We start from the raw sequence: 57265 nt of genomic DNA on the forward strand, positions 1-57265 counted from the left end.
TGCTCAGGAGTAATAATGGTTAAGGACATACTGGCGCCAGGGCTACGGGTGGTTTTTTGCGGCATCAATCCGGGACTCTCCTCGGCGAATACCGGCTTTCCGTTTGCGCATCCCGCGAATCGTTTTTGGAAAGTTATTCATTTGGCCGGTTTCACCGATCGACAGTTGAAACCGGAAGAGGCGGAAAAATTACTGGATTTTCGCTGCGGGGTAACGAAACTCGTCGATCGACCGACGGTACAAGCGACTGAGGTGAAGTTGCATGAATTACGTAGCGGCGGACGAAACCTGATTGAAAAGATAGAGGACTACCAGCCCGCGGCGCTGGCGGTGCTTGGTAAACAGGCTTTTGAACAGGGATTCAGCCAGCGCGGTATCGCCTGGGGTAAACAAAAGATCGCCATTGGCGCGACGATGGTGTGGGTGTTGCCGAATCCCAGCGGCTTAAACCGAATTAAAACGGAAAAACTGGTCGAGGCCTATCGCGAACTGGATCAAGCGCTCATTATGCGTGGGCTATAGCAATGGGGAATGAGGGCGCGAATACTCGCGCTGTGTAGAAATTCTGTAGGCCAAATAGGGTGCTTGCGCATGTCCTGATAAAAAACGCCGCCTTGCGGCGGCGTTTATACGTGTGCGGCGAATTAATCGTCGAGGAAGCTGCGCAGCACTTCAGAACGGCTCGGGTGGCGCAGTTTACGCAGCGCCTTCGCTTCGATCTGACGGATACGTTCGCGGGTAACGTCGAACTGTTTACCCACTTCTTCCAGCGTGTGGTCGGTGTTCATATCGATACCGAAACGCATACGCAGCACTTTCGCTTCACGAGCGGTCAGGCCAGCCAAAACGTCGTGAGTGGCGGCGCGCAGGCTCTCGGTAGTGGCAGAGTCCAGCGGCAGCTCGAGGGTGGTATCCTCGATGAAATCACCCAGATGCGAATCTTCATCGTCGCCGATCGGCGTTTCCATGGAGATTGGCTCTTTGGCAATCTTCAGCACCTTACGAATTTTATCTTCCGGCATCAGCATCCGTTCAGCCAGCTCTTCCGGCGTTGGCTCGCGGCCCATCTCTTGCAGCATCTGGCGAGAAATACGGTTGAGCTTGTTGATGGTCTCAATCATATGCACCGGAATACGGATGGTGCGCGCCTGATCGGCGATAGAACGGGTGATCGCCTGACGAATCCACCAGGTAGCGTAGGTGGAGAACTTGTAGCCGCGACGGTATTCGAACTTATCTACCGCTTTCATCAGGCCGATGTTGCCTTCCTGAATCAGGTCAAGGAACTGCAAGCCACGGTTGGTGTATTTCTTGGCGATAGAAATAACCAGACGCAAGTTCGCTTCAACCATCTCTTTCTTCGCACGGCGGGCTTTCGCTTCCCCGATGGACATGCGACGGTTGATGTCTTTCACCTGTTCGATGGTCAGACCGGTCTCTTCTTCAATCTGCCGCAGTTTTTGCAGGCAGCGTTGCACTTCTTCCGCGACATCGTGCAGTTTTTCCGACCACGGTTTGTTCATCGCGATAGCGGCATTGAACCAGGTTTCGCTGGTTTCGTTACCGGTAAACAGCGTGATAAAGTTCTTCTTCGGCATTTTGCACTGCTCGACGCAGAGCTTCATGATCAGACGTTCCTGGGTACGCACGCGATCCATCATCACGCGCATACTGTTGACCAGATAGTCGAATTGCTTCGGTACCAGACGGAACTGTTTGAACACTTCAGACAGCTTCAGAATCTCTTCCTGCGCGGCAGCATGGCTGCGGCCTTTCGCTTTGATGGTGTCGCGCGTAACGACGTATTGCGCGCGCAGCTCAGCGAATTTTTCGCGTGCCAGTTCAGGATCAATGCTGTTGTCGTCATCGGCGGCGTCATCGTCGCCGTCTTCTTCATCTTCGTCTTCGTCATCATCCAGGTCTTCCTGGGAGAGCTCAGAACCGACGTGAGTTGCGGTCGGCGCCATCTCTTCTTCCGCGTTCGGATCGACAAAGCCGGTGATAAGATCGGACAAACGAGCCTCTTCAGCCTCAACGCGATCGTACTGTTCCAGCAGATAGGTAATGGCTTCCGGGTATTCGGCAACGGAGCATTGAACCTGGTTGATCCCGTCTTCGATACGTTTAGCGATGTCGATTTCGCCTTCCCGGGTCAACAGTTCAACAGTGCCCATTTCACGCATATACATGCGTACCGGGTCAGTCGTACGACCGATTTCAGACTCAACACTGGACAGAACTTGTGCAGCAGCTTCTTCCGCATCTTCATCGGTGCTGGTGGTATTTTCAGCCAGCAGCAGATCATCGGCATCAGGCGCTTCTTCCATTACCTGAATACCCATGTCGTTGATCATTTGGATGATATCTTCAATTTGATCTGAATCGACGATATCTTCCGGCAGATGGTCATTGACCTCAGCATAGGTCAGATAGCCTTGCTCCTTACCACGGGTGACAAGAAGTTTCAGCTGTGACTGCGGGTTTTGCTCCATAAGACGGTATCCACACTTATTCGTTTGATTGGTGTCGACGGTATAGCTGTCGACATTTAAAGCGAGGGCATACTTATATTTTGGCCGCTGCCTCTCACTGCGGCTGTCGGGGGCTTCCCGATCGATATGCGGCATTTAAGCCGTTAAATTCATTTTCTGGCCAGCTCCTGGTTTAACGTCCAGAGCTCTCGGCGTTCTTCGCTGCTTAAACCATGAGTGCGATCGCGAGCGATCAGCTCTTCTTGTCGCAGTTGCAGCAGCGAATCAAACATATGGTTGAGTGAGTCGGTAAAGGTTTTTTCGGCAATCGCCTTATCTGCTATATCGTCCCACATCGATAATTTTTCAAGGGTCGCAGCATCATTTGTGCCACGGTAGAGTTCCAGAAGTTGTCCGGTAGTAAGACCTGGCTGAGCCAAACAAGTTTTGACCAATTCTTTAAATAAGCCAAGTCCAGGCAGCTTATTCTGATCCAGCGCGTCTAATGGCGGCACTAACGGCGCGAGATCCGGGTTTTGCACCAGTAATCCTATCAGTATACGCATGGTCGTGCGTTTTAGCTGCGGAGCCGGGCGGGAAACGCCGCTTTCCGCCTGTTTTGGCACTAAACGATCAAGCTGACTATCATCGAAAATGCCTAACTTCAGCCCCAACGTCTGGCGCAACTGAATACGGTGTGCGTCGCCAGGCACCTGATTAATGAGCGGCAGGGCCAGCGCGGCTAACTGCGTGCTGCCATCCGGCGAGCTTAAATCCACCTGCGGCAGGAGGCTATTAAACAGAAACGTAGAGAGCGGCTGCGCCTGCTCCATCCGCGCTTCAAAAGCCGCCTTGCCTTCTTTACGCACCAGCGTATCCGGGTCTTCGCCGTCAGGTAAAAACATAAAGCGTACCTGCCGACCGTCGGTCATATAAGGCATTGCTGTTTCCAGCGCTCTCCAGGCGGCATCACGGCCAGCCCGGTCGCCGTCGTAACAGCAAATCACGTTGTTTGTCGCCCGGAATAACATATGCATATGGTCTGCCGTGGTTGAGGTACCCAGCGAGGCGACCGCATAGTTAATGTCGTATTGCGCTAGTGCGACGACATCCATATAACCTTCGACCACAAGCAAGCGTTGCGGTTCAGCACTATATTGCTGAGCCTCATAAAGACCATATAGCTGGCGGCCTTTATGGAAAATGTCCGTTTCCGGAGAGTTAAGGTATTTCGGCGTGTCGTTCCCCAGAACTCGACCGCCAAAACCAATCACCCTGCCGCGTTTGTCCCGAATAGGGAACATGACCCGATTACGGAAACGATCGTAAGTGCTGCCCTGCTCGTTATTGACCAGCATCCCGGCATCCAGCAACAATGCCTTGTTATCGCTGTTATTACCGAAGCGCTTTAACGCGTTATCCCAACCTGGCGGCGCGAAGCCAATGGCGAAACGCTGAATAATTTCAGCGCTCAGACCGCGCTTTTGCAGATAGTCACGCGCAGGTTTTGCCGCAGGATGGGTAAGCGACTGCTGATAAAAGTCATTCAGACCATTCATCAACTGATAGAGGTTTTGCCGTTGATGGCGCTCTATCTGGCTAAGCCCGGTGCCTGCTTCATAGGGAATTTCCAGGTTATGCATGGCCGCTAATTCTTCGACGGTTTCGACAAATTCGAGCTTGTCGTAATTCATCAAAAAGTCGATCGCATTGCCATGCGCGCCGCATCCAAAGCAGTGATAAAACTGTTTTTCACCGTTTACGGTGAAAGAAGGGGTTTTCTCATTATGGAATGGACAACACGCGTGATAGTTCTTGCCCTGTTTCTTGAGTTTTACGCGCACGTCGATCAGATCGACGATATCGGTTCTCGCCAGCAGGTCATTAATGAATACGCGTGGGATTCGTCCAGCCATATGCCCCTTTTATACACGTCATTCTTCAGGCTGCCGTAGTGTTGGCTACGTTTGCTCACCCCTGTCGCTGACTTGCGTAAGCGCCGGGGACTTGCTCTCTTGCCGCCTGGACGCAGCATGAATGATTTTGTGTATATGCTAATGCATAAACGAAAACAAGCCGCGCATTCCTTTCGGAAGCACGGCCTTACAACTACAACTCGATCTGAATTGAGAGCAGCCCGCTCTCAAAAGATTAGTACAGACGAGTACGGCGTGCGTTTTCGCGAGCCAGTTTCTTCGCGTGACGTTTCACTGCAGAAGCTTTAGCGCGCTTACGTTCGGTCGTCGGTTTTTCATAGAACTCACGACGACGAACTTCCGCCAGAACACCTGCTTTTTCGCAGGAACGCTTGAAGCGACGCAGAGCTACGTCGAACGGCTCGTTTTCACGTACTTTAATTACCGGCATGTGCCTCTCACCTTTGATTAATTCGGTTTGCCGCTGGCATCAACGCCAGCTTATTTCAAAATGGTGCGGAATTTTACTGCAATTGCTGCTGCTTTGTAAAGCACCGCGGCCTTTTTTGAAAGGGACTTTTATAAGGTGAGGGAGTATACACGAAGTCGGGACTGAGGGTATACATCCACCCGCATTCGACCTACACTGCGCGGTATTAGAGCGAGGTAAAACAAGTCATGCGTGTACTGGGTATTGAAACATCCTGCGATGAAACCGGCATCGCTATTTACGACGACAAAAAAGGTCTGTTAGCCAACCAATTGTATAGTCAGGTGAAATTACATGCTGACTACGGCGGCGTAGTGCCTGAACTGGCTTCCCGCGATCATGTGCGTAAAACCGTGCCGCTGATTCAGGCGGCATTAAAAGAAGCCGGTCTGACGGCGAGCGATATCGACGCGGTGGCCTATACCGCAGGCCCGGGCCTGGTCGGCGCGCTGCTGGTCGGCGCAACCGTCGGGCGTTCGCTGGCATTTGCCTGGAATGTGCCGGCCATTCCTGTACACCATATGGAAGGTCATCTGCTGGCGCCGATGCTGGAAGATAACCCTCCGGAGTTCCCGTTTGTGGCGCTACTGGTCTCCGGCGGACATACGCAGCTCATTAGCGTGACCGGAATCGGTCAGTACGAACTGCTGGGAGAGTCGATTGACGATGCCGCCGGTGAAGCGTTTGATAAAACCGCCAAATTGTTGGGGCTGGATTATCCTGGCGGCCCGATGCTGTCGAAAATGGCGTCGCAGGGGACGGCGGGACGTTTTGTCTTTCCGCGCCCGATGACCGATCGCCCGGGGCTGGATTTTAGTTTTTCCGGTCTGAAAACCTTTGCCGCTAACACCATTCGTAGTAATGGCGGCGACGAACAAACTCGCGCTGATATCGCGCGCGCTTTTGAAGATGCGGTCGTGGATACGCTGATGATCAAGTGCAAGCGCGCGCTGGAAAGCACCGGTTTTAAGCGTCTGGTCATGGCGGGCGGCGTCAGCGCTAACCGCACGCTGCGCGCGAAGCTTGCCGAAATGATGCAAAAACGCCGCGGCGAAGTGTTCTATGCGCGCCCGGAGTTTTGTACTGACAACGGGGCGATGATCGCCTATGCCGGAATGGTGCGGTTTAAGGCGGGCGTTACGGCGGATCTTGGCGTAACGGTACGTCCGCGCTGGCCGCTGGCCGAGCTGCCAGCGGCGTAAAAGCGGAAAAAGGGGGCGACATCATGCCGCCCCAACGGATTTACAGCAAAACGATGGGCATCCACAACAGCCCGGTGACGATCAGCAGCACCAGGAAGATCAGGCCGAAAATCGCGCCTAACCACGCCAATGGTGGAAGGGTGACGCGCGGCGGATTCGATATGTACGCCTATCACCGAGCTATTGCCGGTCAATCCTTGTGGGCCGAGCCCCAGACGGTTGAGGCCCTCTTCCAGACGCAGCTCCAGCTCAATCTTTCTGGCGTTTCTTTTTTAGCTTCGTCCAGATTTTCGTCTCCTGGCGACGCCACAGACGCTGGATGTTGTCATGATGGCGCAGCAAAATGAGACATGACAGCATCGACACCGGGAAGGTGAACTGCGGTTTAAACCACCAGACGTAAAACGGCGCAATCAAGGCGCTGACAATCGCCCCTAACGATGAATAACCGCTTAACAGGACCGTCAGCAGCCAGGTGCCAGCCATGACGCCGGTTAAATCCCAGCCGATGGGCGCAATGGCGCCAAACGCGGTTGCTACGCCTTTCCCGCCTTTAAAGCCAAAAAAGACCGGCCAGATATGCCCCAGACAGGCGGCGATAGCGATAAGCCCAAGCCAGAAAGGGGTAACGCCTAACGCATACGCGCCCCAGACGGGCAACATGCCTTTAAGGATGTCAAAAATAAGTACCGCGACAGCCGCTCCCTTGCCACCGATTCGTAATACGTTCGTCGCGCCCGGGTTGCCGGAGCCGCTTTCTCGCGGATCGGGCAGCCCGGCGATGCGGCAAACCAGAATGGCACTGGAAATTGAGCCGCAGAGGTACGCGAAGAGGATCATTCCAGGCGCGATTGCACTCATAAGCTGTTCCGTATTGAAAGTGTCGTTTTATTTACTATTTCTGTGGATAATACGCACATTTCGCCGGAAGTGGTATCCGGGTTAGCCAAAAAGCAGGCAGGTCGTGATGGATATTGTATTTATAGAGCAACTTTCGGTAATCACCACTATCGGTGTTTACGACTGGGAACAGACTATCGAGCAAAAACTGGTGTTCGATATCGAAATGGCATGGGATAACCGCAAGTCGGCGAAAAGCGATGATGTCGCAGATTGTCTAAGTTACGCGGATATCGCCGACACGGTGATAAATCATGTTGAAGGCGGGCGTTTTGCTCTGGTCGAGCGTGTGGCGGAAGAGGTGGCGGATCTACTGCTTAGCCGATTCAATTCTCCGTGGGTTCGCATCAAACTGAGCAAGCCTGGCGCCGTCGCGCGCGCGGCGAACGTAGGGGTAATTATTGAGCGTGGCAATAATCTGAAATAAAAATAAATAATTTTATATTTTTTAAACCAAACGGTTATATATGGGGTCTTAACGCGAGATCCATTTTTGCAGTGTTTTTCATTTTAGGGGTTTATTGATGAGCGATATGCACTCGCTGCTGATAGCGGCAATTTTGGGTGTGGTCGAAGGATTGACGGAGTTTTTGCCGGTATCCAGCACGGGCCATATGATTATTGTGGGTCATCTGCTGGGGTTTGAAGGCGATACGGCCAAGACATTCGAAGTGGTGATTCAACTTGGATCTATTCTGGCGGTCGTGGTGATGTTCTGGCGGCGGTTGTTTGGCCTCATCGGTATTCACTTTGGCCGCCCGCTACAGCGTGAAGGTGAAAGTAAAGGTCGATTAACGTTGATTCACATCCTGCTGGGCATGATTCCGGCGGTGGTGCTGGGGTTAGTCTTTCATGACACGATCAAGTCGCTATTTAACCCAATTAACGTGATGTACGCGCTGGTGGTAGGCGGTCTGTTGCTGATTGCCGCCGAGTGCCTGAAGCCGAAAGAACCGCGCGCGCCGGGGCTGGATGATATGACGTATCGTCAGGCGTTTATGATTGGCTGTTTCCAGTGTCTGGCGCTGTGGCCGGGCTTCTCGCGTTCCGGAGCGACCATTTCCGGTGGGATGCTGATGGGCGTCAGCCGTTACGCCGCCTCTGAGTTCTCGTTCTTACTGGCTGTGCCGATGATGATGGGCGCAACGGTTCTGGATCTCTACAAAAGTTGGTCATTCCTGACCGCAGCGGATATTCCGATGTTCGCGGTGGGCTTTGTGACGGCGTTTGTGGTGGCGCTGATCGCCATCAAGACTTTCCTGCAACTGATTAAGCGTATCTCGTTTATTCCGTTTGCGATTTACCGCTTTGTGGTGGCGGCTGCCGTTTACGTCGTCTTCTTCTGATGATTGACCGTGCCGGATGGCGGCGTACCGCCTTGTCCGGCCTAACTGTTTTGTCGGTCTGATAAGCGCAGCGCCATCAGGCAATTTATCGTGCCGGATGGCGTTTAGCTGGCGGGGTTCGGGCAGCGCTTCTCTTTCCAGTTGGCGACCGCTGCAATTCGTCGCTTCGTCAGTTCCTCGCGAATCTCAATGCCCTTAAATCCGGCCTCCACCACCTCTTTCGTCGGTACCGCTTGGGCCACCTGCCAGGCTTCGCGCAGCCAGCGCCCCTGCGGGTAATCCGATGCTTCAAAGCCGGTACGTCCACGGACATCGGCTTCGCTGGTCAGCGCAATCTGCTCGACGCGCTGCGGTTTACGCCATGCATCAATGGCGTCAAACAGCTTAACGATCGTTTTCGGCTGGAGTATCGGAAAGGTGTGGATCAGATCGTGGTATTCGGCGACCAGTTTAGCTAAATCACGCAGGTCATTGGGGACGCGCAAACGCTGGCATAACTGTTCGACCAGTTTCACGCCCGCCGGGCCGTGACCATGATGGCGCGGCCAGAGGTTTTTCGGCGTTAAGCCTTTGCCCAGATCATGACAAAGCGTGGCGAAACGGACATCAAGCTGCGGACTGAGCATGGCGGCCATCGACAGCGTCATCAGCGTATGAACTCCGGTATCAATTTCCGGATGCCACTTTGCCGGCGCGGGTACGCCAAACAGCGCGTCGATTTCCGGAAACAGGACGCGCAGGGCGCCGCAGTCGCGCAATACCTGGAAGTAAACCTGCGGATTGCGGGTGGTAAGCGCATTTTCCGTCTCTTTCCATACCCGTTCCGGCGTCAGATGTTCCAGCTCGCCTGCCGCGGTCATTTCGCGCATTAGCGCCAGTGTTTCATCGGCGATACGGAAACTAAGATGAGCGTAACGGGCGGCAAAACGCGCCACGCGCAATACGCGCAAGGGATCTTCGCCAAACGCGGGAGAGACATGTCGCAGTAGACGCGCCTCCAGATCCCGGCGCCCGTGGTAAGGGTCGATAATCTGGCCGTCATCGTCGCGCGCCAGAGCATTAATGGTCAGATCGCGACGCTGGAGGTCGGCTTCCAGGGTAACGTCCGGCGCGGCATAACAGGTGAAGCCCGTGTAGCCGGAACCGGATTTACGCTCGGTACGCGCCAGCGCATATTCTTCGTGAGTTTGCGGGTGGAGAAACACAGGAAAATCACGGCCTACCTGCTGGTAGCCCGCATCAAGCATCTCCTGCGGCGTGGCGCCGACAACGACCCAATCTTTATCTTTAACCGGTAGCCCTAACAACGCATCCCGAACCGCACCACCGACCAGATAAATCTTCACGCCACTTTCCTTTTAAAAACGATCATCCTCTAATGATAAGACAGTGCCGCAGAGAAGGCGATTTAGTTCATCCAGCGGTCTTTGCGTTTACGGCTTGGGATCATATGCGGCAGCACCAGCCCTAACAGCAAGCCAATACCCAATACGCCGCCGCCATACATAAACCACTGCATAATAATGGTGCGCTGTTTGTCATCCAGTTGCAGATTCGCGGCGCTAACTTTTTTCTGCGCGACAATCAGCTCGTTTTTCAGCTTCTGGTTCTCTTCTTTTAGCCCGTTGATGATGCTGTCGCTTTGCGCCACTTTCTGCTGCATATCGGCGGTGCGCTGATTCCACGTGGTATCAATATTGTTGAGTTTATCGGTTAACGTTTTGACCTGATTTTCCAGATCCGGCACGCGGGTACGCAGGCTTGGCGTGGTATTCAGTTCTTTTAACGGTATCCAGGCAGTACGACCAGAACTGTCTTTAATTTGACCATAGTTGGCATCGCTCTGTAAGAGCGTGACTTCCTCGCCGGCGTTGACGGTACCCACAAGGCGATAATTATCTCCCGGACCGCTGCGGACCCAGGTATTCAGTTCATCAGAAACGTAACGCGTCTCTTCAGCATGAGAGACGGCGGTGGCGCTAAGCGCAAGTAAAGTTAGTCCAATCAGGCGTAATTTTGGCATCAGGCTGTCGTTATTGTCAGAGAAAGTGGAACGATAGTAACGGCATCAGTGTCGCTACGCAAAGTAGTCGACATCAATCGGAATCATCTGTGTCGCCTTTGCCGCTACGTCAAACTTTTACGCCCGTCAAATTGCTCGTTGCATGGCAATTTGGCGCAAAATACTATCTACTGACAAAAATAATGCGGGTAAGTTCGCCAAGAATCTTCCCAGATGTGACATAACCCATAAGTACAAGGCCATGGCTCAGGAAATCGAATTAAAGTTTATCGTCAATCACGACGCCGTAGATGCGCTGCGAAATCATCTTCATACGCTCGGCGGCGAGCATCATGCGCCCAGCCAGTTGCTGAATATCTACTTCGAAACGCCTGATAACTGGCTACGCCGCCATGATATGGGGCTGCGTATTCGTGGTGAAAATGGGCGCTATGAAATGACCATGAAAATTGCCGGCCGGGTAACGGGGGGGCTGCACCAGCGACCCGAATACAATGTCGCGCTAAGCGAACCCGTGCTGGATCTGATGCAACTTCCGGCGGAGGTCTGGCCGGATGGCAACCTGCCCGCCGGCCTGGCATCAAGCGTACAGCCGCTGTTCAGTACCGATTTTTACCGGGAAAAATGGTGTCTGGACGTTGACGGCAGCAGGATTGAAATTGCGCTCGATCTCGGCGACGTAAAAGCGGGCGAGTTTGCCGAACCGATTTGTGAGCTGGAGCTTGAGTTGCTTCGCGGCGATACGCGCGCCGTGTTAAAACTGGCGAAGCAACTGCTGTCGCAAACCGGTTTGCGTCAGGGCAGTCTGAGTAAGGCGGCGCGAGGTTATCACCTGGCGCAGGGGAATGCGCCGCGAGAGAATACACCAACGGCAATTCTGCGGACTGCCGCGAAAGCCACGGTAGAGCAAGGGCTGGAGGTCTCGCTGGATCTGGCGTTGTCACAGTGGCAGTACCATGAAGAGCTCTGGCTGCGCGGCGACGAGTCGGCGAAAGAACATGTGCTGGATGCTATGGGATTAGTGCGCCATGCCTTAATGCTTTTTGGTGGCATTGTTCCACGTAAAGCGAGCGCTCACTTACGTGATCTACTTACCCAGGCGGAAGCGACGATGACATCCGCGGTGTCCGCCGTCACAGCCGTTTATAGTACGCAAACGGCGATGGCGAAACTGGCATTGACGGAATGGCTGGTGACGAAAGCCTGGCAGCCATTTCTGGACGCGAAGGCGCAGGCCAAAATGGCCGATTCTTTTAAGCGTTTCGCCGACATTCATCTTTCTCGTCATGCTGCTGAATTAAAAAAAGTTTTTGGACAACCGCTGGGTGATAAGTATCGCGACCAGTTGCCGCGTTTGACTCGCGATATCGACAGCGTTTTACTGCTGGCCGGGTATTATGATGCGATGGTCGCGCAGGCATGGCTGGAAAACTGGCAGGGATTGCGTCACGCCATTCTTACCGGACAACGTATTGAAATTGAACATTTCCGTAATGAGGCCATTAACCAGCAGCCGTTCTGGTTGCACAGCGGAAAACGATAATCAGAACCGTAGAAAGCGCCTGATGACGCTGCGCTTATCAGGCTTACGGTATGCGGACTTGTAGGCCGGATCAGGCGAAACGCCGCCATCTGGCATTATTTAAAGGATATCCCCTAAATGACGCCGCTCTCTTCACCCTTATCGCAGTACTGGCAGACCGTTGTTGAGCGCCTACCAGAAGGATTTACTGAGACATCGCTTAGCGTGCAGGCGAAGTCAGTACTTACATTTAGCGATTTTGCGCTGGATAGCGTGATAGCGCATCCGGAGTGGCTTGCCGAACTGGAATCCGCATCGCCGCAGGCTGATGAATGGCGACATTATGCTGGCTGGTTACAGGAGGCGTTGGCAGGTGTCTGTGACGACGCCTCGCTGATGCGTGAACTGAGGTTTTTTCGTCGTCGCATCATGGTACGCATCGCCTGGGCGCAGACGCTGTCGCTGGTGGACGATGAGACTATTTTACAACAGTTGAGCCATCTGGCGGAGACGCTCATTGTGGGGGCCCGCGACTGGCTGTATGCCGCCTGTTGCCGCGAATGGGGAACCCCCTGTAACCCGCAGGGCGTTCCGCAGCCGCTGTTGATTTTAGGCATGGGCAAGCTGGGCGGCGGCGAACTGAATTTTTCGTCTGATATCGATCTGATTTTCGCCTGGCCGGAACATGGCGAGACCCGGGGCGGGCGTCGTGAACTCGATAACGCCCAGTTTTTTACGCGTCTCGGGCAGCGGCTGATCAAAGCGCTGGATCAGCCCACAATGGATGGTTTTGTCTATCGGGTGGACATGCGCCTGCGACCGTTTGGCGACAGCGGCCCGCTGGTACTGAGTTTTGCCGCGCTGGAGGATTACTATCAGGAGCAAGGACGCGACTGGGAACGCTACGCCATGGTGAAAGCGCGGCTAATGGGCGATAACGACGACGCCTGGTCTCGTGAATTACGCGCCATGCTGCGGCCTTTCGTTTTCCGCCGCTATATCGATTTCAGCGTCATCCAGTCGCTACGCAATATGAAAGGGATGATCGCCCGCGAAGTGCGACGCCGCGGTTTGAAAGACAACATTAAACTTGGCGCGGGCGGTATTCGTGAAATTGAGTTTATCGTGCAGGTATTCCAGCTCATCCGCGGCGGGCGCGAGCCGTCGCTACAGTCGCGTTCGTTACTGCCGACGTTGGATGCTATCGCTGCGCTGCATTTGCTGCCTGAGAATGACGTGGCGCAACTGCGCGTGGCCTATCTTTTTCTACGTCGTCTGGAGAATCTGCTGCAAAGCATCAATGACGAACAGACGCAAACGTTGCCTGCCGACGATCTGAATCGGGCGCGGCTGGCCTGGGGAATGAAGGCGGAGAACTGGCCGCAGCTTGTTGGCGAACTGACGGATCATATGGCTAATGTACGCCGCGTATTCAACGAATTAATTGGCGATGATGAAGCCGATACCCCGCAGGAAGAAGAGCGTTCAGAGCCGTGGCGTGAAGTATGGCAGGATGCGCTACAGGAGGATGATTCGACGCCAGTGCTGGCGCATTTAGCCGATGAGGATCGGCGACAAGTTCTGACCCTCATCGCTGACTTCCGTAAGGAACTGGATAAACGCCCTATCGGCCCGCGCGGGCGGCAAGTGCTGGACCAACTGATGCCGCACCTGCTTGCTGATGTCTGTTCTCGCGAAGACGCCGCTGTTACGCTATCGCGGATAACGCCGTTGCTGGCGGGGATTGTCACTCGCACCACCTATCTGGAGCTGCTGAGCGAATTTCCCGGCGCGCTGAAACACCTGATTATGCTCTGCGCCGCTTCGCCAATGATAGCGAGCCAACTGGCGCGTTATCCGTTGTTGCTTGATGAACTGCTCGACCCCGGCACGCTTTATCAGCCGACGGCTACCGACGCTTACCGCGACGAATTACGTCAATATTTACTGCGCGTGCCGGAAGAGGACGAAGAGCAACAACTGGAGGCATTACGCCAGTTTAAACAGGCACAGCTTTTGCGGATTGCGGCGGCGGATATTGCCGGTACGCTGCCGGTGATGAAAGTGAGCGATCACCTCACATGGCTGGCGGAGGCGATGATTGATGCTGTGGTGCAGCAGGCGTGGACGCAAATGGTTGCGCGTTATGGTCAGCCAGCGCATCTGGACGAACGCCAGGGGCGGGGGTTTGCGGTTGTCGGTTATGGCAAATTGGGCGGATGGGAGCTGGGCTACAGTTCCGATCTGGATCTCATCTTCCTGCATGACTGTCCGATGGACGTCATGACCAACGGCGAACGCGAAATCGACGGGCGGCAGTTTTATCTGCGCCTGGCGCAGCGCATTATGCATCTGTTCAGTACGCGCACCTCCTCCGGCATTTTGTATGAGGTGGATGCGCGTCTACGCCCCTCTGGCGCGGCGGGAATGCTGGTGACTTCAGCGGACGCGTTTGCCGATTATCAGCAGCATGAAGCCTGGACCTGGGAACATCAGGCGTTGGTACGCGCTCGCGTGGTATATGGCGACCCGCAGCTTACCTCACAGTTTGATGCGGTACGCCGCACTATCATGACGACGGCGCGCGACGGCAAGACATTGCAGACTGAAGTGCGTGAAATGCGCGAGAAAATGCGGGCGCATCTCGGCAATAAGCATCGTGATCGTTTTGATATTAAAGCTGATGAAGGCGGTATTACGGATATTGAGTTTATCGCGCAATATCTGGTACTGCGCTACGCTCATGAAAAACCTAAATTAACGCGCTGGTCTGATAACGTGCGCATCCTGGAGCTTCTGGCGCAAAACGGCATTATGGATGAACACGAAGCGCAGGCGCTGACGGTAGCCTACACCACACTGCGTGATGAACTGCACCACCTGGCGTTGCAGGAGCTTCCCGGTCATGTGGCGCAGACGTGTTTTAGCAAAGAGCGCGCGCTGGTGCAGGCAAGCTGGCGGAAGTGGCTGGTAGCCGTTTGAATTATGCTATTATCGCGCGCAAATTTTGAATCTCTCAGGAGACAGGAATGAAAGTAAATCTGCCAGCGTTTGAACGTGCAGGCGTCATGGTTGTGGGTGATGTAATGCTGGATCGCTATTGGTATGGCCCCACTTGCCGTATTTCACCGGAAGCGCCGGTGCCCGTGGTTAAGGTAAATACCGTTGAGGAACGCCCGGGCGGCGCGGCGAACGTGGCGATGAACATTGCGTCTCTGGGAGCGAACGCCCGTCTGGTCGGCCTGACGGGTATTGATGACGCCGCGCGCGCGCTGAGCAAAACGTTGGCAGAGGTCAATGTGAAGTGCGACTTCGTTTCTGTGCCGACGCATCCGACGATTACCAAACTGCGCGTGCTATCACGTAATCAGCAGCTCATTCGTCTTGATTTTGAAGAAGGCTTTGAGGGCGTGGACCCGCAGCCGTTGCATGAGCGTATCAACCAGGCGCTGGGATCGATCGGCGCGCTGGTATTGTCCGATTATGCCAAAGGCGCTCTGACCAGCGTGCAGACTATGATTTCCCTGGCGCGCCAGGCGGGCGTGCCGGTGCTCATCGATCCGAAAGGAACGGATTTTGAACGTTACCGCGGCGCCACGCTGCTGACGCCAAACCTTTCTGAATTCGAGGCGGTTGCGGGGAAATGTAAAAGCGAAGACGAACTGGTTGAACGCGGCATGAAGCTCATTGCCGATTACGACCTTTCCGCGCTGTTGGTCACGCGTTCCGAACAGGGAATGACGCTGCTGCAACCGAATAAAGCGCCGCTACATATGCCGACGCAGGCGCAGGAAGTTTATGATGTTACCGGTGCGGGCGATACGGTGATCGGCGTGCTGGCGGCGACGCTGGCGGCGGGAAATACCCTGGAGGAGGCGTGTTATTTCGCCAATGCGGCGGCGGGCGTAGTGGTAGGTAAACTCGGGACGTCAACGGTTTCCCCTATTGAGCTGGAAAACGCAGTGCGCGGACGCGCGGATACCGGCTTCGGCGTCATGACCGAAGAGGAGTTGAGACAGGCCGTCGCCAGCGCGCGTAAGCGTGGCGAGAAAGTGGTTATGACCAACGGCGTTTTCGATATTCTGCACGCGGGCCACGTCTCTTATCTGGCGAACGCGCGCAAACTGGGCGACCGCCTGATTGTTGCGGTCAATAGTGACGCCTCGACTAAACGTCTGAAAGGCGAAAGCCGTCCGGTTAATCCGCTCGAACAGCGTATGATCGTGCTGGGCGCGCTGGAGTCAGTCGACTGGGTTGTCTCTTTTGAAGAGGATACGCCGCAACGACTGATTGCCGGTATTCTGCCGGATCTGCTGGTAAAAGGCGGCGACTATAAGCCGGAAGAGATTGCGGGCAGCGAAGAGGTCTGGGCCAACGGCGGCGAAGTCATGGTGCTGAACTTCGAAGATGGTTGTTCCACGACCAATATCATCAAAAAGATCCAGACCGAGAGCGAGAAGTAAAACCGCGTCATCAGGCGTTACAGACGCTGCGGGCGCTGATTTTGAAGGCGCGTCGGACATTTTGTTTCGACGCGTATCTCGCGGTTGACGCTGCTTTTTTTTCGACCTAAAGTAAAGGAATAAGGGTGAGAGGGGATCTCTCCCCCCTCTGATTGTCTGTTAGTAAGCTGCGAAACTTATCAGTAACAGAACAATCAGTATGATGACCTGGTGCATCATAACCCTTTCCTTATTAAAGCCCCTTCCTCGGGAGGGGCTTTCCCGTTTCAGCCCCTTGCTGACATCGCGATTGTTGGTGAGTGGCCTGTCTGGCGCAAGGGCTTTCTCCCGCCGATTTTGCGTTACTGGATCGCACAAGCAAAACGGCCTGCTGGTCATAACGCTTTGTACAGACAAGGTGGAAAAAAGATAAAAAAATCCCCGGTCTTATGACCAGGGACAGGAGATATGGCGGGGGGTTATTGCTCTTTTACCGTTGTTTCGCGATTAATCTCATCCGTTGCCGATGAAACCAACGGCGTGGTCAGCGCCTTTAGCGAGCCGCCAGCGATGCCAATCTCGTTTAACAGCGAATCGATCAGCGGTGCCTGGGTACGATAGGTGAGCGCGGCAGATAAGGCTTGTTCCGCCAGGTTTCCCCCGTTAGCGCCGCCAGCGGCGACGTCGCCCGCCGTCGCGCTGCGATTGAGGCCATCGACCTGAATAATCTTAATGCCGTCGATGGATTTCATCGGTTCAACAGACTTCTCAATAACAGCAGGCAACGATTGTAAGAGCGCTAGTTTAAATTTGAGGCTGGTTTGTTCGTCAGAAAGCACGTTGATAGCGTCATTCAGCGCCCGTTGCGCTTCGGCTTCCGCCAGACCTTTTTTACGCGTTGCTTCCGCCAGTTCGATGATGGCGGCGGCTTGCAATTCTGCCGCTTCTTTCTCTGCTTTTGCCCGAACGGTCAGTTCGACCGCTTTGGTTTCCGCATCCTGCGCCGCGGCGATCAGAGCGACCTGCTTGGCGCGATCCGCTTCGGCGGTCTGGCGGGTGGTTTCTACGTTTTGCTGGGCGCGAACCGCATCGGCCAGCGCGTCGTTGGCGCGCGCTTCCGCTTGCGATTGCTGCTCGGATTTGGCGGCAATGGCGATAGATTTCGTCTGGTTGGCGATTTCTGTCACCTGTTGCTGTTCGATCTCTTTAATACGTACTTCACGCTCGGCCTCAACTTTCCTGGACCGTACTGCTTGCTCACGTTCGATCTCCGTCTCCTGGATCTGCCGCTCAGCAAGAATACGCGTCTGTTCTGCTTCACGATGGCGCTCGGCCTCAAAAGCGGCAATTTTGGCGTTTTGTTCGGCGGTGCGGGTTTTAACCTGTTGCTCCTGCTCCAGAGTCATAAAGGCTTCTTGCTGCTCGATTTCCAGCTTGCGTTCAAGCGCGTCGCGGTTCTTTTCGCGCACCGCCACTTCCACATCCTGTTCCACTTCATTACGTTCACGACGGCGGCGTTCGGTTTCCTGCGTCAGTTTCGTCAGACCTTCGGCATCAAAGGCGTTGTTTGGGTTGAAATGTTCTTTGGACGTTTGGTTAAAGTTGGTTAAGGAGACGCTTTCCAGCTCCAGACCGTTTTTCGACAAATCTTCCGCAACGGTGTTTTGTACGCCCTGAACGAAGTTTTCACGCGTATCCTGTAGCTCATGCATCGTCATCTGGGCCGCGGTAGCGCGTAAGGCGTCAACGAATTTATCCTCAACCAGCATACGAAGATCTTCCGGCGACAGCGTTCGCTGGCCAAGCGTTTGTGCGGCGGTGGCAATACCTTCAACAGAGGGTTTTACACGCACGAAGAAAGCAACGACCACGTCAACGCGCATACGATCTTTGGTGATCAGGCTGTCGACGGTAGCACGGCTGACTTCAAGTTTTAGGGTATTCATATTGATCGGAATAATTTCGTGAAAGATTGGCATCACAATAGCGCCGCCGCTCATCACCACTTTTTGCCCGCCAAGCCCGGTACGGACAAATGCCTGTTCCGCAGATGCGCGGCGATAGAGGCGAGCAAAAATGATCCCGATAATTAGTAAGACGATAACCGCAACGATGGCGGTAAACATCCATGATGGCAATATGCCAAAAACATCATCCATTATGTAAGTTCCTCTCAATTAAACATAGAAGGTACGCTCAGCCAAATAACGCGTTGCGGAAAGTCGGCAGACAATCAGCACCTTGTCTCCTTTTTTAAATTCTTTTCCCTTTTCGGGTTCCAGCAGTAAATAGTGAATCTGGCCGAACTTATCGGTAAATTTTCCTTCGCAAGGTGTACCGGCGACGGCGGCGTGGCCGGTAATAATCGCCATGCCGCCGATAAATTCCTCTTCCCGGAGGGCGGAGCTTTCATCTCTGGGTAGCCAGGGCGCGAGGATTTTTCCGCTGTAATGCACGGCAAAGACCGACAGGACAATGCTCAACGGGACCAGCAGCAGATTGCTGAGCGGCGCTTGCCAGAGCATGATCCCGCCATGCTGGATGAGGATACCGAAGAGGCCGAAATAACCGGCCAATAGACAGAGGACGACCAGGGCGGGAACGCGTCCAATATTCAGATAATGAAGCGCCTGGCCCGCAGGGCCGGATGACAGGGCGTCATAATGATCGAGATGGGCGTCGAGCGCGCCTGAAAGAAAGTGGCCAAAAATCAGCGAAATCATCTCCAGCACGCCGATAAAGAAAACGAACGCGATGGCAAACAGATAGGGGCTGTTATACTCCGCAAATAAGGTCATATTTTCTATCCTTGTCGCCGCCTTCAGAAGGGTGTTCGCGTGATAATTTTCATGCTTGTTATTTCATTGCGTTACAATATCATGTGACCCATATCTCCTTAAGTCCGAAAAGCGATTTATCCGTCGTTATCTTTGGTGAATATTGTGATTTTGCGCATTAAATTTGCGCACGTTATGTATAAAACCGCCGTACATATAGGGAAATACTGAAATTAGAAAAAGCATATAGCCTTAACAGAATTCAATAACTGGAGGGTATGCTGATGAACAACAATAACGTCTATTCACTAAATAATTTTGATTTTCTGGCGCGCAGTTTTGCCAGAATGCAGGCGGAGGGGCGTCCTGTTGATATCCAGGCGGTAACCGGCAATATGGACGAGGAGCACCGCGACTGGTTTTGCAAGCGTTACGCGCTTTACTGCCAGCAGGCGACTCAGGCGAAAAGGTTAGAATTAGAACACTAATGCAGGCTCCCTTATACAGGCGCAGGGCATTATTCAGATCTTATATGAGCGGGCCGTCAGGCCCGTTCACGTTTTTACTCTTGTGGATCGACTGGCGGAATGGCGGGCGCAGGTTTTACTTCTTCAGGCTTGTCGCGAGCTTCCAGTTCGCTGAGGCGTTGCTCCAGCAGCGCCAGTTTTTCCCGGGTGCGCAGCAAGACCTGAGTCTGGACATCAAACTCTTCGCGGCTCACCAGATCGAGACGCGTCAGCTGAGATTGCAGCGTTTGACGGATTTTTTTCTCGATATCTTCCCCGAACTCGCGAATACCTTTCGGCATTGACTCATGAACCTGGCGTGCGATTTGCTCAATTTTTTTCGGGTCAATCATTGTGGTTTCCCTGAACTGGTAAGTGTTAACTCTTATTGTAGTGCGATATGTGGACGCCATAAACCAGAATTGTGTGACGTCATACGGAGTAAAGGCGTTGATGAAGGTAATCAATAGCGTTATAGTTAACCCGCTTATTCTCAGGGCGGGGCGAAATTCCCCACCGGCGGTAAATCAGCGATGTTTAACGCATTTCTCATCACGGCGCGCCGTGACGGAATGCGGAGAGCAGGTTGAAAGCCCGCGAGCGCTTTTTGCCATAGCGAAAAGGTCAGCAGATCCGGTGTAATTCCGGGGCCGACGGTTAAAGTCCGGATGGGAGAGGGTAACGATCCAGTCGGGCATGGACCCGCTCACGTTATTTTTTTGCCGCTTGTCGGCACTCCTAAGACTGCCCTGATTCTGGTAACCATAATGTTAATGAGGTTTTTTTACCATGAATCAGACGCTACTTTCCTCTTTTGGTACGCCTTTTGAACGTGTTGAACTTGCACTGGATGCGCTGCGTGAAGGACGCGGTGTGATGGTGCTTGATGATGAAGATCGTGAAAACGAAGGCGATATGATTTTCCCCGCAGAGACGATGACCGTAGAACAGATGGCGTTAACCATTCGTCACGGTAGCGGTATTGTTTGCCTGTGTATTACTGAAGATCGTCGTAAGCAGCTCGACTTGCCAATGATGGTGGAAAACAACACCAGCGCCTACGGTACCGGTTTTACCGTGACCATTGAAGCCGCAGAAGGCGTGACCACCGGCGTTTCCGCCGCTGACCGTGTCACTACGGTGCGCGCGGCAATTAAGGATGGCGCAAAACCGTCCGATCTTAACCGTCCGGGGCACGTTTTCCCACTGCGCGCTCAGGCGGGCGGCGTGCTGACGCGCGGCGGTCATACGGAGGCGACCATCGATCTGATGACGCTGGCCGGTTTTAAACCTGCAGGTGTACTGTGCGAGTTGACTAACGACGATGGGACGATGGCGCGCGCGCCGGAGTGTATCGCGTTTGCAGGCCAGCATAATATGGCGGTGGTCACGATTGAAGATCTGGTGGCTTACCGCCAGGCGCATGAGCGCAAAGCCAGCTGATCGAACGGATCATGGTTGAAAAAAGCCGATGAGATGTCATCGGCTTTTTTGTATTCCTTCGGTGCCATATCGTTCAGTTTCAAAGAACGACGAATAAGCTGAATGGTAAAATTATTGTGAGAAAAGCAGAGGCCTGAATGCAGACCTCTGCTTTGGTTTATCTATTCAGGTTATTTTCCTCTGGCCAGTTTCAATGCCCAGGCGCCGCTCATCACCAGCAGCAGAATCAGGCACAACCCAAAGGCCAACATACATGCCTGCGCCATGTTCATAAAGTGCCAGGGCGGAAGCAGATACCAGCCTTCGGACTGCTGGTAGAGATCGACAAACCACTGCTGTACGCTACTGAGCGTTACGCCATCAGGGACGATAGGCGCGTCATAACCGCAGTCTCCGGTAGGTTTAAACCACTCCGGTGCCCATTCCGCCAACGGTAAGTTGAAAGGAAAGGTAGGGTCAGTCGAACATCCTTGCACGCCAAAAAGTGAATCGGGGTCCGCATTATGTACCGCATGATGGATACCATTAAGCTTAATAGAAAACTTAATGCCCATAATGCTGCCATAAAACGCCGCGATACAGCCAATCAGCTTCAGCACGATATTTTTGGGATTTATCGCCGCAATCACCCCGCCAATTACCATCACAAACATCGCGTAACGAATGTAAACACACTGTTCGCACGGCGCCATGTAGAGATAGATTTGGAAGAACGAGTGCGCCAGGATAATTAACCCTCCCATCGCGATGGCCATTAACAGCCACAGAAAGCGCTGTTCCTGCCATCTCACCAGCGTATCTACTGGTCTTGCGCGTAGGTCTCGCCATAATCCCTTAATAAAATCCATAATCGTTTCCCTGCTTATTTTTTAGTGGCCAGTTCCCGAACGAGTTCAGCCATAGAATCGATGGATTTGATGTTTTTGGTATAGATAAGGTACTTGCCGTTGACGACGTAAGCCGGAACACCCTGAATTTTGGCAACGTCATAGGCGGCTTTCCATTTTTCCAGAGTCTCCTGAACGGCAGGATCTTTCAGCGCCGCTTCAAAATCAGCCTGGCTCATGCCTGCGGCGTCCAGCCCGGTTTTAATAAATGCCGCCGGATCTTTCCCATCTGACCAGCGCTCTTTCTTATCATGGTAAGCCGTATACCAGGCAAACTTCGCTTTTTTGAATTGTGATTTAGCATCAAATAACGAAATCCCGGCAGCTTTATCTTTGGCGATCAGGACTGCAAATACTTCGCTGGCCTGTTTGCCATATTCGCCTTTTGTTTCCAGGTGGAACGGGGTGAACGTAACGAGATCGGCGACTTTATCAGAAACCGGACCTGTTACGGCTTTGTCATATTTGTAGCAGAAAGGGCAGGCATAGCTAAATACCTTAATCAGCGTTTTATCCGCATTAGGAATCGGTTTCTCCAGAACCATATAATCTGTGCCCTCGGTAAAAGCCGATGCCGCAAAAGGAGTGACCAATGCCGCGGTTAATACTACGCTTTTAAATAAAGAGGTAATCCATTTAGATGACATATTAATTCCTTCCCGTTATTTATTTAAACATTTGCGTTGGATGAACCAGTAATGCACGATAGTGAGTCTGGTTGGGTTTATCCGACAGCACATCAATTTCAACTTTCACTTCTTTCGTTTTATAGTCAATCTCATTCAGTTTGCCGACTGTGGGTTTACCAACGTCGAACAGGTTAATAGAACCGCCAAAGCCGAACATGGTGTCGCGGTCTTTTTGATATTCAACAACCGAGGTAATAGGACTATAGAAATCATATCCACGTTCTTTACCGTATTCCCAAACTTGTTGTACGGTGCCTTTCTTCTCATCGATCTTATATTCGACAAAACGGGAATATTTCATGGTCGGTAGAGCCGGTTGCTCCAGGCCGCGACCATCGCCGTTATCAAAGACCGTTAACGTGCCTTTGCTGGAAAGCCATGCCGTATGTTGGGTATAGGTGAAATCGAAATCGGTGTCCTTACACTTGCCGTTTTCGTCACAGGTCAACGGCTTACCATGATCGTCTACCGGTTTCAGCAATTTACTGGCTAGCTGCTTATTCCAGCCTTTAGACGGTGCCAGTATCCATTTCACCTGCTTATCGCGACCAATTTTTACAATACCCTGATGGCGGGAAGAAAGGATGATGGAGTCGTCTTTCGCGTCATAAGCGATAGAGTTGACGTGCGCCCAGTTACGACCGGCACCAACGCCAAGCGCATCGCCATACGGCGTATCCGGTTCGAGTTTCGCCTGCTGTCCGGCATGGGCCAGATCGACGTTCACGCATACTGCGCCCGCATCCAGCGCGCCGAGCAGCGCATCACGCATAGGGTCGAGGATTTTGGTTAAATCCCAAACGTCTACTACGCGGCCAGACTTATCAACCTCAATGATTTGGTCACGAATCGTATGAACATGTATGCCGTCTTCTTTGCGGTAATCGCGTTTGCCGACGCGCAGCAGTACGGTGCCGTTCACGGTTTCGATGGATTCATGAGACGCATCCAGGAACCCGCGCGGCAGTTTGTGATCGGCAAGAATTTGCCCCATCATGTCAAACTCGTACCAGTGTTGGCCCTGCACCGCGGTAAAGGTGCCGCGAGGCGTTTCACGAATACCCATCAGGTAGCCGCGTTTGTTGATATTCATATCGTGGCCGTCGTAGAAGGTATCTTGATCCAGCCACCAGCGGTATTCACCCTGGGTGTCGACCACAAACGTATAAGGGGCGATATCGAAAGGCAAAGCACCGCCCGCCGGACCGGCATCAAGAATGCCCGCATTTTTATCTTTTTCGCCGTGCCAGTGAAATTCAGCGCCCTGCGGCGTAAAGGTATGGGTATTTACCAGATAAAGGCGATCTTCAAATCCTGGCGCGACTTTAATAACTTTCGTTTGCTGGAGATCTGAAATAGAACGGTTATCCATATAATGGTTGACGATGGCGGACGTCTGCACCACATAGTCATCCTTCATGGCTTTGCCGTTTTCTTTATATTCTACCGTGACGTTGTTGGCAAATTTCTGATAAAGGCCAAAAATAGGAATACCGTCATAGGTTTCTAAAGACTCTTTCCCAACGGTATAAGTAACAGGAACGCCTTTTTCCCCTTTGCCATGTACAGTAACTTTAACGTCTGAAATAATATGGCTATCTAATTCCACCAGCGCGGTGAGAGGGGCATTTCCGTAAGGATCGACAACGACTGCGCCTAATTTTCCCGCGGGCTGTGCCGGTTGAAAACCTGCGGCAAACGTACTGGCTGCGGTGAGTCCGCATGTCAGTGCGACGGCACCGGCAAGTATTGTTTTCCGGTATTGGTCAAACATGGATATATCTCCTTATATACAACTTCTAAATATAATACTTCTGAATATACTATGTTTTTATGAATAATAAATGAGGTAAATGATTGGTCTTTAAATATAAGTCATGATGCTGTTACTTATTTTAAAGTATATTCTGTATCAATATTTTTTAATTGCCTGAGTGAGTCGATAGTAGGAGTGTGATATTTTAAGAACAATATAAATTAGTACGAAGTGTGATCTTATCGACATTGTTTTCTGCTTAATACCTCTTTCATTATTGTGTTTCACCACTGATTTATATGATCAAAATCATTTATTTGTTCCACAAATATGCCAGTATATGAATACGTCAAAATAAGGGTATGTAAAATTTTAACGTTAAATGTTTAGTGATGTTAAATTTTAAGGGTAAAAAGGATGTTTATTGCCTGGTATTGGATAATATTAATCGTTCTGGTGGTAGTAGGGTATATTTGCCATATGAAGCGTTATTGCAGAGCGTTTCGGCAGGACAGAGATGCATTACTTGAAGCGCGAACGAAACGTTTTCGCCAGACGAGCGAAGGCGACAGCGTGATGAATGAGCAGAAATAGCGCATATCCTTGACGGGCAGCCGGATGTTGCCTGGCTAAAGGCCTGCATCCGGCGCGACGTTTCTCTTAACCGATACCTATCGTCTGCAAAATGACGAGACTGAGCCCCATGATGGACATACCGCAAAGCACGCCATAGCTGGGGTTATTGTTAGGATCGATCTCTTTTGCCAGCGGCATCAGTTCATCGACGGAGAGCGCTACCATAATGCCGGCGACTGCCGCCATGATAGCCGCCATAACGATCGGTGAAACCAGGCTGCCCAAAATCAGCCACGCCAGCACGCCGCCAAGAATTTCCGCCATGCCGGAGATACCGGCCCAAAAAATCGCGGTACGTTTTGAGCCCGTCGCGGCATAAACCGGGCCGGCAACCGCCAGACCTTCAGGAATATTGTGCAACGCCACCGCCAGTGCGATGCCGAAACCCAGTTCAAGATTGCTGCTGGCAGTGACAAAGGTGGCGATCCCTTCCGGAAAGTTGTGCAGACTAATGCCGAGCGTCAATAAAATCGCAGTGCGTTTTATCGAGCCGGGAAGCGGCTGCTGCCTTTTTTGCACCAGATCCTGCGGATGAGCGTGAGGAAGCAGGCGGTCCAGCCCGAAGTAGCCCAACAGGCCGATAATAAACATTCCGTAGCCCAGTACAGGCGACATCCCCTCGGTATCAAGCGCGGCGGGCAGCATCTCCATCAGCGAGATGAGCAGCATGATCCCTGCGGCGAAGCCCAGCGAAAAAGCCAGCACGCGGTTAGACGGTTTTTGGCCAAGAACGCCAAGAAACGCGCCAATAAAGGTGGCAGCGCCCGCCAGTAAGGTCAGAATAAGTGGTACTGACATCCATTACTCCTTATCAATTTGCCGTCCGAACCTGACCTTCAAAATAACTGATGATCTTCATCATAGTTATCTGAGTTCTTCCTCTGTGAAGAAAGCGTATGGTGATGTTAACAAAATGTCTTTCCTGTAAGGATAACATCATGTCTTTAACGTGTATGCCAGCATTGTTTTTGGGGCATGGCAGCCCGATGAACGTGCTGGACGATAATGATTATACCCGCGCCTGGCGGCGATTGGGGGAAGCCCTGCCGCGACCACAGGCGATAGTGGTGGTATCGGCGCACTGGTATACCCGTGGGACTGGCGTCACAGCGATGGAAAGGCCGCAAACTCTCCATGATTTTGGCGGTTTTCCGCAGGCGCTGTATGACACGCATTATCCGGCCCCTGGATCGCCTGCGCTGGCGCAGCGTCTGGTTGAACTGTTGGCTCCCGTTCCCGTCGCGCTCGATAAAGAAGCGTGGGGATTTGATCACGGCTCCTGGGGCGTATTGATCAAGATGTACCCGAATGCGGATATCCCGATGGTGCAGCTTAGTGTTGATAGTACCAAACCGGCGGCATGGCATTTTGAGGTGGGCCGTAAACTGGCAACGCTGCGTGACGAAGGCGTGATGCTGGTGGCCAGCGGGAATGTGGTTCATAACCTGCGGACTGTGCGTTGGCACGGTGACAATATACCGTATCCCTGGGCGGCGTCATTTAATGACTTTGTGAAAGCCAACCTGACGTGGCAGGGGCCGGTAGAACAGCACCCGCTGGTGAATTATCTGCAACATGAAGGGGGCGCCTTATCGAACCCGACGCCGGAGCACTTTTTGCCTTTGCTGTATGTACTTGGCGCCTGGGACGGCAAGGAACCTATCACCATCCCGGTCGACGGTATTGAGATGGGCAGTATAAGTATGTTGTCGGTGCAGGTGGGGTAGGCCGGATAAGGCGCGGAATGATTGCCCGATGGCGCTACGCGCATCGGGCTTACAGGAGAATCTATCCTTCGACAAAAATATGCGGATAGAAGCGGGAGAGATCCTGGGTGATCAGCGCCCGATCTTCACGGATACCAATTCCGGCGGGCTGATCGTTAATCAGCCAGCTACCAATCAGGGTGTAACTGTCGCCGAATTTTGGCAGCGGATAGAACTGTTGCACGATCATACCCTCTTCGCCATACGGGCCTTCCACGGATTCGATCGTTTTACCGTTTTCAATAATCGATACGTTCGCCCCTTCGCGGGAGAAGATCGGTTTCACGACATATTTATCCATTGGCGGATGTTCGTCTTCGGCGAAATACGCAGGCAACAGATTCGGATGGTCCGGGAACATCTCCCACAACAGCGGCAATAACGCTTTATTGGAGATAATGCTTTTCCAGGCCGGTTCCAGCCAGCGCACGCCGGCATCTTCCAGCTTGGTGGAAAACATCTCGCGCAGCATAAATTCCCACGGATAGAGCTTGAACAGGTTCGCAATGACCTGATCCTGCAGATCCGTAAATTGGCCTTTTTCCCCCAGACCAATATCGTCGATATAGAGAAATTCGGTGGCGATTTCCGCTTCGGCCGCGCAATCCTGTAAATACTGAATGGTGCCGCGATCCTCAACCGTATCGCGACAGCAGGTGAGATGCAGCAACTGAAAACCGTACTGTTCGCGAAGTTCAGCAAAGCGTTCAATCAGCTTTTCCTGCAGGCTATTAAACTGATCGCTGCCTTCCGGCAGATTGCCCGCGTTGATCTGATCTTCCAGCCAAATCCACTGGAAAAACGCCGCTTCATACAGCGACGTTGGCGTGTCGGCATTATTTTCGAGCAGCTTAGGCTCGCCGATGCCGTCCCAGGCCAGATCGAGGCGGGAATAGAGCGACGGTTGTTGCGTTTGCCAGGACTGGCGAACAAAACCCCAGGTATGTTTTGGAATACGAAACTTCGTCATCAGCTCATCGCTGGCGATGACGCGTTCTACTACCTTGAGGCACATCTGGTGCAGCTCGGCGGTAACGTCTTCCAGTTTTTCCACCTGGGCGAGCGTTAACTTGTAATAAGCGTCTTCACACCAGTACGGTTCACCATACATAGTGTGAAAATTAAACCCGTATTCAGTCGCTTTATCGCGCCAGTCCGGACGCTCGGTAATACTGACTCTTTCCATGCGTATCAGCCGCCCATCGAACGTGTTGAAGTACCGGCAGCGCTACGCTGCATGGTGCTCTGTTTGGCGACGGATTCGCCAAAACCGCCGCGGGTAACGGTTGTTGTGGTGGCCGGTTTCGGCGCCATCGCGGTTTTCGGTACGGTCATTGTCCGGCCCGGTTGCGCCGCGCCGTAGTTTTTACCTGCCGCATCGGTATATTTGCCGTATGCAGGGCTGGCCGGGTTTTTCGAGCTAAACAGCGGCTGTTGCGCAAAGCCTGCGCCGCCGCCCATCAGACGCCCCATCATGTAACCTGCCATAAGCGGCATCCAGAAACTGCCGCTGGATTGTTGGGCCTGCGCCTGATTTTCCGGCGCCATGCCAGCCTGTGCGGGCGCTTGCTGGCACTGACCTTCGCCAAACTCGGCGACGCAATCTTCGCGTGTAGCGTACTTAGGCGCAGTACGTTCGGCCTCTTTCAGCGCATTGTTATACGCGGTTGTACACTCCGCGCTTTTGCCCGGATTCGCCGCTGAACAGTCATCAGCGTTTTGATACAGCGATACGGTTTCATCGCTTTTTTCACAGCCAGCCAGCATAAAAACAGCCGTAACCGCCAGGGCGACCGGCGTTAAATGCCGCGCGCTCCAGCTTTTGCGAAATGATGCGTGATGGATGGATTTTGTCCGTTTCATATTTGTCTTCCAGGACCCAGTGGTAAATACAACATGCGTTCAGAATAGAGGATGACTGGTCGAAATTGAAGCGAGAAAAGGCGAGAATGCGGCGGAATAGCAGGATCTTTACGTTGTCTTACGTTCAGGCGCGGCTTCATGACAGGTAGCGCCGCGCTTACCAGACCTATAAGGGCACAGGTCTGATAAGCGCAGCGCCAGCGAATAACTTATCAATGCCGGAATGGATTGCCGTTATTGCTGTTGGCGCGAGCGGCGGTCGGCTGTACTGCCGGCGCGGCGCTATGGGCATTATAACCGTCTGCGGCGGCATCCTGATCTGGCGTTTCCGGCGCTACGCTTTCCGGCGACGTCGGGATAGGTTTACCCAACGTACTGTTAAGCGCGAGCAGATCCTGCTCGTTCAGCGTACCGAGCGCATATTTGATATTTAACTGATTAATCAAATAGGTATAACGCGCGTTGGCCAGTTGCTGCTTGGCATCATACAGAGTGGTGGTGGCATCCAGTACGTCAACAATGGTACGTGTACCGACCGAGTAACCGGCTTCCATTGCATCCAAAGAACTTTGCGCGGAAACGACTGCCTGTTTATACGCGTTGATGCTGCTGATGGAGGCGTTAATATTGTTAAAGGAAGAACGTACGGTCTGCACCACGCTACGGTGCGCGCTTTCCAGCTGTTCGCTTGCGCCGACGAAGTTATACTGCGCCTGTTTTACCTGTGAGTTAACCATCCCGCCTTGATACAGCGGCAGGGAGAAGTTCAGGCCGATTTTATTCTGCCCCATATTGCTATCGTCGTACTGGGTGGAGTTGGTTTTAGAACCGCTATAAGAGGTATCAGAAATGCCGGTTGAGGCCGTTAAATTCAGCGTCGGCAGATGGCCATCCTGCGCCTGACGGATTTGCTCGCGCGCCAGATCCTGACTTAAACGCGCCTGCAACAGCGACAGGTTACGGTTTTCCGCTTCCTTCAGCAGCGCATTAACAGCTTTGGGTTTGTCGGTTTTAAAATGCTCGACGTTAAGCGACGCCAGCTCCGGGTAATAATTGCCGGTCACCTGGCGCAGCTCTTCTACCGCGTTATCCAGGTTGTTGCGGGCGGTCACTTCATTCGCCAGTACGGTATCATATTGCGCACGGGCGTTTTGCACGTCGGTAATGGCGACCAGACCCACGTTAAAACGTTGCGTCGTTTGATCTAACTGACGGTAGATAGCCTCTTTTTGCGCCTGGGTATAGGAAAGCACATCAATAGCGTTCAATACCTTAAAATACGCGTTCGCGGTATTGAGGATCAGCGTCTGCTGATCGGTCTGATAGGTGACATCCTGAATGCCTGCTGCTTTTTCTTGCAGGGTGAGCCCACGCCATTTCGACATATCAAATAGCGTCTGCGTTAATTGCAGAGAAGCGCTGGTTTCATTGGAGTTGATACCGTTCGCATCGCGATAACCGTTGCTGTAGGTGTAGTCGGCACCTAAACCCAGTTGCGGCAGTAAAGGACTACGCGCTTCGTTAATTTTTTCGAATGCAGCATCGCGATCGGCAGCGGATTTACGCAATTCCGGGTTGCTCAGGCGTGCTTGCTGATAAACTTGCATCAGGTTCTCTGCCTGGCTTAGTGTGCTGAACCCCGACAGGCTCAGGCCGATAAGGATGGGGAGCAATTTCTTCATTTGCATTCCTTGTTGTGAAGCAGTATTTAGCGCTGATCAATTTGTAAAAATAATTGCTGATTCTAGCAGAATCCGCCACTGCAAAAAGTTGGCGTTACGTGCCATACGAGCCTTAATTGGCACCAATTTACCACAAGGGTGATAAAACAGCAGTCAACCACCCTTGAAATTCATCATTTAATCATTATTGCTAGCAGGGCAGCACAATGCGTAAATCAGACAACTTGCCAGTTACTTTCACCAAAAGCGATGTAGAAATTATTGCACGGGAAACGCGCTATCGCGGTTTTTTTTCATTGGATGTGTATCGATTCCGCCATCGTTTATTCAACGGAGAAATGAGTGGCGAGGTAAAGCGCGAAATTTTTGAGCGCGGGCACGCCGCCGTCTTGCTACCCTTTGACCCTGAACGCGACGAGGTGGTGCTGGTCGAACAGATTCGTATTGCCGCGTATGACACAAGCGTTACGCCGTGGCTGCTGGAGATGGTCGCCGGCATGATAGAAGAAGGCGAAACCATTGAGGCGGTCGCCCGGCGGGAGGCGATGGAAGAAGCGGGGCTGACCGTGGGCCGCACCCGACCGGTCATCAGTTACCTGGCGAGCCCAGGAGGAACCAGCGAGCGCTCATCTATTCTGGTGGGTGAAGTGGACGCCACGACCGCGGCAGGTATTCATGGTCTGGCGGATGAAAACGAAGATATTCGGGTTCATGTGGTAAGCCGGGAGCAGGCATACCAGTGGGTAGAAGAGGGGAAAATCGACAACGCAGCCGCAGTCATCGCTTTGCAATGGCTTCAGTTGCATCATCAAGAGTTAAAAAACGAGTGGAAAAAATGAAGCGTTATACACCTGACTTCCCAGAAATGATGCGTTTGTGCGAAACCAATTTTTCGCAATTGCGCCGCCTGCTGCCGCGCAATGACGCCCCCGGTGAAACGGTGAGCTATCAGGTGGGCAACGTACAATATCGGTTAACGATTGTGGAATCGACCCGATACACTACGCTTGTAACGATCGAGCAAACGGCGCCAGCCATCACCTACTGGAGCCTGCCGTCGCTGACGGTGCGCCTCTACCATGATGCGATGGTGGCTGAAGTGTGTTCAAGCCAGCAGATCTTTCGCTTCAAAGCGCGGTATGATTATCCAAATAAAAAGTTGCATCAACGCGACGAAAAGCATCAAATTAATCAGTTTCTGGCCGACTGGCTACGATTCTGTTTAGCACATGGAGCGATGGCGATTCCGGTTTATTAGCGTCGTGAAACCTAAGGACACCATTTGGAAAGCCTGTTAACCCTACCTCTGGCTGGTGAGGCCCGAGTCAGGATTTTACAAATTACAGATACTCACCTGTTTGCCGAAAAGCATGAAACGCTGTTAGGCGTCAATACCTGGGAAAGTTACCAGGCCGTGCTGGAGGCTATTCGGGCGCAACAGTATGAATATGATCTGATCGTGGCCACCGGCGATCTGGCGCAGGATCAATCCGCTGCGGCTTATCAGCATTTTGCTGAGGGTATCGCAAGCTTTCGCGCGCCTTGCGTTTGGCTACCGGGCAATCACGATTTTCAGCCGGCAATGTACAGCGCGCTGCAAGAGGCGGGGATTTCCCCGGCTAAACGCGTGTTAATCGGTGAACAATGGCAGATTTTGTTGCTGGATAGCCAGGTGTTTGGCGTCCCGCATGGCGAACTGAGCGAGTTCCAACTGGAATGGCTTGAGCGTAAGCTCGCCGATGCGCCAGAGAGACAGACATTGCTCCTGTTGCACCACCATCCGTTGCCGGCAGGGTGCAGTTGGTTGGATCAGCACAGCTTGCGTAATGCCGGTGAGCTGGATAGCGTGCTGGCGAATTTCCCGCGAGTAAAATATCTGTTATGCGGACATATTCACCAGGAGCTGGATCTTGACTGGAACGGTCGCCGTCTGCTGGCGTCGCCGTCAACCTGCGTACAGTTCAAACCGCACTGCGCGAACTTTACGCTGGATACTATCGCGCCGGGCTGGCGTACGCTGGAGCTCCAGGCGAACGGCGTCCTGGAGACGGAAGTGCATCGCCTGCAGGATACCCGGTTCCGACCCGATACCGCTTCGGAAGGATACTGATGTCTACGCTTCTCTATTTGCACGGATTCAACAGTTCCCCTCGCTCGGCAAAAGCGTGCCAGCTAAAAAACTGGCTGGCGGAGCGTCATCCGCATGTTGAGATGATCGTCCCTCAACTACCGCCGTATCCTGCCGATGCGGCGGAGTTGCTGGAATCTCTCGTACTTGAGCATGGCGGTGCGCCATTAGGGCTGGTAGGATCGTCGCTGGGTGGTTATTACGCCACCTGGCTGTCGCAATGTTTTATGCTGCCGGCTGTGGTGGTGAATCCCGCCGTGCGGCCCTTTGAATTACTGACCGACTATCTCGGTCAGAACGAGAACCCCTACACCGGGCAGCAATATGTGCTAGAGTCTCGCCATATTTATGATCTTAAAGTCATGCAGATTGACCCGCTGGAAGCGCCGGACCTGATCTGGCTACTGCAACAGACGGGCGATGAAGTGCTGGATTACCGCCAGGCGGTGGCATATTACGCCTCCTGCCGTCAGACAGTGACCGAGGGGGGTAATCATGCATTCACGGGCTTCGAAGATTATTTCAACCAGATTGTCGATTTTCTTGGACTGCACAGTTGCTGACAATCAATTCGAATTGCTAATTAAACCATGACGCAAACTTATAACGCTGATGCCATTGAGGTACTCACTGGGCTTGAGCCGGTACGCCGCCGCCCGGGGATGTACACCGATACGACCCGCCCCAACCATTTGGGTCAGGAAGTGATTGATAATAGTGTGGATGAAGCACTGGCAGGTCACGCCAAACGCGTGGATGTCATTTTACATGCCGATCAATCGCTGGAAGTGATTGACGACGGACGCGGGATGCCGGTGGATATCCATCCGGAAGAGGGGGTTCCGGCGGTAGAACTGATCCTCTGTCGACTTCATGCCGGCGGTAAATTCTCCAATAAGAACTATCAGTTCTCTGGTGGTCTGCATGGGGTGGGGATTTCGGTAGTGAATGCCCTGTCAAAGCGCGTGGAAGTGACCGTGCGCCGCGACGGTCAGGTCTATAACATCGCGTTTGAAAACGGCGAAAAAGTGCAGGATTTGCAGGTTGTCGGCACCTGCGGTAAACGTAATACTGGCACCAGCGTGCATTTCTGGCCGGACGAAAGTTTCTTCGACAGCCCGCGTTTTTCTGTCTCTCGCTTAATGCACGTTCTGAAAGCAAAAGCGGTGCTGTGTCCCGGTGTGGAAATCACTTTTAAAGATGAAGTGAATAACAGCGAGCAGCGCTGGTGCTACCAGGATGGTCTGAACGACTATCTGGGCGAAGCGGTAAACGGCCTGCCGACGCTGCCGGAAAAACCGTTTATCGGTAATTTTAACGGTGAAACGGAAGCGGTTGACTGGGCGCTATTATGGCTGCCGGAAGGCGGCGAATTACTCACAGAAAGCTACGTCAACCTGATCCCGACCATGCAGGGGGGGACGCACGTCAACGGTCTGCGTCAGGGCCTGCTCGACGCGATGCGCGAATTTTGCGAATACCGCAATATTCTGCCGCGCGGCGTCAAACTGTCGGCGGAAGATATCTGGGATCGCTGCGCTTATGTGCTCTCCGTGAAAATGCAGGACCCGCAATTTGCCGGGCAGACCAAAGAGCGTCTGTCGTCGCGTCAATGTGCGGCATTTGTTTCCGGCGTGGTGAAAGATGCCTTCAGCCTGTGGCTGAACCAGAACGTGCAGGCGGCGGAACAACTGGCAGAGATGGCGATTGCCAGCGCGCAGCGGCGACTGCGCGCCGCAAAAAAAGTGGTACGCAAAAAGCTCACCAGCGGTCCGGCGTTGCCGGGGAAACTGGCGGACTGTACCGCGCAGGATCTTAATCGGACCGAGCTGTTCCTTGTGGAAGGGGATTCGGCAGGCGGTTCCGCCAAGCAGGCGCGCGATCGCGAATATCAGGCGATCATGCCGCTCAAAGGTAAGATCCTTAACACCTGGGAAGTCTCTTCCGATGAAGTGCTGGCCTCGCAAGAGGTGCATGATATTTCCGTGGCGATCGGTATCGATCCGGACAGCGACGATCTGAGTCAGCTGCGCTACGGCAAGATCTGTATCCTGGCGGATGCGGACTCCGATGGTTTGCATATCGCTACTCTGCTTTGCGCGCTGTTTGTCAGACATTTCCGCGCGCTGGTGAAGAATGGTCATGTCTACGTCGCGCTACCGCCGCTGTACCGTATCGATTTGGGTAAAGAGGTCTATTACGCGCTGACAGAAGAAGAGAAGGCGGGCGTACTGGAACAACTGAAGCGTAAGAAAGGCAAGCCGAACGTCCAGCGTTTCAAAGGCCTGGGTGAAATGAACCCGATGCAGTTACGCGAAACCACGCTTGATCCGAATACTCGCCGCCTGGTGCAGCTCACCATTAGCGATGAAGACGATCAGCGTACTAACGCGATGATGGATATGCTGCTGGCGAAGAAACGTTCTGAAGATCGACGCAACTGGCTACAGGAAAAAGGCGATCTCGCGGATCTCGACGTGTAACGGTTGTTGCACGCTTTATCCGGTCTGCGCGGCGCAGGCCGGATAAGCGAATCCGACATGACGCCGCAGCCTGATGGCGACACTTGCGCATCGCATCAGGGCGACGTCAGACGAGGGTAATAACTTAAACGCCGGATTCCAGAATACGAATATTCATTTCCAGCACATCGTCTTTTACCGCGTCGCTGTAGGCTTTCATATGCGGGGTTTGCAGATGTGCCTCAAGGTGCGCAACGCTTTCCCACTGTTCAATCATCACGATCGAGTCAGGCGCCAGAGTCTGAAAACTCACGCCCGCGGCATGATCCACCATCGGCGCGTAACCGTGGCACCCCTCTTCTTTAAGAACGGTTGGAATAATTTTCGCAAACTGGTCGAGGACTGCCTGACGGTGATGTTGGCCCGGACGCGTGCGAATTTCGGCAATGACGGTAAGCATGGTTAACTCCTTCTAATTCCAGGATGACCAGTTAAGCAAAAATTTCGCTCAGATGCTTGCGATATTCTGCGGTATAGCGCGGAACATCCGGCATTTTAATCACGTCGTTGGCAATAAACGTTGGCAGCGCGTCCATGCCCAGGAACTGGTTGGCTTTATGGAATGGCAGATAGACGCCATCTACGCCTACGCCGTGGAAAAACTGATCTTTTTCGGTAAATGCTTCCATCGGCGCGTTCCACGTCAGTGACAGCATATATTTTTTCCCCTGCACCAGACCGCCGGAACCGTACTTTTTAGCGGCATCGGAACGCGTGCGGCCATCGCTGGCATAGAGCGTACCGTGACCTTCGGTAAAGACATCATCCATATATTTTTTTACTGTCCATGGCGCGCCCATCCACCAGCCTGGCATCTGCCAAATCACCACGTCAGCCCAGACGAAATTCTGCACCTCTTCTTTAATGTCATAGTCGCTGTCGGCGCGGACGATCTTAACCTGATGACCCAGATCGCGCAGCAGCCCATCGGCAACTTCGGTCAGGGTGTCATTCAACTGGCCGTTGGAGTGCGCGAATTTTTTCGCCCCGTTGATAATCAGGATGTTACTCATTTTGTGTCCTCAAGAAATGCGTTTGCTGCTGATTCTACGCTGACGGGCGGTGCGGTGAAATTAGCAAAATGTGCAAAGTCTTTTGCGTTTTTGGCAAAAATCTCTGCTACCAGCGTACTACGGCCTCAAATCCACCTTCCGCGGCGTTGCCAAACGACACCGTCATGCCGTGTAGCGTAGCGATGCGGCGGACGATTGATAATCCCAGACCGCTGCCGGTCACACTTTGGCCAGGCGGGCGGTAAAAACGCTCGCCGATATGCGTCAGAATCTCTGGTGCTACGCCGGGGCCATTATCTCTGACGGTGAAGCTGCGGGCATGTAAGGTAACATCGACGACGCTGCCCTGCGGACTGTAGCGAATCGCATTATCCAGCAGGTTACGCACTAACAGGCTTAAGAGTAGCGGCTGACCGGTACGTATGACGTCATGGGCGTTAAGCTGTAAACGCACGTCGATATTCGCCTGCTGCGCCGGATGATAAATATCCATTACCGCGGACTGCAGCAGTTCTTCCAGCGAAATCTCCGCCACATCCTGCAAATTATTGAGCGAGTCGAGACGCGATAATGTCAGTAGCTGATCGACCAGCCGCGTGGCGCGATCGATCCCCGCATGGAGCTGGGTCAGCGCTTTATCACGCGATAGCGGATCGTCGCCCGAGAGCTGCGCCACCTCGGTTTGTACTTTCAGCGCGGCCAGCGGGCTGCGCAATTCATGGGCAGCGTCGGAGGTAAATCGCCGTTCGCGCACCATCATGGAGTGGATGCGGCTAAAAAGCTGATTAAGCGCTTCGACCAGTGGGCGAACCTCGCTCGGTACGCCTTTGGCGTCGAGCGGCGTTTCCGATTCCGGCGACCGGAAGCGTAGCGCCTGCGCCAGTTTTTTCAACGGTCTGAGCTCGCGGTGAAGCAGGAGCAATAAAATCAGCAGCATGAAGGGAAGGGCGATCAGCCACGGCGTTAATTGCGCCGCCACGATCGCCAGCGCCATATCTTCGCGGTAATCCCACTCCTGACCGACGACGATACGATACTTGCCGTCCGCCGAGTTCAACCACAAAAAACGCCAGAGGTCGTTGTCATCCTTCAGATAGCCATTGTCGAAACCTTCCCGGCGATAGCGATACGGAATATCCTGGCCGTTGTCGCCATCATGCAGCAACATTTTGCCGTCAGCGGAAAAGATGGCGAACGCCAGCGCATCGTCATCGATATGCCCATGTTTTAATTTCTTTGGCGTATGCGCCATGCGCTGCGGGGCGTTGATCTCGTTAAGATCGAGGGTGCTAAGCCGTCTGGCGAACAACATCAACTGTGTGTCAAACAGCTCGTCGACATTATCCGTCGTCTTTCTCCAGGCCACAAAACTGGAGATTGCCCAGGTGATGGAGACCAGAATCAGGAAAATAAGCGTCAGCCTGACGCGCAGGCTGAGACGTTGCGTCAATTTCATGCGTCACCCAGGGTGTAGCCGATGCCGTGTACGGTGCGAATAAATTCGCTGCCGAGCTTGCGGCGTAAATGATGAACATGGACTTCCACTGCATTGCTGGACACGTCGTCATCCCAGTTATACAGCTTCTCTTCAATAAGCTTGCGCGGCAGCACGCGACCTTTGTTGCGCAGTAAGAGTTCCAGCAACGCGAACTCTTTTGGTTTTAAGGCCAGCGGTTCGCCGGCAAGCGTCGCGACGAGATTGCCTGGATTGAGCGTCACCTGGCCGTGGCGCAATTCGCTACTGGCCTGACCGCTGGCGCGGCGTACCAGCGCCTCCAGACGGGCGGCGACCTCAATGAGCGCGAAAGGTTTACATAAATAGTCATCGGCGCCCAGACGTAGCCCCTCGACGCGCTCTGCTAACGCGTCGCGCGCCGTCAGGATCAGTACCGGTTCCTGTTTACCCTTTTCGCGCCATTCGCGCAAAATATCCCGTCCGTCCATGCCTGGCAGCGTCAAATCTAAAATAACCGCATCATAAGGCGCGCTGTAAAGCGCCTCTTTGCCCGGACGTCCCTCGGTAAACCAGTCGACGCTGAAACCCATTTTACTCAGGCCCGCTTTTATGCCATCGCCAATAAGTGTGTCATCTTCTACCAGTAAAATTCGCATCTGTTCTTCCTTGCGGTAACTCGCGTTACCGTCAGTTAACCTTGTCGCCGCAGGCGATGTACAGAAAAAAAGATTCTTTTTTTGCCTTAAGAAGTTGTTAAGGATTACCTTATTAAATGGATCTGAAACGACATGAAATGAAAGGGAAAAGTAATCATGAAAAAATTAGCTGCAATCGTTGCCGTTATGGCACTTTGTTCTACCCCGGTTCTGGCGGCTCAGCAGGGCGGTTTCTCCGGCCCGTCGGCGACGCAAACGCAAGGCGGCGGATTTGTCGGCCCGAACGGCAGCAGCACGACGGTAGAGAGCGCTAAATCGCTGCGTGACGATGCGTGGGTAACGCTGCGCGGGAATATCGTCGAGCGCATTTCCGACGACCTGTATGTGTTTAAAGATGCGACCGGTACTATCAATGTGGATATTGACCACAAGCGCTGGAACGGCCTGACCGTAACCCCGCAGGATACCGTTGAAATTCAGGGTGAAGTGGATAAAGACTGGAACTCTGTCGAAATCGACGTAAAACAGATTCGTAAAGTGAATCCGTAATCCCACATTGCGCAAGATCGGTCAGGATTCACAGCCGCCCGGTGGGCAGAATAGGCCACAAGGAGGCAGTGATGAATGACCTGATCAGCGCGGCTTATTCCGAACGTCTGCGGCGCGTTTGCGACCACATTGAGCGTCATCTGGATGAGCCACTGTCGATTGAGGCGTTAAGCCGGATGGCGCACAGCTCGCCGTTTCATTTTCACCGGCAGTTTACCGTCTGGAGCGGGCTTCCGCTCTATCGCTATATCCAGTGGCTGCGTTTGCGCCGGGCGTCATGGCGGCTGGCGTTTAATCCGCAAGATAAAGTTATCGATATCGCGCTGGATGCCGGATTTCAGAATCCGGAGTCGTTCACACGTGCTTTCAAAACCGCGTTTGGTCAAAGCCCGCGCCGGTTTCGGCAATCGCCGGACTGGCTGGCCTGGCACCAACGCGTTCCTAAACTTGCGTTACAGGAGCAGCATGTCATGGACGTAAAAATCGTTGAATTTCCACCTACCCGCGTCGCGATGCTGACGCATCTGGGGCATCCGGATAAGGTCAACGCCAGCGCGGCGAAATTTATTGCATGGCGGCGCGAAACGGGGCAGTCGCCGATTGCCAGCAGTCAAACTTTTGGTATTGCCTGGCACGACCCGCAGACGACGCCGCCGGATCAATTCCGCTTTGATATCTGCGGCAGCGTCCACCAGCCGATAGCCGAAAATGACGTTGGCGTGGTGAATAGCGAGATTCCTGGCGGGCGCTGCGCGGTGGTGCGCCATCAGGGATCGCTCGACAGCCTCCCGGAGAGCGTGTGGTATTTATTCCGCGAATGGCTACCCGCCAGCGGTGAGACGCTGCGCGATTTTCCGGTCTTCTTCCAGTACCTGAATTTCGTCCATGAGGTCGCGGAACATGAGCTGCTGACGGATATCTATCTGCCGCTTCGTTAACTTCCTCGCAACCTGTCTCACGGTTTGTGACTCAGACCGTGAGATAGGGTATTATCTGCGGCAATATTGCCGTCCGAACGGTCAGCATGCAGATTGAGGATCCCCTGTTAATGAGCGATATGGCAGAGCGCCTTGCGCTACATGAATTTACGGAAAACGCCTACTTAAACTACTCCATGTACGTGATCATGGATCGTGCGTTGCCGTTTATTGGCGACGGCCTGAAGCCGGTACAGCGCCGCATCGTCTATGCGATGTCAGAGCTGGGGCTGAACGCCAGCGCTAAATTTAAAAAATCCGCCCGTACCGTCGGTGACGTACTGGGTAAGTATCATCCGCACGGCGACAGCGCCTGCTATGAAGCCATGGTGCTGATGGCGCAGCCGTTCTCTTACCGTTACCCGCTGGTCGATGGCCAGGGAAACTGGGGCGCGCCGGATGATCCGAAGTCATTCGCGGCAATGCGTTATACCGAATCTCGCCTGTCCAAATATGCCGAGCTGCTGTTAAGCGAACTCGGCCAGGGGACGGCGGACTGGGTGCCAAACTTCGACGGCACGATGCAGGAACCGAAAATGTTACCGGCGCGTCTGCCGAACATCCTGCTGAACGGCACCACCGGTATAGCGGTGGGGATGGCAACAGATATCCCGCCGCACAACCTGCGCGAAGTGGCGAAAGCGGCGATTACGCTGATTGAGCAGCCGAAAACGACGCTGGATCAGTTGCTGGATATCGTCCAGGGGCCGGATTACCCGACCGAAGCGGAGATCATTACCCCACGTGCGGAAATTCGTAAAATTTACGAAAACGGGCGGGGCTCCGTGCGTATGCGCGCGGTATGGACCAAAGAAGACGGCGCTGTGGTAATTTCCGCGCTGCCGCATCAGGTGTCTGGCGCGAAAGTGCTGGAGCAGATTGCTGCGCAGATGCGTAATAAAAAACTGCCGATGGTGGACGATCTGCGCGATGAATCGGATCACGAAAACCCGACGCGTTTAGTGATTGTGCCACGCTCCAACCGTGTGGATATGGAACAGGTGATGAACCATCTGTTCGCCACCACCGATCTGGAAAAAAGCTACCGTATTAACCTGAACATGATCGGTCTGGATGGTCGTCCGGCGGTGAAAAACCTGCTGGAGATCCTCACCGAGTGGTTGGCGTTCCGCCGCGACACGGTGCGCCGTCGTCTGAACTATCGTCTGGAGAAAGTGCTTAAGCGCCTGCATATCCTCGAAGGTTTGCTGGTGGCGTTTCTCAACATCGACGAAGTGATTGAGATTATCCGTAGCGAAGACGAGCCAAAACCCGCGCTGATGTCGCGTTTCGGCATCAGCGAAACCCAGGCGGAAGCGATTCTCGAACTGAAACTGCGCCATCTCGCCAAACTGGAAGAGATGAAAATTCGCGGCGAGCAGGACGAGCTGGAAAAAGAGAGGGACCAGTTGCAGGGCATTCTCGCGTCCGAACGCAAAATGAATACCTTGCTGAAAAAAGAACTACAGGCGGACGCCGATGCCTATGGCGACGATCGCCGTTCTCCGCTGCGTGAGCGCGAAGAAGCTAAAGCGATGAGCGAACACGATATGCTGCCGTCCGAACCGGTGACTATCGTGCTGTCGCAGATGGGCTGGGTGCGCAGCGCCAAAGGTCATGATATTGATGCGCCGGGGCTTAACTATAAAGCGGGCGACAGCTTTAAAGCCGCGGTGAAAGGTAAGAGCAATCAACCGGTGGTGTTTATTGATACCACCGGGCGCAGCTATGCTATTGATCCCATTACGCTTCCGTCGGCGCGTGGGCAGGGCGAGCCGCTGACCGGCAAACTCACGCTGCCGCCGGGGGCGACCGTAGAGCATATGCTGATGGAAGGCGATGACCAGAAACTGCTGATGGCGTCGGATGCGGGCTATGGCTTCGTTTGTACGTTTAACGATCTGGTTGCCCGTAACCGTGCCGGTAAGGCGTTGATTACACTGCCGGAAAATGCGCACGTCATGCCGCCGCTGGTGATTGAAGACGAGCACGATATGCTGCTGGCGATTACCCAGGCCGGACGGATGTTGATGTTCCCGGTAGACTCTCTGCCGCAGCTGTCGAAAGGCAAAGGGAATAAGATCATTAATATCCCCTCTGCGGAAGCGGCGAAAGGCGATGATGGACTGGCGCACCTGTACGTGCTGCCGCCACAAAGCACTCTGACTATCCATGTCGGGAAGCGCAAAATCAAACTGCGCCCTGAAGAGTTACAAAAGGTGGTCGGCGAACGCGGACGCCGTGGCACATTAATGCGCGGCCTGCAGCGTATCGATCGCATTGAGATTGATTCGCCGCATCGCGTAAGTCATGGCGACAGCGAAGAGTAAGAGAGGGGCGCCCGTAGGCCGGACAAGGCATCTAAGCCGCCATCCGGCGCTCTGCCGTTGCCGGATGACGACGCAGTAGCGTCTTATCCGGCCTACGGTTTCAGATCGGATTAACATTAAAATTTCCCGTAAAACCGTTGTTTATTCGTGCATTGCGATTAACAATACGTTTTTCCAGAGAGCCACACTTACCAAAATCCTAACCTGAATTTCAGGTGACGTAGAATGCCGGGCTCTTAGGCCTTCAGAGGTTGTTATGCTATATATTTTTCGTCTTATTGTTACCGTTATTTACTCCATTCTGGTCTGTGTTTTCGGTTCTATTTACTGCCTTTTCAGCCCACGTAACCCAAAACACGTGGCGACGTTTGGGCATATGTTCGGCCGTCTGGCCCCGCTGTTTGGCCTGAAAGTGGAGTGCCGCAAACCCGCCGACGCGGAAAATTATGGCAATGCTATCTATATTGCTAACCACCAGAATAATTATGATATGGTCACGGCGGCGAATATTGTGCAGCCGCCAACGGTGACGGTGGGGAAAAAAAGCCTGCTTTGGATCCCGTTTTTTGGGCAACTGTACTGGCTGACTGGTAATCTGTTGATTGACCGTAATAACCGCGCCAAAGCGCATAGCACCATTGCGGCAGTGGTTAACCATTTTAAAAAGCGCCGTATTTCTATCTGGATGTTCCCTGAAGGTACGCGTAGCCGGGGACGCGGTCTGCTGCCGTTTAAAACCGGCGCGTTTCATGCGGCTATCGCGGCTGGTGTGCCGATCATTCCTGTCTGCGTTTCCAACACCTCTAACAAAGTCAATCTAAACCGCCTGAACAACGGACTGGTTATTGTGGAAATGCTGCCGCCAGTCGATGTCAGCGAATATGGTAAAGATCAGGTTCGCGAGCTGGCGGCCCACTGCCGTGCGTTAATGGAGCAAAAAATCGCGGAACTTGATAAAGAGGTTGCGGAACGTGAAGCGACCGGTAAGGTTTAAGCAGTCTTACTCTGTTATTGTAGAAATCATTTTTTCAGGCACAACTCTTTAGCCTGTTTTACATGGAGCTTATATGTCATTCAGTCGGCGTCAGTTTCTTCAGGCATCGGGAATCGCACTATGTGCAGGCGCGATTCCCCTCAGGGCGAATGCTGCCGGTCAGCAACAGCCGTTGCCTGTTCCGCCGTTGCTGGAGTCCCGTCGCGGGCAGCCGTTGTTTATGACGCTACAGCGAGCGCACTGGTCCTTTACGCAAGGCACGCGCGCGCCGGTCTGGGGAGTGAACGGTCGTTATCTGGGGCCGACAATCCGCGTCTGGAAAGGCGATGACGTTAAACTCATCTATAGCAACCGCCTGGCGGAAAATGTCTCCATGACGGTTGCTGGTTTACTGGTGCCGGGGCCGCTGATGGGTGGCCCGGCGCGTATGATGTCGCCGAACGCGGACTGGGCGCCGGTGCTGCCGATTCGTCAGAGCGCCGCCACGCTGTGGTATCACGCTAACACGCCTAACCGCACTGCGCAGCAGGTGTATAACGGCCTGGCCGGAATGTGGCTGGTCGAAGACGACATCAGTAAAACGCTGCCCATTCCGAACCATTACGGCGTGGATGATTTTCCCGTCATTATCCAGGATAAACGGCTGGATAACTTTGGGACGCCGGAGTACAGCGAACCGGGAAGCGGTGGTTTTGTCGGCGATACGCTGCTGGTGAACGGCGCGCAAAGCCCCTATGTCGAAGTGTCCCGCGGCTGGGTGCGGTTACGGTTGTTGAACGCCTCGAACTCGCGGCGCTATCAGCTTCAGATGAGCGATGGCCGGGCGCTGCATGTGATTTCAGGCGATCAGGGCTTTTTACCTGCGCCGGTTTCCGTCAAACAGTTGTCACTGGCGCCCGGCGAGCGACGTGAAATCCTGGTTGATATGACCAACGGCGACGAAGTCTCGATCACCTGCGGGGAAGCGGCCAGCATAGTCGATCGGATTCGCGGTTTCTTTGAGCCTTCCAGTATTCTGGTTTCGACCCTGGTGCTGACGTTACGGCCAACCGGATTGCTGCCGCTGGTGACCGATAATCTGCCGATGCGTCTGTTGCCGACGGAGATCATGAGCGGCGCGCCTGTCCGCAGTCGGGACATCAGTCTTGGCGACGATCCGGGGATTAACGGCCAACTGTGGGATGTGAATCGCATTGATATTACCGCCCAACAAGGCACCTGGGAGCGCTGGACGGTACGCGCCGATATGCCGCAGTCGTTCCATATTGAGGGCGTCTCTTTCCTGATTCGTAACGTCAACGGCGCTATGCCGTTCCCGGAAGATAGAGGCTGGAAAGATACCGTCTGGGTGGATGGGCAAGTCGAACTGCTGGTCTATTACGGTCAGCCGTCCTGGCCGCACTTCCCGTTCTATTTCAACAGCCAGACGCTGGAAATGGCTGACCGCGGCTCGATTGGGCAAATGCTGGTGAATCCTGCGTCGTAAAGCGTCCGAGTACGGGTCTGAATAGCGCAGACCCGTCAGGGTTTTCAGGAAGGAGCAAACAGCGTGGGAAGCAGCAGACTCAACTGCGGGAAGTAGCAAATCATCGCCATGACCACAAAGAGTGCCAGAAACATCGGTAATAGCGGTTTGACGACTTTATCAATACTGATTTTGCCGATACTGCAACCGACGAACAAAATAGTGCCTACCGGGGGCGTACACAGTCCGATGGTTAAATTGAAAACCATAATAATGCCAAAATGGACAGGGTCGATTCCCAGATGTTGAGCAATGGGAAGGAAAATAGGCGTAAAGATTAGAATAGCCGGGGTAATATCCATAAACGTCCCGACGAGTAACAAAATGAGATTGATAATCAGCAAGATGACCCATTTATTTTCGGACACGCTGGTAATCATTTCATTAATCAGTTCAGGAACATCGGCATTGGTCATCGCCCATGACATTCCCATTGAGCAGCCGACCAGTAAGAGAACAATAGAGCTGGTTACTACCGAATCCAGCAGAATATCGCGCAACTTACTCACATTAATTTCTCGATAAATGGCCGCCAGCGCCAGGCTATAGATTACCGCGATCGCAGAGGCCTCTGTTGGCGTAAATACGCCGCCGATAATGCCGCCGATAATAATAAATATCAGCAACAGGCTGGGCAATGAATCGCGGAATACCGACAGAAACTGCCGCAGGTTGATGCGTTCGGCAACCGGGTAATGGTGGCGATGGGCATACAGCGCCGCTACCGTCATTAAAGCCAGCGCGGTTAAGATGCCGGGCAGGTAGCCCGCCAAAAACAGGGCGGCGACAGAGGTGCCGCCGCTAGCCAGCGAATAGACAATTAGCACATTGCTGGGCGGGATCATCAGGCCAATCGGCGCCGAAGCGACGTTGATCGCCGTAGAGAACGCCGGAGAGTAGCCCTCTTTTTCCTGTAATGGCGACATGATGCCGCCCACCGCAGCCGCAGAAGCGACAGCCGAGCCGGATATCGCGCCAAACAGGGTGTTCGCCAGAATATTGCAGTGCGCCAGCGAACCGGGAAGGCGGCCAACTAACGCCTGAGCCAGATTCACCAGGCGCCGGGCGATTCCCCCGGTATTCATAATATTGCCGGCTAACACAAAAAAGGGGATCGCCAGCAGCGTAAAGCCATCGAGACCGACGGTCATTTTTTGCGAAATAACCGAGATTGCCGCATCCGGGGGAAGGGCTATCAGGATTGAGAATAAGGACGACAGCCCGATAGCGAATGTAATAGGAACGCCGACCGCCAGCATAATGGCAAAGCTGCCAAATAAAACAATTATTGGGTAAATATATTCAAAGTCCATATATCCCTCGTTAGCGAAGATGGCGCTGATGATAATTATCAATAACGTTCACAATGGTGTAGTACACCAGGATGACGCCGCTAATCGGCATGACCCAATAGACTTTATCCATAGGCCATTTTAATACCGGGGACATTTGGCTGACGCGCGCCGCTTTTTCAACAATAATATCACCGCCGTACACCATAAAAATCAGCGCGAACACGGTAATAATCACCTGAATGATACTGTCGAGCACGAGGGCGGGCGTTCGGGAGAGTTTTTGCGCTAACAAATCGATAGCTAAATGTTTTTTTAATCCGGCGGTATAGACGCCGCCTAACAGAATCATCCACATAAAAAGAATCTGGGTGAATTCGTCGAGCGTGCTGCTTGGCGCGTTGAATATAAAGCGCGCCGCCACCTGCCAGGATACGCAGGCAACCATGATCGCCAGAATAATACAGCAGCACCCGGCCAGTATTTTGTTCAGTGCATTGGTGAGTATTCGCATATTACATCCTGTAAAGGGCAGGAGAACCCTGCCCGGCAGATTTACATATTCTCGATGTATTCCAGATCCTTCGCTGATTGAGCGTCTTTTGCGCGGAACTCATCAAACAAGGGCTTAACACGCTGTTTGAACGCGGATTTATCAATATCAACAACGGTCGCATTCATGGCCTTCATGCTCTCATAAGCCTCTTTTTCCGCGGCGGGCCAGATGACGTCTTTCATTTGCTGCATGGATTCATCTGCGGCTTTATATAACGCTTTCCGCTCTTTATCGCTCAATTTGTTAAGTACTTTGGTACTGATGACCAGGACATCCGGCACCATCGTGTGCTCGTCGCGGGAATAGAATTTCGCCACCTCCGCATGACGCATATCGGCATAAACCACGGGGTTGTTTTCGCCGCCATCGACCACGCCTTGCTGGAGCGCGGTATAGAGTTCGCCTTGCGCCATCGGCGTCGGCACGCCGCCGAGCGCTTTCACCATCGCGATAGCGCTGGGGCTTTGCTGCACTCTGATTTTCATACCGGCTAAATCGTCGGGTTGAGTGATGGGCTTACTGGCGTAAAAACTGCGGGCGCCGCCGTCGTACCAGGTTAAGCCGACGAAGCCTTTGCTTTCGGAGGACGCGAGAATGCGTTTCCCTAAGTCGCTTTTCAGTACGTTGTAGTAGTGATCGCGGTCACGGAATAAAAACGGCAGGCTAAACACGCTATATTCCGGCGCAAAAGACTCCAGCGATGCCGCATTGACTTTCACCATTTGCAGAGCGCCGGAGTTCATCAATTCCAGCGATTCACGTTCGTTGCCCAGCGTGGCGTTGGGGTAAATACGAATATTTAATTCGCCGTCCGAATAGGCTTTCGCTTTATCGGCCAGATAGCTCATCGCTTTGTGAACGGCGTGGCTTTTATCCTGATTGTGGCTCAGTTTCAGCGTGGTTTTGGCGAGCGCTGGAAATGCCAGTAGCAAACAGCCGGCCAGTAATACCGCTGATGTTGTGAATGAACGTGTGTTTTTCATATCTGCTTCCTTATAGGTTGGGATTCCTGTGGTTATCGTTGATTAATTAATAACCTGCTGATACGTAAGGTGTTGCGTTGGGGAAAGGCGTGGTGATGGTGTTCTTTATCCCCTGAATTCTGTCAGCCAATTTAATTTAATCAATAGACCAAAGAAAGAGATCTGGTTCACAGAAGAAAGTCATGGTAAAAACAGTGTCGTGAGCAATTCAGCGAAGTTTTTTTATATATTGCTGATAATGTGATGTTTTTTTACTTTTTGTTGTTATGGCGATACTGCGTTTTTAGACGTGGGTATAATTAATTGCATACCAATTTGAAGATATTCATAAGACCAATTTCAAACACCTCAGGCCAGGCCGTTGAAAGTTGTTTCTATTTCGCGCCAGCCCTGCATATAAGGCGATAATCTCCTTCATTTTCGCTATAGATACGGCTTATAATCCCCGACCTTTGATTATTTTTTTGCCAATCGTTTTGGAAGCAATATGAGCGCTATCTCCCTGATCCAACCGGATCGCGACCTTTTCTCCTGGCCGCAGTACTGGGCCGCCTGCTTTGGGCCGGCGCCGTTTTTGCCGATGTCACGTGACGAGATGGATCAACTTGGCTGGGATAGCTGCGACATTATTCTGGTAACCGGCGACGCCTACGTCGACCATCCGAGCTTCGGCATGGCGATTTGCGGTCGTATGCTGGAAGCGCAGGGCTTCCGCGTGGGGATCATCGCCCAGCCGGACTGGAACAGCAAAGACGACTTTATGCGTCTGGGAAAACCGAACCTGTTCTTCGGCGTCACCGCCGGCAACATGGACTCGATGATCAACCGTTACACCGCTGACCGTAAGCTGCGCCACGATGACGCCTACACCCCAGATAACGTCGCGGGCAAACGCCCGGACCGCGCCACGCTGGTCTATACCCAGCGTTGCAAAGAAGCGTGGAAAGATGTCCCGGTGATCCTCGGCGGCATTGAGGCCAGTCTGCGCCGTACCGCGCATTACGACTACTGGTCTGATACTGTGCGTCGTTCAGTGTTAGTCGATTCCAAAGCCGACATGCTGATGTTTGGCAACGGCGAGCGTCCGCTGGTGGAAGTGGCGCACCGTCTGGCAATGGGCGAAACCATCGATCAGATTCGCGACGTGCGTAACACTGCGATTATGGTTAAAGAAGCGCTGCCTGGCTGGAGCGGCGTCGACTCCACTCGTCTGGACACGCCGGGTAAAATCGATCCAATTCCCCATCCCTATGGTGAGGATCTGCCGTGCGCGGATAACAAGCCGGTCGCGCCGAAAAAGCAGGCAGCTAAAGCGATTACCGTGCAGCCGCCGCGTCCGAAGCCGTGGGAAAAAACCTATATCCTGCTGCCATCCTTTGAAAAGGTGAAAGGCGACAAGGTGCTGTACGCCCATGCGTCGCGTATTCTGCATCACGAAACTAACCCTGGCTGCGCGCGGGCGCTGATGCAAAAACACGGCGACCGCTATGTCTGGATCAACCCGCCCGCCATACCGCTCTCCACTGAAGAGATGGATAGCGTGTTTGCGCTGCCGTATCAGCGTGTGCCGCACCCGGCTTACGGCAATGCCCGTATTCCGGCCTATGAGATGATCCGCTTTTCGATCAATATCATGCGCGGCTGCTTTGGCGGCTGCTCTTTCTGCTCGATCACTGAACATGAAGGGCGCATCATTCAGAGCCGCTCGGAAGACTCTATTATCAACGAGATCGAAGCGATCCGCGACACGGTGCCGGGGTTTACCGGCGTGATCTCCGATCTGGGCGGTCCTACCGCGAACATGTATATGCTGCGCTGTAAGTCGCCGCGTGCGGAGCAGACCTGTCGTCGCCTGTCATGCGTCTATCCGGATATCTGTCCGCATATGGATACTGACCATACGCCGACGATCAATCTTTATCGCCGCGCCCGTGAGCTGAAAGGCATTAAGAAAATCTTAATTGCCTCCGGCGTGCGCTACGACATCGCTGTAGAAGATCCTCGCTACATTAAAGAGCTGGCAAGCCATCATGTGGGCGGCTATCTGAAGATTGCGCCGGAGCATACTGAAGAAGGTCCGCTGTCGAAAATGATGAAGCCGGGTATGGGCAGCTACGATCGCTTTAAAGAGTTATTTGACCTTTACTCTAAACAGGCCGGAAAAGAGCAGTATCTGATCCCGTATTTTATCTCCGCGCATCCGGGCACGCGGGACGAGGATATGGTGAATCTGGCGCTGTGGCTCAAGCGCCACCGCTTCCGTCTGGATCAGGTGCAGAACTTCTACCCGTCGCCGTTGGCGAATTCGACCACCATGTATTACACCGGCAAAAACCCGCTGGGTAAAATTGGTTATAAGAGTGAAGATGTGGTGGTGCCGAAGGGAGACAGGCAACGTCGCCTGCATAAGGCGCTGCTGCGTTATCACGATCCGGCGAACTGGCCGCTGATTCGCCAGGCGCTGGAAGCGATGGGGAAAAAGCATTTGATTGGCGGTCGCCGTGAGTGTCTGGTGCCTGCGCCGACCATTGAAGAGATGCGCGAAGCGCGTCGCCAGAACCGCAACACGCGCCCGGCGTTGACCAAGCATACGCCGGTGGAACATCAGCGGCAGGGGCTTGCTGCGAATAAGAAGCGCGGGAAAGGCGCAGGGCGTTAATTACCTTTGAATCTGTTGCTTCTGGAAGCTAATGTTTCTGGAAGTAACAGACATCTAAATATATTGTGTCGATCTTTAGTAATTGCTAAATTACGGGGAGCTTTATATTTTATTTAAATATTATTGATTGTATAAATTAATTATATATTACCTTAATGATTAAGGCATGATGCTTGTATACAGCCCCAGAGGAGGGGATATCATGGGTATGATTATTATTCCCTGTTTTATCGTAATTGCTATAATAGCTGTTGTTATATTCATAATGGCTATTAAAGCATGTAATATGGAAAAACGTGAAGACAGGCAAATGACTCTTGCAGGGATAATTTTAATGGGTGTTATTGCCGCTATTCCTGGATGGTTTTTGTACGAAATATTTAGCCACGCGCCGTAATATTTAACCTACCAGGGTTGATATATTAAAATAGATAAGAAGTATATAATCTAAGGTATAATGCCTGACGTCGCTGCGCTTATCAGGTCTATGAATAGCACAGTTTTGTAGGCCGGATAAGGTGCTTACACCGCCATCCGGCAGAAGTGCTCCGTATTTATGCCTCACGAATTCTGGCCGCCAGCGCGGCCAGTTTTTCATCATCAGCCCGTTCATGATCGTGTGACGACAGATATCCTTCATACTGTTCGAAAAATTTATTCTGCCGCGATTCAATCGGTTTCCAGTGGGTTAAATCGCCAGTACCGTGCATGGGGCTTAATTTACTGTGCACATGGTCTACGCCGAAACCTTCGAAGAACATTCCCGTACGACTGACATCCGGGAAAGCCTTATCCAGTTTCTTAGCCACTTTTTGGGTCGCCAGCATCAGGTCCGCTAACGCCTGCGGCGGTAGATCGAACGCGTAGCTGGGGTAATGTTTTTTCGGGATCACTACGGTAAACCCATCGGTATTCGGAAAAATCGACAAAAAAGCCAGGTGATGCTCATCTTCCCAAACTTTATGACAAGGTGCTTTACCTTCAACTATTTGACAGAAAATGCAGGTCATTCCATTTCTCCGTTAACCGAGGGGCTTATCGATGAGTTAAGCGTTTAATACAACCCTAACACTTTCCACCATGCGAGGCCGACTGTCAAAAAGACCGCCTGATTAAAGAGACTGATAATAAATCCCGTTCGCCACCAGACGCCCGTCGGTACATAGCCGGCGCCAAATAGAATGGGGCCGCGTGCGTGGGTATACTGCGTAAGAGAGCAGTACAGGCTGCTGGTAAACGCCAGCATGAGCGCCATCGGCGCCGCCGGGATATTCAGATGCAGACCGACACCCAGAAACACCGCATACAGCGCGGCGATTTGCGCGTTGCCGCTGGCGAAAAAATAGTGGGTATAAAAATAGGCTGCGTTAAGCAGCAGCAGGATGATTATCCAACTGGTTCCATGCATCGTACTGCCGATGCTGTCGCCAATCAGGTTGCCAAACCAACTGGTGAATCCTAGTTTCTTCAACTGGTTAGCCATCATCAGCAGCGCGGCAAACCAAATCAACGTATCCCAGGCGCCTTTTTCGCTTTTAACGTCTTCCCAGGTGAGCACGCCGCTCAGTAATAAAATCGAGAGACCGACAAAAGAGGCCGTCGTGGCATCCACGCCGAGCGAGCTGCCAAAAATCCATAGCACCAGCAACACGCCGACGGTCGCCAGCATGAGCCACTCGCCGCGCGTCATACTGCCCATTTGCGCCAGCTCTTTGCGCGCCAAATCCGGCGCATCCGGCGTATGTTTAATTTCCGGACGCGTCAGCCAGTAGACCAGCAGCGGGACGATAAGAAAAGAGACCAGGCAAGGCAGGAGCGCGGCGATAAACCAACTTCCCCAGCTCAACGTAACGCCGGCGTTCGCCGCCAGTTTTACCGCCAGCAGGTTACCCGTATAACCGGTCATAAACAGTGCGGCAGTGACGTCGTTAACATTGCCAATACAGGTGATCAGAAAGGTGCCGATTTTGCTGCGAGACTCATCTTCCGGATGTGAATCAAAGCTGCGCGCCAGCGAGTCGGCGATCGGGTAAATCACGCCGCCGCAGCGCGCGGTGTTACTGGGCATCGCGGGGGAGAGGATCAGATCGGCAAACGCCAGACCATAAGCCAGACCCAGCGTTCGTTTACCTAACAGACGGATCATTTGTAGGGCGATACGCCGACCCAGCCCGGTTTTGATAAACCCACGGGCAATCATAAAGGCGACGACGATAAGCCAGATCAGCGAACTGTTCAGCTCGCTCAAGGCCGTGGTAATCGCGCCGCTGGCCGTTTTGTCGCCGGCAGCATAGGCGAGCGCAAAGACGGTGATACCAATAATACCGACCGCGCCAATAGGCAGCACTTTCGCCACGATAGAGGCGATCGTCGCGACAAAAATAATCGCGGAATGCCAGGCCGGCGCGCTTAACCCGGAAGGGGGCGTTAGCTGCCACAGTCCGGCGGCGATAACCAGAATAAGAATGAATGGGAGCCATTTGACGCCCTGAGATTTTTTTTCCGCCACAATCACACATCCATAAATATTTTATATGTATTAAGTAAATTCATAATAAATATGAATAAATATTCACAAAATCAGAATAATTCTGCGCTTGTGTGTGGGGGGAATATACTGTTAAATGCGCGTAATTGTTTCTTAATGTTTCGGAATGCAAAAAAGCCCGACGACATCGTCGGGCATGGCGTGCGATAAATCCGGCTTAACCGCCGAACTGATCCGGATCGGGGCCGAGGCGTTTGCCTTGATCCAGTTTTGCGATCTCGCCTAATTCATCTTTATCGAGACGGAAATCCCAGACAGCAAAGTTTTCCGCGATACGGGAAGGGGTGACGGATTTCGGAATGACGACCAGCCCGCAGTCCAGATGCCAGCGAATAACAATCTGGGCGGGCGTTTTGCCGTATTTATCCGCCAGTTCGCGAATCACTTTCTGATCGAATACGCCTTCGCCGCCCTGCGCCAGCGGGCTCCAGGACTCGGTCTGGATTTTATGCGTCGCATTCCACGCATGTAGCTGGCGCTGTTGCATCAAGGGGTGAAGCTCGATCTGGTTGATCACAGGGGGAACGCCGGTTTCATCGATCAGACGCTGGAGGTGATGGATCTGAAAGTTACAGACCCCGATACTCTTTACCAGCCCCTCTTTTTGCAGCGCGATCATGCCTTTCCAGGCGTCGACATAGTGATCGATAGCCGGTACGGGCCAGTGCATCAGATAGAGATCGAGATAATCAAGCTGCAGTTTTTTCAGGCTCTCCTGCAGGGCTTCGCGGGGACGTTTTTGATCGTCATTCCACAACTTGGTGGTGATAAACAGCTCTTCCCGCGCTACGCTCGCTGCTTTTAGCGCTTTGCCGACGCCTTCTTCATTCTGATATGCTGTGGCGGTATCAATCGATCGATAGCCCACCTCCAGCGCTTTATGAATCGCCGCGATCACCTCTTCATTGCTTGCTTTCCAGACTCCCAGCCCAAGTTGTGGCATTACGTTGCCATCCTGTAGCCTGATAATGGTTGGATTAGCCATGATGTGTTCCTCTTTTAATTGGCTCGCCGGAGTCGGGTCCGGCGAGACTAAGTGACTTAAGTCTGGACGAAATGGCCAAAAACGAAAGTCAGAGGCGAAAAAACCTTAGCGCGCCGCTTCATAAATCCGACGGCTGACATCCAGCGTAATATCCTGATTTTCACCTAAATTTGTGCATCCATGCGCCTCAAGTTTAGCCAGTAGCGCCGGAATAGTGCTGCCATCCAGACCGTAATCGGACAGACGGGTAGGCACGCCCATCTGTTCAAAGAAACGGCGGGTGGCGGCAATGGCGGCATCAATACGCTCGTCGTCGGAACCGTCGGTGATATTCCATACACGTTCAGCATATTGCAGGAGTTTTGCACGTTTAACGTCTCGTTTTTCGTTCCATAGCGCAGGCAGAATGATAGCCAGCGTCTGGGCATGATCGAGACCGTGCATCGCGGTAAGCTCATGGCCCAGCATATGCGTCGCCCAGTCCTGCGGAACACCAGCGCCAATCAGGCCATTCAACGCCTGAGTAGCGGCCCACATCACGTTGGCGCGGACGTCATAATTTTCAGGCTCTTGCAGCGCTTTGGGACCTTCTTCGATCAGTGTGAGTAAAATACCTTCGGCGAAACGATCCTGAATTTTGCCGTTAACCGGGTAAGTGACGTACTGCTCAACGGTATGGACGAAAGCATCCACGACGCCGTTCGCAACCTGGCGCGGCGGCAATGTATAGGTGTAGACCGGGTCCAGTACGGCAAACACCGGTTGCACGAACGAGGAGTGGAAGGCTTGTTTGTCGCCAGTGGTTTTACGGGAAATGACTGCGCCGGCGTTCGATTCTGAGCCGGTTGCCGGTAGGGTTAGCACAGAGCCCATCGGGATTGCGCTACGAATCTCAGTACCGCCGGTTTCCAGAATGTGCCACGGATCGACGCCGTCCGTATACTGCGCCGCTGCGGCGATAAATTTGGTGCCGTCCAGTACGGAACCGCCGCCAACGGCCAGCAGGAAGGTAATATTTTCGTCGCGCACAAGCTGCACGGCCTTCATCAGCGTTTCATAGGACGGGTTCGGTTCAATACCGCCAAACTCCCGAACATCCAGTCCTTTTAACGCTTCCTGAACTTGCGCCAGTACGCCGGTCTTTTTCACGCTACCGCCGCCATAGGTAATCAGCACGCGGGCGTCCTGCGGGATTTGATCGCGAAGATCGACGATAGCGCCTTTACCAAACAGAATGCGGGTAGGGGTATGTAATTTGAAATTGTTCATTGCTCATTCCCTTATGTGGGTAAAAAGAGGGCAGGCGGCTGTCTGCCTGATGGTCATCATTGTGGTCTTGTGAGGGATGTCTCTCAATGCACATTTCTGCCAATGTTTTGCCTATTTCTCCAGAATGCTGGAGAAAATCGCTAAAAATGCGCACAATCCAGCGGAGTGGATTTGATGAAAAAATGGCGCGTTATGAATCGTGAAGCAATTTGCTTACAGTTGGCGGATAAAATTAATCATTTAAAAAATAATGATAAAATAATCAGCGAGCGGCTGGCGGGCATTCGTCTGTTGTATGGTGTTGAACCGGGGCCGCGCACGCCGGTCATGTATCAGCCTGGCATCATATTTCTCTTTTCCGGCCATAAAATTGGCTATATTAACAAGCGCAAGTTTCGTTATGACGCTAATGAATATCTCTTACTGACTGTGCCGCTCCCTTTTGAATGCGAGACTTGGGCGACGCCGGAGGTACCGCTGGCCGGCATTCGGCTCGACATTGATGTACTGCAACTGCAAGAGTTGCTCATGGACATTGGCGAAGATGAGCGTTTCCAGTTGCCGATGGCGGCCAGTGGGATTAACTCCGCCACGCTGTCGGACGAGATTTTATGCGCGGTGGAAAGATTACTGGATGTGATGGAGCGCCCGCTGGATGCGCGGATTCTGGGAAAACAAATTATTCGCGAAATTCTTTATCATGTGCTGATGGGGCCGCGCGGCGGGGCGCTGCTTGCGCTGGTTAGTCGCCAGACGCACTTTAGCCTGATCAGTCGCGTACTTAAACAGATCGAAATGAAATACACCGAGAACCTGAATGTTGAGCAACTGGCGGCAGAAGCGAACATGAGCGTGTCGGCGTTTCACCATAATTTTAAGGCGGTCACCAGCACCTCGCCGTTGCAGTATTTAAAAAGCTACCGACTGCATAAAGCGCGGATGATGATGATTCACGATGGTATGAAGGCCAGCGCCGCGGCGATGCGGGTCGGCTATGAGAGCGCATCGCAGTTTAGCCGGGAGTTTAAACGTTATTTTGGCGTTACGCCGGGCGAAGATGCGGCAAGAATGCGGACAATGCAAGGGAGCTAAGTGGGGCATCCCGCCACGGGTCAACGAAGCGTAACCGGGCCATCCTGGCCGATTATGGATACGTCAGGCGTTACAGTATTTCTTTTTAATCACCACGACCAGCGTACCTAACAGTCCGGCGACCAGTAGCGCGACGGGAAGGATCATTAAAAATGTCATTACCTGGTCTTCATGGCGCTTAACAAACGGGATCATACTGAGCGCGTAGCCGAAGCTGGTCACGACAGTCACCCACAGCAGGCCGCTTAACCAGTTAAAAAACTGAAACCGGCGGTTGGACAGGCCGGAAATACCCGCCATTGTTGGCAGCAGAGTGCGGACAAACGCCAGAAAGCGCCCGGCAAGCAACGCTAACAAACCGTGGCGGTCAAACATGCAGGTGGCGCGCTGATGATATTTTGCCGGAAGCTGCGCCAGCCAGCCTTTGACGGTACGCGTATTACCGAGCCAGCGTCCCTGGATATAACTTAGCCAGCAGCCGAGACTGGCCGCGGTGGTGAGAATGCCAATCGTCGGCAAAAAATGCATCACATCCTGGGCGATCAACGCGCCTGCCAGTAGCAGCAGACTATCGCCAGGTAAGAATGACGCTGGCAGCAGACCGTTTTCTAAAAATAGCGTGGCGAACATGACAAAGTAGACGACGCTAACAACGTGTGGATTCGCCAGCGCGGCAAAATCATGTTGCCAGAGCGCAGCGATAATATCTTGAATGACAGCCATGAACTTTCCTGTGGAACAGCATTTATGCTTTTATTCGCCTATTGTACTCCTGAATCGTCCGGGATGCCTTGATCCCGGACGCAACAAACGCAGACTTTTCCACGGAAATTGTCTGCATATATGTCCATCCCCGGCAACTTTACACAATTCTGGCGAAGCCGGCGGCTAAATCAGCGATCAAATCATCAACACTCTCTAAACCAATATGCACCCGAACCAGCGTACCGGTAAAATCTACGCCGCCTGCGGGACGAATCGCGGCGATCTGTTCCGGCTGATTAGCAATAATCAGCGATTCGTAGCCTCCCCAGGAGTAGGCCATACTGAACAGCGAAAAGTTATCCAGATAGGCTGATAATTCTGCCTCGGTCAGCTTTTTATTGAGCACAAAGGAGAACAGGCCGCTGCTACCTGTAAAGTCTCGTTTCCAGAACGCATGACCTTTGCTACCCGGCAGGGCCGGATGATTAACGCGCGCGACCTGAGGATGGTTCGCCAGCCATGCGGCGATTTTGAGGCTGCTTTCTTGATGCTGGCGCAGTCGGACACCGAGTGTGCGCAGACCGCGGCTGGTCATATAAGCCGTGTCGGCGTCGAGCATTTGCCCCATCAGATAGGCGTTTTCCCGCAATTGTTCCCAGCAGCGCGCATTTGCAACGGCAGTCCCGACCATCGCATCAGAATGACCAAT

At 53.1% G+C, this 57265-nt stretch carries 53 protein-coding genes, 2 pseudogenes and 1 riboswitch (1 of these 56 only partly in view); of the genes and pseudogenes, 24 read left to right on the plus strand and 31 right to left on the minus strand.

Going from position 1 to position 57265, the window contains the following annotated elements:
• Window positions 1-15: 15 nt before the first annotated feature.
• Complete coding sequence (gene mug / locus ACLJNW_RS08410) at window positions 16-522, plus strand: G/U mismatch-specific DNA glycosylase (protein ID WP_000237776.1); 507 nt, start codon at window positions 16-18, stop codon at window positions 520-522.
• Window positions 523-644: 122 nt separating this feature from the next.
• On the opposite strand, the gene rpoD is transcribed toward mug, so the two are convergent.
• From rpoD to rpsU, 3 genes are all read right to left on the minus strand, one after another.
• Window positions 645-2627 (minus strand): RNA polymerase sigma factor RpoD, encoded by a 1983-nt coding sequence (rpoD, locus tag ACLJNW_RS08415; RefSeq protein ID WP_001120159.1) that lies wholly within the window; start codon window positions 2625-2627, stop codon window positions 645-647.
• Window positions 2628-2641: 14 nt separating this feature from the next.
• Complete coding sequence (gene dnaG, locus ACLJNW_RS08420) at window positions 2642-4387, minus strand: DNA primase (protein ID WP_000918865.1); 1746 nt, start codon at window positions 4385-4387, stop codon at window positions 2642-2644.
• 235 nt (window positions 4388-4622) lie between these two features.
• Window positions 4623-4838, minus strand: coding sequence for a 30S ribosomal protein S21 (rpsU, locus tag ACLJNW_RS08425; protein ID WP_001144069.1), 216 nt, complete (start codon window positions 4836-4838; stop codon window positions 4623-4625).
• A 227-nt stretch (window positions 4839-5065) separates the two neighbouring features.
• On the opposite strand from rpsU, the gene tsaD reads away from it, so the two are divergent.
• Window positions 5066-6079 (plus strand): tRNA (adenosine(37)-N6)-threonylcarbamoyltransferase complex transferase subunit TsaD, encoded by a 1014-nt coding sequence (gene tsaD / locus ACLJNW_RS08430; RefSeq protein ID WP_001264394.1) that lies wholly within the window; start codon window positions 5066-5068, stop codon window positions 6077-6079.
• Between the two features lie 122 nt (window positions 6080-6201).
• On the opposite strand, the pseudogene ACLJNW_RS08435 reads toward tsaD, so the two are convergent.
• Together ACLJNW_RS08435 and plsY are read right to left on the minus strand one after the other, a co-directional pair.
• Window positions 6202-6345 (minus strand): annotated as a pseudogene (locus tag ACLJNW_RS08435) (fumarate hydratase); the annotation flags it as partial.
• Window positions 6329-6940: a glycerol-3-phosphate 1-O-acyltransferase PlsY gene (plsY, locus tag ACLJNW_RS08440; protein WP_001272784.1), complete on the minus strand. Its 612-nt coding sequence runs from the start codon at window positions 6938-6940 to the stop codon at window positions 6329-6331. The pseudogene ACLJNW_RS08435 and the gene plsY, both read right to left, overlap by 17 nt.
• Before the next feature lie 106 nt (window positions 6941-7046).
• Here plsY and folB point away from each other — a divergent pair, with 106 nt between their 5' ends.
• Both folB and bacA read left to right on the plus strand, forming a co-directional pair.
• The gene (gene folB / locus ACLJNW_RS08445; RefSeq protein WP_000355776.1) at window positions 7047-7406 is read left to right on the plus strand and encodes a bifunctional dihydroneopterin aldolase/7,8-dihydroneopterin epimerase; all 360 of its coding nucleotides are present in this window, start codon (window positions 7047-7049) and stop codon (window positions 7404-7406) included.
• 97 nt (window positions 7407-7503) lie between these two features.
• Window positions 7504-8325 carry an undecaprenyl-diphosphate phosphatase gene (bacA, locus tag ACLJNW_RS08450; RefSeq protein ID WP_001281933.1) on the plus strand — a complete coding sequence of 274 codons (822 nt, stop codon included), beginning with the start codon at window positions 7504-7506 and terminating at the stop codon, window positions 8323-8325.
• A 104-nt stretch (window positions 8326-8429) separates the two neighbouring features.
• Here bacA and ACLJNW_RS08455 read toward each other — a convergent pair whose 3' ends face one another.
• Entirely contained in the window at window positions 8430-9671 is a 1242-nt protein-coding gene (locus ACLJNW_RS08455; protein ID WP_000708447.1) for a multifunctional CCA addition/repair protein, read from the minus strand.
• Window positions 9672-9733: 62 nt separating this feature from the next.
• The gene (locus ACLJNW_RS08460) at window positions 9734-10348 is read right to left on the minus strand and encodes a TIGR04211 family SH3 domain-containing protein (protein WP_001125341.1); all 615 of its coding nucleotides are present in this window, start codon (window positions 10346-10348) and stop codon (window positions 9734-9736) included.
• A gap of 241 nt (window positions 10349-10589) precedes the next feature.
• Between ACLJNW_RS08460 and ACLJNW_RS08465 the strand changes: the two genes are divergently transcribed.
• The 3 genes from ACLJNW_RS08465 to hldE all read left to right on the plus strand — a co-directional run bounded on the left by ACLJNW_RS08465 (window position 10590) and on the right by hldE (window position 16333).
• On the plus strand, window positions 10590-11891 hold the full coding sequence (locus ACLJNW_RS08465) for an inorganic triphosphatase (RefSeq protein ID WP_023204275.1): 1302 nt from the start codon (window positions 10590-10592) through the stop codon (window positions 11889-11891).
• Window positions 11892-12008: 117 nt separating this feature from the next.
• Window positions 12009-14852 (plus strand): bifunctional [glutamate--ammonia ligase]-adenylyl-L-tyrosine phosphorylase/[glutamate--ammonia-ligase] adenylyltransferase, encoded by a 2844-nt coding sequence (gene glnE, locus ACLJNW_RS08470; protein WP_000188306.1) that lies wholly within the window; start codon window positions 12009-12011, stop codon window positions 14850-14852.
• Between the two features lie 47 nt (window positions 14853-14899).
• Window positions 14900-16333: a bifunctional D-glycero-beta-D-manno-heptose-7-phosphate kinase/D-glycero-beta-D-manno-heptose 1-phosphate adenylyltransferase HldE gene (hldE, locus tag ACLJNW_RS08475; protein ID WP_000867682.1), complete on the plus strand. Its 1434-nt coding sequence runs from the start codon at window positions 14900-14902 to the stop codon at window positions 16331-16333.
• 159 nt (window positions 16334-16492) lie between these two features.
• On the opposite strand, the gene ACLJNW_RS08480 is transcribed toward hldE, so the two are convergent.
• The 3 genes from ACLJNW_RS08480 to ACLJNW_RS08490 form a co-directional block, all read right to left on the minus strand.
• The gene (locus ACLJNW_RS08480; protein ID WP_001804776.1) at window positions 16493-16552 is read right to left on the minus strand and encodes a type I toxin-antitoxin system Ibs family toxin; all 60 of its coding nucleotides are present in this window, start codon (window positions 16550-16552) and stop codon (window positions 16493-16495) included.
• 239 nt (window positions 16553-16791) lie between these two features.
• Window positions 16792-18471 (minus strand): flotillin family protein, encoded by a 1680-nt coding sequence (locus ACLJNW_RS08485; protein ID WP_023209144.1) that lies wholly within the window; start codon window positions 18469-18471, stop codon window positions 16792-16794.
• 18 nt (window positions 18472-18489) lie between these two features.
• Window positions 18490-19110 (minus strand): OB-fold-containig protein, encoded by a 621-nt coding sequence (locus ACLJNW_RS08490; RefSeq protein ID WP_000171739.1) that lies wholly within the window; start codon window positions 19108-19110, stop codon window positions 18490-18492.
• 257 nt (window positions 19111-19367) lie between these two features.
• Between ACLJNW_RS08490 and glgS the strand changes: the two genes are divergently transcribed.
• Entirely contained in the window at window positions 19368-19577 is a 210-nt protein-coding gene (gene glgS / locus ACLJNW_RS08495; protein WP_000928927.1) for a cell surface composition regulator GlgS, read from the plus strand.
• Between the two features lie 74 nt (window positions 19578-19651).
• Here the strand turns inward: glgS and ubiK are convergent, their stop codons facing one another.
• Window positions 19652-19948, minus strand: coding sequence for a ubiquinone biosynthesis accessory factor UbiK (gene ubiK, locus ACLJNW_RS08500; RefSeq protein ID WP_000566824.1), 297 nt, complete (start codon window positions 19946-19948; stop codon window positions 19652-19654).
• A 132-nt stretch (window positions 19949-20080) separates the two neighbouring features.
• Window positions 20081-20279: riboswitch (FMN riboswitch) on the plus strand.
• Between the two features lie 105 nt (window positions 20280-20384).
• Here ubiK and ribB point away from each other — a divergent pair.
• On the plus strand, window positions 20385-21038 hold the full coding sequence (gene ribB / locus ACLJNW_RS08505) for a 3,4-dihydroxy-2-butanone-4-phosphate synthase (protein WP_001076978.1): 654 nt from the start codon (window positions 20385-20387) through the stop codon (window positions 21036-21038).
• Between the two features lie 170 nt (window positions 21039-21208).
• Here ribB and dsbI read toward each other — a convergent pair whose 3' ends face one another.
• Genes dsbI through ACLJNW_RS08520 form a run of 3 tightly spaced genes read right to left on the minus strand, consistent with a single transcriptional unit; the run spans window position 21209 to window position 24388 of the window.
• Complete coding sequence (gene dsbI, locus ACLJNW_RS08510) at window positions 21209-21886, minus strand: protein-disulfide oxidoreductase DsbI (protein ID WP_000345576.1); 678 nt, start codon at window positions 21884-21886, stop codon at window positions 21209-21211.
• A gap of 14 nt (window positions 21887-21900) precedes the next feature.
• Window positions 21901-22572 carry a thiol:disulfide interchange protein DsbA/DsbL gene (locus tag ACLJNW_RS08515; RefSeq protein WP_000096232.1) on the minus strand — a complete coding sequence of 224 codons (672 nt, stop codon included), beginning with the start codon at window positions 22570-22572 and terminating at the stop codon, window positions 21901-21903.
• Between the two features lie 19 nt (window positions 22573-22591).
• Window positions 22592-24388, minus strand: coding sequence for an aryl-sulfate sulfotransferase (locus tag ACLJNW_RS08520; protein ID WP_000460259.1), 1797 nt, complete (start codon window positions 24386-24388; stop codon window positions 22592-22594).
• 399 nt (window positions 24389-24787) lie between these two features.
• Here ACLJNW_RS08520 and ACLJNW_RS08525 point away from each other — a divergent pair, with 399 nt between their 5' ends.
• Entirely contained in the window at window positions 24788-24964 is a 177-nt protein-coding gene (locus ACLJNW_RS08525; RefSeq protein ID WP_000469259.1) for a hypothetical protein, read from the plus strand.
• 66 nt (window positions 24965-25030) lie between these two features.
• Here ACLJNW_RS08525 and zupT read toward each other — a convergent pair whose 3' ends face one another.
• Window positions 25031-25804: a zinc transporter ZupT gene (gene zupT / locus ACLJNW_RS08530; RefSeq protein WP_000115874.1), complete on the minus strand. Its 774-nt coding sequence runs from the start codon at window positions 25802-25804 to the stop codon at window positions 25031-25033.
• 140 nt (window positions 25805-25944) lie between these two features.
• On the opposite strand from zupT, the gene ygiD reads away from it, so the two are divergent.
• On the plus strand, window positions 25945-26733 hold the full coding sequence (gene ygiD, locus ACLJNW_RS08535; protein ID WP_001520560.1) for a 4,5-DOPA dioxygenase extradiol: 789 nt from the start codon (window positions 25945-25947) through the stop codon (window positions 26731-26733).
• Window positions 26734-26794: 61 nt separating this feature from the next.
• Here ygiD and ACLJNW_RS08540 read toward each other — a convergent pair whose 3' ends face one another.
• From ACLJNW_RS08540 to tolC, 3 genes are all read right to left on the minus strand, one after another.
• On the minus strand, window positions 26795-27958 hold the full coding sequence (locus ACLJNW_RS08540; RefSeq protein WP_000442833.1) for a glutathionylspermidine synthase family protein: 1164 nt from the start codon (window positions 27956-27958) through the stop codon (window positions 26795-26797).
• A 5-nt stretch (window positions 27959-27963) separates the two neighbouring features.
• Window positions 27964-28635: a DUF1190 family protein gene (locus tag ACLJNW_RS08545; RefSeq protein ID WP_000831528.1), complete on the minus strand. Its 672-nt coding sequence runs from the start codon at window positions 28633-28635 to the stop codon at window positions 27964-27966.
• A 212-nt stretch (window positions 28636-28847) separates the two neighbouring features.
• On the minus strand, window positions 28848-30323 hold the full coding sequence (gene tolC / locus ACLJNW_RS08550; protein ID WP_014343899.1) for an outer membrane channel protein TolC: 1476 nt from the start codon (window positions 30321-30323) through the stop codon (window positions 28848-28850).
• Between the two features lie 200 nt (window positions 30324-30523).
• On the opposite strand from tolC, the gene nudF reads away from it, so the two are divergent.
• The 5 genes from nudF to parE are packed head-to-tail and all read left to right on the plus strand — an operon-like array spanning window position 30524 to window position 34928.
• Window positions 30524-31156, plus strand: a complete 633-nt coding sequence (nudF, locus tag ACLJNW_RS08555; RefSeq protein ID WP_001231950.1) for an ADP-ribose diphosphatase — start codon at window positions 30524-30526, stop codon at window positions 31154-31156.
• Window positions 31153-31575 carry a DUF1249 family protein gene (locus ACLJNW_RS08560; protein ID WP_000833404.1) on the plus strand — a complete coding sequence of 141 codons (423 nt, stop codon included), beginning with the start codon at window positions 31153-31155 and terminating at the stop codon, window positions 31573-31575. The genes nudF and ACLJNW_RS08560 overlap by 4 nt, the downstream gene beginning before the upstream one ends.
• Before the next feature lie 24 nt (window positions 31576-31599).
• The gene (cpdA, locus tag ACLJNW_RS08565; RefSeq protein ID WP_000444734.1) at window positions 31600-32427 is read left to right on the plus strand and encodes a 3',5'-cyclic-AMP phosphodiesterase; all 828 of its coding nucleotides are present in this window, start codon (window positions 31600-31602) and stop codon (window positions 32425-32427) included.
• Window positions 32427-33008: an esterase YqiA gene (yqiA, locus tag ACLJNW_RS08570; RefSeq protein WP_000105725.1), complete on the plus strand. Its 582-nt coding sequence runs from the start codon at window positions 32427-32429 to the stop codon at window positions 33006-33008. Before cpdA ends, yqiA begins: the two co-directional genes overlap by 1 nt.
• Before the next feature lie 27 nt (window positions 33009-33035).
• Complete coding sequence (gene parE / locus ACLJNW_RS08575; protein ID WP_000195318.1) at window positions 33036-34928, plus strand: DNA topoisomerase IV subunit B; 1893 nt, start codon at window positions 33036-33038, stop codon at window positions 34926-34928.
• Between the two features lie 124 nt (window positions 34929-35052).
• On the opposite strand, the gene ACLJNW_RS08580 is transcribed toward parE, so the two are convergent.
• The 4 genes from ACLJNW_RS08580 to qseB all read right to left on the minus strand — a co-directional run bounded on the left by ACLJNW_RS08580 (window position 35053) and on the right by qseB (window position 38092).
• A complete protein-coding gene (locus ACLJNW_RS08580; RefSeq protein ID WP_000958587.1) occupies window positions 35053-35367 on the minus strand; it encodes a putative quinol monooxygenase in 315 nt (104 codons plus the stop codon).
• A 31-nt stretch (window positions 35368-35398) separates the two neighbouring features.
• Window positions 35399-35980, minus strand: a complete 582-nt coding sequence (locus ACLJNW_RS08585) for an NAD(P)H-dependent oxidoreductase (protein ID WP_000065416.1) — start codon at window positions 35978-35980, stop codon at window positions 35399-35401.
• Window positions 35981-36086: 106 nt separating this feature from the next.
• Complete coding sequence (gene qseC / locus ACLJNW_RS08590) at window positions 36087-37436, minus strand: quorum sensing histidine kinase QseC (protein ID WP_000779327.1); 1350 nt, start codon at window positions 37434-37436, stop codon at window positions 36087-36089.
• Entirely contained in the window at window positions 37433-38092 is a 660-nt protein-coding gene (gene qseB, locus ACLJNW_RS08595) for a quorum sensing response regulator transcription factor QseB (RefSeq protein ID WP_001221574.1), read from the minus strand. Before qseB ends, qseC begins: the two co-directional genes overlap by 4 nt.
• A 156-nt stretch (window positions 38093-38248) precedes the next feature.
• Here qseB and ACLJNW_RS08600 point away from each other — a divergent pair, with 156 nt between their 5' ends.
• The 5 genes from ACLJNW_RS08600 to ftsP all read left to right on the plus strand — a co-directional run bounded on the left by ACLJNW_RS08600 (window position 38249) and on the right by ftsP (window position 44428).
• Complete coding sequence (locus ACLJNW_RS08600; RefSeq protein ID WP_000731552.1) at window positions 38249-38641, plus strand: YgiW/YdeI family stress tolerance OB fold protein; 393 nt, start codon at window positions 38249-38251, stop codon at window positions 38639-38641.
• 71 nt (window positions 38642-38712) lie between these two features.
• Window positions 38713-39579, plus strand: coding sequence for a GyrI-like domain-containing protein (locus ACLJNW_RS08605; RefSeq protein ID WP_000998795.1), 867 nt, complete (start codon window positions 38713-38715; stop codon window positions 39577-39579).
• 110 nt (window positions 39580-39689) lie between these two features.
• Complete coding sequence (gene parC, locus ACLJNW_RS08610) at window positions 39690-41948, plus strand: DNA topoisomerase IV subunit A (RefSeq protein WP_001281855.1); 2259 nt, start codon at window positions 39690-39692, stop codon at window positions 41946-41948.
• A gap of 256 nt (window positions 41949-42204) precedes the next feature.
• The gene (gene plsC / locus ACLJNW_RS08615; RefSeq protein WP_000965730.1) at window positions 42205-42942 is read left to right on the plus strand and encodes a 1-acylglycerol-3-phosphate O-acyltransferase; all 738 of its coding nucleotides are present in this window, start codon (window positions 42205-42207) and stop codon (window positions 42940-42942) included.
• A gap of 73 nt (window positions 42943-43015) precedes the next feature.
• The gene (gene ftsP / locus ACLJNW_RS08620; protein ID WP_000010658.1) at window positions 43016-44428 is read left to right on the plus strand and encodes a cell division protein FtsP; all 1413 of its coding nucleotides are present in this window, start codon (window positions 43016-43018) and stop codon (window positions 44426-44428) included.
• A 44-nt stretch (window positions 44429-44472) separates the two neighbouring features.
• On the opposite strand, the gene ACLJNW_RS08625 is transcribed toward ftsP, so the two are convergent.
• From ACLJNW_RS08625 to ACLJNW_RS08635, 3 genes are read right to left on the minus strand one after another with little or no spacing between them, the layout of a single operon-like run.
• Complete coding sequence (locus ACLJNW_RS08625; protein ID WP_000345261.1) at window positions 44473-45780, minus strand: TRAP transporter large permease; 1308 nt, start codon at window positions 45778-45780, stop codon at window positions 44473-44475.
• Window positions 45781-45790: 10 nt separating this feature from the next.
• Window positions 45791-46273, minus strand: a complete 483-nt coding sequence (locus tag ACLJNW_RS08630) for a TRAP transporter small permease (RefSeq protein WP_024154693.1) — start codon at window positions 46271-46273, stop codon at window positions 45791-45793.
• Between the two features lie 41 nt (window positions 46274-46314).
• Entirely contained in the window at window positions 46315-47298 is a 984-nt protein-coding gene (locus ACLJNW_RS08635; RefSeq protein ID WP_000799370.1) for a TRAP transporter substrate-binding protein, read from the minus strand.
• A 487-nt stretch (window positions 47299-47785) separates the two neighbouring features.
• On the opposite strand from ACLJNW_RS08635, the gene ACLJNW_RS08640 reads away from it, so the two are divergent.
• Together ACLJNW_RS08640 and ACLJNW_RS08645 are read left to right on the plus strand one after the other, a co-directional pair.
• Window positions 47786-49957, plus strand: coding sequence for a YgiQ family radical SAM protein (locus ACLJNW_RS08640; protein WP_023203796.1), 2172 nt, complete (start codon window positions 47786-47788; stop codon window positions 49955-49957).
• Window positions 49958-50159: 202 nt separating this feature from the next.
• Window positions 50160-50354 (plus strand): hypothetical protein, encoded by a 195-nt coding sequence (locus ACLJNW_RS08645; protein WP_000525382.1) that lies wholly within the window; start codon window positions 50160-50162, stop codon window positions 50352-50354.
• 157 nt (window positions 50355-50511) lie between these two features.
• Here the strand turns inward: ACLJNW_RS08645 and ACLJNW_RS08650 are convergent, their stop codons facing one another.
• The 4 genes and pseudogenes from ACLJNW_RS08650 to yqhD all read right to left on the minus strand — a co-directional run bounded on the left by ACLJNW_RS08650 (window position 50512) and on the right by yqhD (window position 54759).
• A complete protein-coding gene (locus tag ACLJNW_RS08650; RefSeq protein ID WP_000128242.1) occupies window positions 50512-50967 on the minus strand; it encodes an HIT family protein in 456 nt (151 codons plus the stop codon).
• 44 nt (window positions 50968-51011) lie between these two features.
• Window positions 51012-52497: pseudogene (locus ACLJNW_RS08655) on the minus strand (DASS family sodium-coupled anion symporter).
• Between the two features lie 165 nt (window positions 52498-52662).
• Entirely contained in the window at window positions 52663-53490 is an 828-nt protein-coding gene (dkgA, locus tag ACLJNW_RS08660) for a 2,5-didehydrogluconate reductase DkgA (RefSeq protein WP_023203797.1), read from the minus strand.
• 105 nt (window positions 53491-53595) lie between these two features.
• The gene (yqhD, locus tag ACLJNW_RS08665; protein ID WP_001058722.1) at window positions 53596-54759 is read right to left on the minus strand and encodes an alcohol dehydrogenase; all 1164 of its coding nucleotides are present in this window, start codon (window positions 54757-54759) and stop codon (window positions 53596-53598) included.
• Between the two features lie 192 nt (window positions 54760-54951).
• On the opposite strand from yqhD, the gene ACLJNW_RS08670 reads away from it, so the two are divergent.
• Entirely contained in the window at window positions 54952-55851 is a 900-nt protein-coding gene (locus ACLJNW_RS08670) for an AraC family transcriptional regulator (protein ID WP_001078198.1), read from the plus strand.
• A gap of 63 nt (window positions 55852-55914) precedes the next feature.
• Here ACLJNW_RS08670 and yghB read toward each other — a convergent pair whose 3' ends face one another.
• Window positions 55915-56574, minus strand: a complete 660-nt coding sequence (gene yghB, locus ACLJNW_RS08675; protein WP_000268444.1) for a DedA family general envelope maintenance protein YghB — start codon at window positions 56572-56574, stop codon at window positions 55915-55917.
• A 139-nt stretch (window positions 56575-56713) separates the two neighbouring features.
• On the minus strand, window positions 56714-57265 hold the end of the coding sequence (gene metC / locus ACLJNW_RS08680) for a cystathionine beta-lyase (RefSeq protein WP_000130262.1). Its footprint extends 636 nt past the window's final position; only the last 552 of its 1188 coding nucleotides appear in the window; the start codon falls outside the window, past its right edge; it ends in the stop codon at window positions 56714-56716.

Origin of the sequence: Salmonella sp. SAL4457, assembly GCF_046548235.1 — a bacterium.
Taxonomy (GTDB): domain Bacteria; phylum Pseudomonadota; class Gammaproteobacteria; order Enterobacterales; family Enterobacteriaceae; genus Salmonella; species Salmonella enterica.

Coding starts and splice junctions, on each gene's coding strand:
- mug (WP_000237776.1), top strand. CDS start 16: ATGGTTAAGGACATACTGGCGCCAGGGCTACGGGTGGTTTTTTGCGGC.
- rpoD (WP_001120159.1), bottom strand. CDS start 2,627: ATGCCGCATATCGATCGGGAAGCCCCCGACAGCCGCAGTGAGAGGCAG.
- dnaG (WP_000918865.1), bottom strand. CDS start 4,387: ATGGCTGGACGAATCCCACGCGTATTCATTAATGACCTGCTGGCGAGA.
- rpsU (WP_001144069.1), bottom strand. CDS start 4,838: ATGCCGGTAATTAAAGTACGTGAAAACGAGCCGTTCGACGTAGCTCTG.
- tsaD (WP_001264394.1), top strand. CDS start 5,066: ATGCGTGTACTGGGTATTGAAACATCCTGCGATGAAACCGGCATCGCT.
- plsY (WP_001272784.1), bottom strand. CDS start 6,940: ATGAGTGCAATCGCGCCTGGAATGATCCTCTTCGCGTACCTCTGCGGC.
- folB (WP_000355776.1), top strand. CDS start 7,047: ATGGATATTGTATTTATAGAGCAACTTTCGGTAATCACCACTATCGGT.
- bacA (WP_001281933.1), top strand. CDS start 7,504: ATGAGCGATATGCACTCGCTGCTGATAGCGGCAATTTTGGGTGTGGTC.
- ACLJNW_RS08460 (WP_001125341.1), bottom strand. CDS start 10,348: ATGCCAAAATTACGCCTGATTGGACTAACTTTACTTGCGCTTAGCGCC.
- ACLJNW_RS08465 (WP_023204275.1), top strand. CDS start 10,590: ATGGCTCAGGAAATCGAATTAAAGTTTATCGTCAATCACGACGCCGTA.
- glnE (WP_000188306.1), top strand. CDS start 12,009: ATGACGCCGCTCTCTTCACCCTTATCGCAGTACTGGCAGACCGTTGTT.
- hldE (WP_000867682.1), top strand. CDS start 14,900: ATGAAAGTAAATCTGCCAGCGTTTGAACGTGCAGGCGTCATGGTTGTG.
- ACLJNW_RS08485 (WP_023209144.1), bottom strand. CDS start 18,471: ATGGATGATGTTTTTGGCATATTGCCATCATGGATGTTTACCGCCATC.
- ACLJNW_RS08490 (WP_000171739.1), bottom strand. CDS start 19,110: ATGACCTTATTTGCGGAGTATAACAGCCCCTATCTGTTTGCCATCGCG.
- glgS (WP_000928927.1), top strand. CDS start 19,368: ATGCTGATGAACAACAATAACGTCTATTCACTAAATAATTTTGATTTT.
- ubiK (WP_000566824.1), bottom strand. CDS start 19,948: ATGATTGACCCGAAAAAAATTGAGCAAATCGCACGCCAGGTTCATGAG.
- ribB (WP_001076978.1), top strand. CDS start 20,385: ATGAATCAGACGCTACTTTCCTCTTTTGGTACGCCTTTTGAACGTGTT.
- dsbI (WP_000345576.1), bottom strand. CDS start 21,886: ATGGATTTTATTAAGGGATTATGGCGAGACCTACGCGCAAGACCAGTA.
- ACLJNW_RS08515 (WP_000096232.1), bottom strand. CDS start 22,572: ATGTCATCTAAATGGATTACCTCTTTATTTAAAAGCGTAGTATTAACC.
- ACLJNW_RS08520 (WP_000460259.1), bottom strand. CDS start 24,388: ATGTTTGACCAATACCGGAAAACAATACTTGCCGGTGCCGTCGCACTG.
- ACLJNW_RS08525 (WP_000469259.1), top strand. CDS start 24,788: ATGTTTATTGCCTGGTATTGGATAATATTAATCGTTCTGGTGGTAGTA.
- zupT (WP_000115874.1), bottom strand. CDS start 25,804: ATGTCAGTACCACTTATTCTGACCTTACTGGCGGGCGCTGCCACCTTT.
- ygiD (WP_001520560.1), top strand. CDS start 25,945: ATGTCTTTAACGTGTATGCCAGCATTGTTTTTGGGGCATGGCAGCCCG.
- ACLJNW_RS08540 (WP_000442833.1), bottom strand. CDS start 27,958: ATGGAAAGAGTCAGTATTACCGAGCGTCCGGACTGGCGCGATAAAGCG.
- ACLJNW_RS08545 (WP_000831528.1), bottom strand. CDS start 28,635: ATGAAACGGACAAAATCCATCCATCACGCATCATTTCGCAAAAGCTGG.
- tolC (WP_014343899.1), bottom strand. CDS start 30,323: ATGCAAATGAAGAAATTGCTCCCCATCCTTATCGGCCTGAGCCTGTCG.
- nudF (WP_001231950.1), top strand. CDS start 30,524: ATGCGTAAATCAGACAACTTGCCAGTTACTTTCACCAAAAGCGATGTA.
- ACLJNW_RS08560 (WP_000833404.1), top strand. CDS start 31,153: ATGAAGCGTTATACACCTGACTTCCCAGAAATGATGCGTTTGTGCGAA.
- yqiA (WP_000105725.1), top strand. CDS start 32,427: ATGTCTACGCTTCTCTATTTGCACGGATTCAACAGTTCCCCTCGCTCG.
- parE (WP_000195318.1), top strand. CDS start 33,036: ATGACGCAAACTTATAACGCTGATGCCATTGAGGTACTCACTGGGCTT.
- ACLJNW_RS08580 (WP_000958587.1), bottom strand. CDS start 35,367: ATGCTTACCGTCATTGCCGAAATTCGCACGCGTCCGGGCCAACATCAC.
- ACLJNW_RS08585 (WP_000065416.1), bottom strand. CDS start 35,980: ATGAGTAACATCCTGATTATCAACGGGGCGAAAAAATTCGCGCACTCC.
- qseC (WP_000779327.1), bottom strand. CDS start 37,436: ATGAAATTGACGCAACGTCTCAGCCTGCGCGTCAGGCTGACGCTTATT.
- qseB (WP_001221574.1), bottom strand. CDS start 38,092: ATGCGAATTTTACTGGTAGAAGATGACACACTTATTGGCGATGGCATA.
- ACLJNW_RS08600 (WP_000731552.1), top strand. CDS start 38,249: ATGAAAAAATTAGCTGCAATCGTTGCCGTTATGGCACTTTGTTCTACC.
- ACLJNW_RS08605 (WP_000998795.1), top strand. CDS start 38,713: ATGAATGACCTGATCAGCGCGGCTTATTCCGAACGTCTGCGGCGCGTT.
- parC (WP_001281855.1), top strand. CDS start 39,690: ATGAGCGATATGGCAGAGCGCCTTGCGCTACATGAATTTACGGAAAAC.
- plsC (WP_000965730.1), top strand. CDS start 42,205: ATGCTATATATTTTTCGTCTTATTGTTACCGTTATTTACTCCATTCTG.
- ftsP (WP_000010658.1), top strand. CDS start 43,016: ATGTCATTCAGTCGGCGTCAGTTTCTTCAGGCATCGGGAATCGCACTA.
- ACLJNW_RS08625 (WP_000345261.1), bottom strand. CDS start 45,780: ATGGACTTTGAATATATTTACCCAATAATTGTTTTATTTGGCAGCTTT.
- ACLJNW_RS08630 (WP_024154693.1), bottom strand. CDS start 46,273: ATGCGAATACTCACCAATGCACTGAACAAAATACTGGCCGGGTGCTGC.
- ACLJNW_RS08635 (WP_000799370.1), bottom strand. CDS start 47,298: ATGAAAAACACACGTTCATTCACAACATCAGCGGTATTACTGGCCGGC.
- ACLJNW_RS08640 (WP_023203796.1), top strand. CDS start 47,786: ATGAGCGCTATCTCCCTGATCCAACCGGATCGCGACCTTTTCTCCTGG.
- ACLJNW_RS08645 (WP_000525382.1), top strand. CDS start 50,160: ATGGGTATGATTATTATTCCCTGTTTTATCGTAATTGCTATAATAGCT.
- ACLJNW_RS08650 (WP_000128242.1), bottom strand. CDS start 50,967: ATGACCTGCATTTTCTGTCAAATAGTTGAAGGTAAAGCACCTTGTCAT.
- dkgA (WP_023203797.1), bottom strand. CDS start 53,490: ATGGCTAATCCAACCATTATCAGGCTACAGGATGGCAACGTAATGCCA.
- yqhD (WP_001058722.1), bottom strand. CDS start 54,759: ATGAACAATTTCAAATTACATACCCCTACCCGCATTCTGTTTGGTAAA.
- ACLJNW_RS08670 (WP_001078198.1), top strand. CDS start 54,952: ATGAATCGTGAAGCAATTTGCTTACAGTTGGCGGATAAAATTAATCAT.
- yghB (WP_000268444.1), bottom strand. CDS start 56,574: ATGGCTGTCATTCAAGATATTATCGCTGCGCTCTGGCAACATGATTTT.